The organism is Streptomyces cyaneofuscatus (assembly GCF_042718795.1).
GTDB lineage: Bacteria > Actinomycetota > Actinomycetes > Streptomycetales > Streptomycetaceae > Streptomyces > Streptomyces cyaneofuscatus_A.
In genome coordinates this window covers 55304-110406 of record NZ_JBHXOX010000008.1, presented here as the reverse complement: position 1 = coordinate 110406, position 55103 = coordinate 55304, and the positions used below count along the sequence as shown (strand labels likewise).

Genomic DNA, 55103 nt, shown 5'->3' with positions numbered 1-55103 from the left:
CGTCCCGATCCCGGAGTGGGCCACGGCGTACGACGCCGAGACCGCCCGGCTCGACGCGCTGCTCCGCGACATCGGGGACTCCGACTGGCACGCGCCGGTCCGGCTCCAGTGGTTCGAGGACGAGCGCGCGGTCACCCGCCGGACCACGGTCGCCGGGGTGATCGGCCACCTGATGGCCGTCGACGGGCTGCTCTCCGCCGCGCTCGGCCTGGACGACCCGCTCGCCGGGACCGGTGCCCTCGGCGGGATGAGGACCGGGACCGGTGCCCGCGTCGGGACCGAGGCGCCCGGCGGCGGGGCCGAGGTGCCGCTCTCGCCGACCCGGCGCACCGAGACGTACTGGGCGGCCACCTACCCGCCCGCCACCCGGGCCGTCCGTGAGCCCTGGCGGGCCCTCACCCACGACCTGATCCGTACGGCGGCGCTCGCCGGGCCGAACGCGGCCGAGCGCTCCGTCTCGTACGGGGAGTTCGCCCTGCCGCTCCAGGACGCGCTGCTGGACCGGGCCTTCGAGTGCTGGGTGCACGGCACGGACATCGCGGAGGCGGTGGACTACCCGTACCGGCCGCCGTCCGCCGCCCATCTGCACCGGATGATCGACCTGGCCGCCCGGATGCTCCCGGCCGCCCTCGCGGGGCGCCGCCGCGCCGGGCTCGCCGGACCGGCCCGGGAGCTGGTGGCGCCCGGGGAGCCGGGCCGCTCGGTCCATCTGGAGGTCGAGGGGCACGGCGGCGGTGACTGGTACATCGCGCTCGACTCACCGGCCGCCGTCGGCTCGCGCGACCGCGCGGTGGCGCAGGTGGCCCTGGACGGCGTGGAGTTCTGCCGGCTGGTCGCGGGCCACATCTCGCCGGTGGAAGCGGCGGCGGGTCAGGAGGGCGACCGCGAGGCCATCCGCGACGTACTGTTCGCGTCGGCCTCGCTCAGCAGACTGTAGGCCGCGCACGGCCGGCTGTAGGCCGCGCGCGACCGGCCGGGACAGCCGGAGCGACTGTGTCCGTGGCCCCGCACCGGCCCCGGACTCGTACGCTTGCGCGATGCCTCAGAAATCCGCCCCCGAGGGCCCCTCAGAACCGCTGACCACCGACGCGGTGACCCGCATCGTGCTGCGCCCGATCGCCAGCCCGCTGCCGCTGGGCTTCTTTGCCCTCGGCATGGGCAGTACGGTCCTGTCGTCCCTCCAGCTCGGCTGGGTGCCGGCCGCGCAGAGCAGCATCCTGCTGCTCCTGGTCCTCATCTTCGTCGTCCCGCTCCAGGTGATCGGCGGGATCTTCGCCTTCCTGGCCCGCGACGCGGGGGCCGGGACGGCGCTGCTGCTCCTCGGTGCCGCCTGGGCCGGGACGAGCGTGACGTCCCTGGACTCCCCGCCCGGCGAGCCGGTGGTGGCCCAGGCCGTCTTCCTCCTCGCGCTGGTCCCCTTCGTGCTGGCGCTCGCCGGGGCGGCGGCGCAGTCCAAGCCCCTGTTCGCCGTCCTGCTCACCCTCACCGCCGCGCGCTTCGCCCTGACGGGCCTCTACGAGGCGGGGCTCGGGAACGCCCTCCAGGTCGCCGCGGGCTGGACCGGGCTCGGCATCGGCGTCTTCGCGCTCTACGGCGGCCTGGCCCTCCTGGTCGAGGACGGCAAACAGCGCACCGTGCTGCCGCTCTTCCGCCGCGGCAAGGCCCGCGAGTCCATCGAGGGCGACCTGCGCGAACAGCTCACCGAGGCCCAGCAGGAGGCGGGCGTCCGCCACCAGCTGTGAGCCCGGCGACGGCCGCACGTACGGAGTCGGTGCCTAAGGGCCTAGTTGAAGATCACCGTACGGCGGCCGTTGAGCAGGATGCGCCGCTCCGCGTGCCACTTCACCGCGCGCGCCAGCGCCTGGCACTCCACGTCCCGGCCGATCGCGACGAGCTGGTCGGGGGTCACGTCGTGGCCGACGCGCTCGACCTCCTGCTCGATGATCGGGCCCTCGTCGAGGTCGGCGGTGACGTAGTGCGCGGTGGCGCCGATCAGCTTCACGCCCCGGGCGTGCGCCTGGTGGTACGGCTTGGCGCCCTTGAAGCTCGGCAGGAACGAGTGGTGGATGTTGATGATCCGGCCGCTGAGCTGCTTGCACAGGTCGTCGGAGAGCACCTGCATGTAGCGGGCGAGGACGACCAGCTCCACGTCCTCCTCGCGGACCAGCTCCAGGAGCTGCGCCTCGGCCTCCGGCTTGTTGTCCTTCGTCACCGGGAGGTGCCGGAAGGGGATGCCGTACGAGGCGGTGAGCTCGGCGAACTCCGTGTGGTTGGAGACGACGGCCGCGATCTCGACGGGCAGCGCCCCCGTACGGGAGCGGAACAGCAGGTCGTTGAGGCAGTGGCCGAACTTGCTGACCATCAGCACGATCCGCATCCGCTCCGCCGGCCGGTGGATCTGCCACTCCATCCGGAAGGCCTCCCCGATCGCGGCGAAGCTGGCGCGCAGCTTGTCGACCGTCACGGTGGAGTCCGCCGAGAAGTGGACCCGCATGAAGAACAGACCCGTGTCGTGGTCCCCGAACTGCTGGCTGTCCTCGATGTTGCAGCCGGTCATGAAGAGGTAGCTCGACACGGCGTGCACGATGCCCTGTTTGTCGGGGCAGGAGAGCGTGAGGACGTACTGCTCGGGCAGCGCGGTGTCCGAGGCGGCCTGGGGGGCGGTGGGCTGCGGTGCGGTCATCCCCGTAGGGTGCCACAGCCGCCGCGTACCGGGCGGATGTGGCCATCATGCGGCCCTGATGATCACGCGGCCCTGGTCATGATGCGGATGACGTCCAGCGAGCGCGGCGGGATGTCCGGGTCCTCGGCGTCGTTGGTGGCGAGCATCACATGCGCCTCGCGCGCCGCGCGGACCGCCTCCGGCCAGCCGGGGTGCTCCAGATAGGCGGAGACGGGGGCGTCCGCGCCGACCTGGTGCATGATCCGCAGCACCCGCAGCGCGGCGGCGTCCACGGCGGCCGCCTCGGCGGAGTCCCGGAAGATGGTGCCGACGTACTTCTCGGCGGACCAGTTGTCGAGCCAGGTGTCCTCGACCAGGCGGTACACGGCGTCGGTGACGTCCCCGTACCCCTCCCGGCCGGCGAGCCAGCACTCGTGGTGGAAGACGGGGTCGGAGAGCATGTGCAGCGCCGAGCGCACGTTGGTGCGCCAGCGCCACCACGGCATGTCAGTGAGCGGCATGACGCCCATGGTGGAGGAGCGACGGCCGCGACGGGAAGAGTTCTCCGAACCTTGCTGCACGGTGGTCGATCGTACGTTCCCCTCCGGCGGTCCCGCGCGGGCCCCCGTAATTCACCTGGACGTCACCGAGCGTTGAACGCGGCACACCATGGCGTTACCCCGGGGGCGGGAGCGTTGCTGAACATGACCGGACGGAGACGCACCGCCTTCCCCCGCCCCTTCCAGTTCGTCATCGGCACGGCGGTGGCCGGCGCGCTGCTGCTGTCCGGCTGTGGCGTGCTCCCCGGGGGCTCGGGGGGCTCCGGGGAGCCCGTCACGGTGATGACCTGGGCGCCCGACCAGGTGGACGACGCCGACGCGGTGACCATGCCGGGCGTCCCCGCGATGGCGAGGACGTACGCCCGCTGGATCAACGAGCGGGGCGGGATCGCCGGGCGTGAGCTGCGGGTGATCACCTGCGACGAGCGGGACACCGCGGCGGGCGCCGAGCGGTGCGCGCGGCAGGCCGTGGACCGGGAGGTGGCCGCGGTCGTCGGCTCGTACAGCCGGCACGGGCAGAGCGCCATCCCGGTGCTGGAGTCCGGCGGCATCCCGTACATCGGCGGGTACGGCGCCTCCGACGAGGAGTTCCGCAGCTACCTCTCGTACCCGGTCAACGGCGGCCAGTCGGCGCTCCTGGCGGGCCACGGACGGCAGTTGGCGGGCGGCTGCGAGCGGGTCGCGCTGGTGCGGCCCGACTCGCTCGGCGGCGCCCGGATGCCGCAGCTCCTCAACACCGGGCTGCTCGCCGCCCAGCGCCCCGAGTCCACCGACATCCTGGCCCCGGAGAACGCCACCTCCTACGACGAGCAGGCGGGCAGGGCCCTGAAGCGGCGGGCCGGCGGCAGCTGTGTCGCGGCCGTGCTCGGTGCGCGTACGGAGACCTTCTTCGACTCCTTCCGCCGGCTGGAGCCGGCGGGCGAGCGGGTCAGCATCTCCTCCGTGCTCGGCAGCGTCAGCCAGCCGCTCATCGACCGCACGGGCGGCCGTACGAGCCCGTTCGAGGGGGCGTACGTCACCGGCTGGTACCCGGACGCGGGCGACGCGCGCTGGAACGGGATGCGCGAGGTGATCCGGGAGCACGCCTTCGGGGACAACAGCATCGACCCGGACGACACGGGCGTGCAGACCACCTGGATCGCCTACACCGTGCTGAAGGCGGTCGTCGAGGCGATCGGCGACGACACCGTCACCGCCAACAAGGTCACCTCCGCCCTCAACCGGGGCACCGAGGTCGACACCGGCGGTCTGACCCCGGTGCTCCGCTGGCGCTTCAAGGACCTGCTCGGCACCTCGCCCTACCCGCGCATCGTCAACGCGGACGTGACCTTCCAGGTGGTCCGGGAAGGGCGGCTCACCGCGCAGAAGAAGGGCTTCGTGGATGTCACGGAGGCCCTGTCGGACGCCCGGCGGACGGTCGGCTGACCACCACCGCCCGTCCGGAGCCTCCTACGGTCCGGTCAGAGCTCGACCGGGCTGTGCTTGGTCAGGCCGTACTTCCCGGCGATGGCGTTCCACAGCTTGGAGGCCTCCTGCTTGGCCTGGGTGGCCTCGCCGCTCTGCTGGTTGCCGCGCGCCGTCTCGCTGGTCGACCGGGCCTGGCCGCCCTTGCAGACGCTCTTGTTCTTCTTGGCCTGCCGGGCCCAGGCGGCGTAGTGCTCGTCGGCCGCGGCGGAGGCCTTCCACGCCTTCGTCAGCGAGGAGTTGAGCGCCTGGTGCTGCGGCAGCTCGTCCAGGGTGAGCCCCTCCAGCCGGGTCACCAGGTCGCGGCGCTGCTGGGCGGCGCCCTTGAGGTCGGTGTTCGCCTGGTCCAGGTCCTTGCAGGACCTGATCTTCTCCACCGCGCTGATCACCGCCGCACGGCTGTTGTTGCTGTCGGCGAGCAGCTTGTCCAGCGCCTCGGCCTGCGGCTTGGCCGGGTCGGCCGCCGGCTTCGTGGGGGGAGCGGTGGTGGCCGGTGAACTCTGCGAGGCGACCGGCTGCTTGTCGTCCTGGGCCGGTTCGTCGCCGCCGCTGAGCAGGGCGCCCGCGCCGAGCCCGATGACCGCGCAGCCGACGACGACGGCGGCGATGAGGGGGATGTGGGCGGAGCGCTTGCGAGGGGCGTCGCCGCCGCCGTCGTACCGGGGCGGCTCGGCGGGCCCGTCGCCGCCCCGCAGGCCCTGGAGCCCCGACTGGTAGGCGCCCTGCGGGGCCTGGGGCGGCAACTGGCCGCCCGGGCCGGGGTACCCGTAGCCGTGCTGGGGCTGGGAAGGGGGCTGGGACTGTTGCGGCGGCTGCTGCTGGTTGTACTGCTGGTACGGCATCTGCTGGGTGGCGCCCGCGGGCCCCTCCGCACGGAACAGGTTGTCGAACTCCGCCGGCGGCTGCCGGTCCTCCGGCGCACCGGGCGCGCCCGGCCTGATCCCGTACGGGGCTCCGCCCGGCACCGGCGGTATGTACTGCGTGGCGTCCACGTCTCCGCCGCCGCTGGGGACGGGAGCGATGTACTGCGTTGCGTCGGCGTCACCGCCGGGGACGCCGTGATCCCCGCCGTGCCCCCCGCCGTGACCGGCCCCGGGACCGGCTTCCGGCGGCAGCGGCTGCGCGTACGGCTGGGGCTGCTGGGGCTGCTGGGGCTGGTACTGCCGCTGCGACGGGTACGGCTGGTGCTGCTGCTGGTACGGGTCGGAGTGCTGCGGCTGTTGCGACTGCTGGGGCTGCTGGTACGCCCCCGCGCCGCCCTGGCCGTACGCCTGGTCGTACCCGGGCACCTGCCCCTGGCCGTACTGCTGCTGGCCCTGACCCTGGCTCTGCCCCTGCGCGGGCGGCAACGGCTGAGCCTGCTGCTGCGGCTGGTGGTGCGGCTGGGGCGTCTGCTGCGGGTACCCGTACGCTCCCGGCGCCTGAGCTCCCGGCTGCGCCGCCGGGGCGTCGGACTGCGGCCCCCAGGGCCGGCCCCACGGCTGCCCGCCCGCGGGCGCCGCCTGGCCGGCCGGCTGCCCGCCCTGGTCGGCCTGGCCGTCGGTGGGTGCCCCCGGGATCCAGGGGGCACCGCCGTCGGAGGGCAGCACGACACCTTCGTGCGCGGGTCGTCCGGCGGGATGCTGTTGCTCGCCGCCCTGTCCGCCCTGTCCGCTCTGCGTCACCGGGACTCCTACGTGTGAACCAACGGAATCGTCGGCTCACGCTATCGGGTGGTCGTCCGCCTCCGCCAAGCGCGTGGTCCCCCTCACCACCCCTTCACAGGCTGGGTAACACCCAGCGCCCGCAGGACGCTGTTTACGGCCGCCCCGCCACGGGACCCCGCCGACAGGCCCACCTCACGCCCTCTCACGCCGCCTGGAGCTCCAACCGCTCGCCGAACTCCCGTACCGCGGGCTCCTGTCCGTACGGCGCCAACCGCTGCTGGAGGTCGTCGAGATATTCGGCGCCCCGGCTGGAGCGCACCGTCCCGAGCAGCTCCATCGCCCGCGTCCCCGTGTGGCAGGCGCGCTCCACCTCGCGCTGCTGCACCTGGGCCGAGGCGAGCAGGACGAGCCCGATGCCCCGGCGCCTGGCCCGGGTCTCCGGCAGGGCGGCCAGCGCCTCCTTGGCCCGCTTGGCGGCCTCCGGCGCCTGGCCCAGGTCCCGGTGGCAGTGGGCCAGCTCGTCCGCGAGGTAGCCGTGGTCGAAGTGGGCGATCCAGTCCGGGTCGTCACCGCTCTCCGGGTCGGCCTGCTCCAGCGCGGCGACCGCCCGGCCCATCACGACCTGGCAGGTGCGGGCGTCCCCGAGCAGCGCGTGGCCCCGGGCCTCCGCCGCCCAGAACATCGCCTGGGCGCGGGGGGTGACCTGGCCGCGGGCGCCCTCCTGGGCGGCGCGGGCGAGTTGGGCGATCTCTCGCGGGTTGCCGAGCTGGGCGGCGAGGTGGCTCATCGACGCGGCCAGCACATAGCCGCCGTACGCCCGGTCCCCGGCGGCCTGGGCCAGCCGCAGCGCCTGGATGTAGTAGCGCTGGGCGAGGCCGGGCTGACCGGTGTCGACCGCCATGTACCCGCCGAGTTCGGTGAGGCGGGCGACGGCGGCGAACAGCTCGCGGCCGACCTGTTCGCGGTACGCCCCCGAAAGCAGGCCGGAGACCACGCTGTTGAGGTAGTGCACGAGCACCGGCCGGACATGGCCGCTGCCGAAGCGGTGGTCGAGGTCGGTGAGGGCGGTGGTCATCGCCTGGACCGCCGCCACGTCCGCCATCCCGACGCGGGCCCCGGCGACCCGTTCGACCTGGGGGTCCTTGCCGGAGATCAGCCAGTCGCGGCTGGGCTCGACGAGGGCGGAGGCGGCGACGGCGGAGCCGGTGAGCAGGTCGCGGCGGCCGACGTCGCTGCGCCAGAGCTCGCAGACCTGCTCGATCGCCCCGGCGACGGTCGGCGCGTACTGGAGGCCCACGCCGGAGGCCAGGTTCTTGCCGTTGGCCATGCCGATCTCGTCGATCGTGACCGTACGGCCCAGCTTGCGGCCGAGCGCCTCGGCGATGATGCCCGGGGCCCGGCCGCGGGGTTGCTGTCCGCGCAGCCAGCGGGCCACGGACGTCTTGTCGTACCGCAGATCGAGGCCGCGCTCGGCCCCGACCATGTTGACGCGGCGCGCGAGGCCCGCGTTGGAACAGGCGGCTTCCTGGATGAGCGTCTGGAGCCGTTCGTTGGGCTGGCGGGCTACGAGAGGCCTTGCTGCCATATTTCCCCCTGGACCAGTCTGAAAATACCTGGATCAGCAGATACACGGATACACGGTGATCGATGGAGGATCACTGCCCGTCACACACACAAGAAATGCGCATATTCCATCGGCATTCGGTACGGGCATGGCGAGTTGCCCGGCCCTGCTGGGCTCTACCCGCCCTTCGGCCCACCGCCTCACGCGCGCCCCCGCCCGTGCTCCGATGCGCCCCGCGTGCGGAATCGATGCACCGTGACCGGCTCGCGCGCGCCCGTAACCCCGCGTGATGCCGGGAGTTGAGCTGGGCGTGGAAGAGCCCATCGGAGTCACGGAAGCCGCACAGGTCCCTCAGCAGCGGGGCGAGCACCTGCTCGACGCCGCGGTGCGGTACGCGGAAGAGCGCCACTGGGACGTGTTCCCCGGCACCTGGCTGGAGGCGGTGGAGGGCAGGGAGCACTGCTCGTGCGGTGCGGTGGCCTGCCCGCTGCCCGGCGCCCACGCGGACCGGCCCGACTGGGCGGGCCAGGCCACCGGCAGCGGGGCGGCGGCCCGGCGCATGTGGTCCAGGCAGCCGCGCGCCTCGGTGCTCCTGCCGACCGGCCGCACCTTCGACGCGCTGGAGGTCCCGGAGTCGGCGGGCTTCCTGGCGCTGGCCCGGATGGAGCGGATGGACCTCACGCTCGGCCCGGTGACCTGCACCCCCGACCGCCGGATGCTCTTCTTCGTGCTGCCCGGCGGCGCGGGCAAGGCCTCCGAGCTGGTGCGCGGGCTCGGCTGGAACGCGGAGGCGATCGACCTGACCGGCCGTGGCGAGGGCCACTACATCGCCGCCCCGCCCACCCGGGTTGGCGGCCGCGGTGCCGTGCAGTGGGCCCGCAAGCCCACCCACGTCAACCGGTGGCTGCCCGATGTGGACGAACTGATCAGCCCACTGGCGTACGCCTGCGCCCGCGAGGCGGCGGACGCCCGCACCCGCGCTTCCTAGGGCCGGGAGGGGCCTTTCGTAGGGTGGTCCCCATCTAGCGGGGATATCGAAAGGCTGTGCCATGCCGGACCAGGCAGATGCACGTGACAGGACAGGCGCAGACATGACGGCGGGCGGGGCGCCGAGCGCGCCTCCCGCTGTGCGCGTACAGGGGCTGTGGAAGCGGTTCGGGGAACAGGTCGCCGTCTCGGGGATCGATCTGGAGCTGCCCGCGGGCAAGTTCATCGGGCTGGTGGGGCCCAACGGGGCGGGCAAGACGACGACGCTCTCCATGGTCACCGGGCTGCTGCGGCCCGACCTGGGGAAGATCGAGGTCGCGGGCCACGACGTGTGGACGGACCCGGTCTCGGTGAAGTCCCGGATCGGGGTGCTGCCCGAGGGGCTGCGGCTGTTCGAGCGACTGTCGGGGCGTGAACTGCTCGCATACAACGGGCGGTTGCGCGGGCTGCCGGGGGACGAAGTCGACAAGCGGGCCGCCCAGCTCCTCGACGTACTGGATCTGGCGGGCTCCCAGCACAAGCTGGTCGTCGACTACTCGACCGGTATGCGGAAGAAGATCGGGCTGGCCGCCGCCCTCCTCCACAACCCCGAAGTGCTCTTCCTGGACGAGCCGTTCGAGGGCGTCGACCCGGTGTCGGCGCAGACGATCCGGGGGGTGCTGGAGCGCTACACCCGGTCCGGGGCGACCGTGGTCTTCTCCAGCCATGTCATGGAGCTCGTCGAGTCGCTCTGCGACTGGGTGGCCGTGATGGCGGCGGGCCGGATCAAGGCGCAGGGCACGCTGGCGGAAGTGCGCGGCGACGCCCCGTCGTTGCAGAACGCTTTCCTCGAACTGGTCGGCGCGGGTGGCCGGGACACCTCCGGCGACTCCCTCGACTGGCTGGGCGGCACCCGATGAGCGTGCTGGACGCCCCTGTCACCGCCGCCGCCCCGGCACCGCCCGTGACGGGCCTGACCACCGTCTTCGTGCGGCTCAAGCTGACGCTCCTGCGCAACGGGCTGCGCCAGTCGTCCGGGCGCAAGGCGGCGTACATCGCCTCCCTCGTCCTCACGCTGCTGCTCGCGGCGGGCCAGGTCCTCGGCCTCGTCCTGCTGCGCGGGAACGCCCAGGCCGGCACGGTCGTGGTGCTGCTGACGGCCGTCGTGGCGCTCGGCTGGGCGGTGCTGCCGCTCTTCTTCCCGAGCGGCGACGACACCCTCGACCCGACCCGGCTGGTGATGCTGCCGCTGCGGCCGCAGCCGTTGGTCCGGGCGCTGCTGGTCTCCTCGGTGATCGGCATCGGGCCGCTGTTCACCCTCTGCCTGGCGGTCGGCTCGGTCCTCGCGCTGGCGCACGGACCGGCGGGCGTGCTGTTCGCGGTGGTCGCGGTCCCGCTGACGCTGCTGTGCGTGGCGCTGTCCCGGGCCGTCACCACCGCCAACGTACGGCTGCTCAACTCCCGCAAGGGCCGCGACCTGGCGGTGCTGAGCGGGCTGGTGATCGCGGTGGGCATCCAGTTCGTCAACTTCGGCGCCCAGCGGCTCGGCGAGGCCGGCGGGCTCTCCACGCTGGAGCCGGCCGGGAACGTGGCCCGCTGGCTGCCCGGCGCCTCGGCGATAGCGGCGGTGGACGCGGCGTCGGACGGTGCGTACGGGGTGGCGGCCGCGCAACTGCTGGTCACGGTGGCGGCCCTGGTGGCGCTGGTGTGGCTGTGGCAGCGGGGGCTGGTGAAGCTGATGACCGCGCCGGACGGCTCCACGCTGGCCGCCGCGGCGCCGACCCGCGAGGAGTCCGGCCGCACGGGTCCGTCCGCGCTGCTGCCGGAGGGCCGTACGGCCACGGTCGTGCACCGCAGCCTGCTCTACATCGCGCGGGACCCCAAGACCAAGGCGGCCTGGGTGACGGCGCTGGCGATCGGCGCGATCGTGCCGCTGATCAACGCGTTGCAGGGCACCGGCTCGATCTACTTCGCCTGCTTCGCCGCCGGGATGCTCGGCATGCAGATGTACAACCAGTTCGGCCAGGACACCTCCGCCTTCTGGATGGTCGCCCTGACGATCTCCTCACCCCGTGACGCGTACGTCGAACTGCGCGCCCGGGCCCTGGCTCTGCTGCTGATCACGCTCCCGTACACGGTGGTGGTCTGTGTGGCGACGGCGGCGCTCCTGGGCGACTGGCAGGCGCTGCCGGGGGTGCTGGGCATCTCCTTCGCCCTGCTGGGCGCGATGCTGGCGATCGGGGCGGTCGCCTCGGCGCTGTTCCCGTACTCGATCCCGCAGGAGGGCGCGTTCAAGAACGTGGCCCCCGGGCAGGGCGGGCTGGCCTGGATCTCGATCCTCGGCGGCATGCTCGCCGCGCCGGTGCTGGCCGGACCGGTGATTGGGCTGACGGTCTGGCTGCACCTCGCGGACCACCAGGACGCGCTGTGGCTGGTGATCCCGGCGGGTGCGGTGTTCGGGGCGCTCCTCGGGTGGGCGGGGCTGCGGATCGCGGCACCGCGCACGGCGAACCGGCTGCCGGAGATCCTGACGGCGGTCAGCAAGGGGTAACCCGTTGAGGGTGTTACGGGGCGACCGGCTCCCGCTCGCCCGGTCCGGCGACCGGGAGCCCGGTGCGGAAGGCCGTCCGGGCGGGCGCGCTCACCCGGCGGCCCCGGCGGGCGGGTAGGACGTGACCGCGCTGTGGCATACGTCCCAGGTGCCACCGTCGGCCGTGGCGCCGCGCAGGCCGTGGAGGGTCCGGGCACCGGCGAGGGCCGGGAGGCGGGAGTCCCGCAGGGAGGCGAAAGCGTAGCTGCGGGCCGGGTCCCAGTCGGTGGAGTGGCGCAGGCGGCGCGCAAGCTGGGCGAAGCCGAGCGGGGCCGCGGCCATCACCCACGCGTCGGGCGATTCCGCGGTCAGCCGGGTCGCCGGGCGCAGCCAGGAGGCGGCGCTCTCGGGCCAGTCCACCAGGGCGAGCACCGTGCCGCCACGGGCTTTCCACACGGTGGTGAACGCTTCGGCGGCGGCCCGGGACGGCTGGTCCCTGCTGTGGCCGATCGCGACGGTCCCGATCCGCTTTTCCGGCTCTGTCAGCAGGTCGACCAGGGCCGTCAGCTCGGCATCGGTGTGGGGGGCGGGGGCAGGCGATTCACCGTAGACGGCCAGGTCCGCGGCGTTGACCAGAGGGGAGCGGTGCCTCTGCCCCGCCGGGCGGGGCCCCTCCTTGCGGGTGTTCATCTCGCTCCTTGCGGGTGCTCAGGGGTGGCGACGCCTTCGCGTCCCTGCGCGGCAGGCACCCCACTCGGGGCGGTCACCCGGCTGTGAGGCCCGTTGCCGGGCCGGTACGTCGAGCGTCACGCTGCGTCGTGGAAGACCAGGCCGAGGGTGTGGCGGCGGCCGGAGCGGACGGTGCTCACACCGTGCCGCATGGGTCCGTTGGACCAGCCGCGCTTGGACGGGACCGGTCGGTCACGGGTGGTGAAGACCAGCCCGTGGCCCTGCGGCAGAGTCGTGGACGAGCCCCTCGACTGGGCACGAGGACGCTGCTCGATCATGATGAACTCGCCGCCGGTGAAGTCGGCTCCGGGTGCGTTGAGGCCGATGACGACCTGAAGGGGGAAGAGCATGTCCCCGAACACATCGCGGTGCAGCGCGTTCCAGTCGCCGGTGCCGTAGCGCAGCAGAATCTGTGCCGAGCGGTCCTGACCGGCGCTGTGGCACATGGTCAGCCACTCGCCCAGGGTGTCGGGCCAGGGTGTGGGCCTGCCGAGCTTCTCGGCCCAGTCGCGGGCGACGGGCAGCAGATGCGGGTAGAACGCCTCGCGCAGCTCCCGCACGGTATCGGGCAGGTCATGGGTGAAGTACCGGTACTGGCCGGAGCCGAAGCGGTGGCGTGTCATGTCGACGGTCGTACGGAAGCGGTCGTCCTCGTCGTACAGTTCGGCGATCTCCGCACATTCGGACGGGGTGAGGAGCGGCCCGGTGAGTGCGCTGCCGTACTCGCACAGCTCGTCGGTGAGCGCGGCCCAGTCCCCCGCTGCGACCCGGTCGCCGACGGGTCCGGTCGGTCGGGCGGTGTCGGTCATGGTGACTCCTTCGAGGGGCGTGGGCGTCCCGGCTCCCGTAGGGGCCCCGGAGCCGACGGCGGGCCGGTCGGGTCAGGCAGGCCGGTGGATGTGCTCAAGATCCAGCAGTTGCTGCTTGCGCTCCAGTCCGGCGGCGTAGCCCGTGAGCGCGCCGCTCGCGCCGATGACACGGTGGCAGGGGCGTACGACAAGCAACGGATTGGCGCCGATCGCGGCGCCGACCGAACGCACGGCGGCCTTCGGGGCGCCGATCTGCTCGGCGATGGCTCCGTAGCTGAGGGTGGTGCCGTAGGGAATGCTCTCCAGGGCCGTCCACACTCGCCGCTGGAAGTCCGAGCCGCCGCTGACGTACGCGACGTCGAAGCGCGTCAGCCTGCCGTCGAAGTAGGAGCGCAGCTGTGCGACGATCTCGGTGAACGCCTCCGCCTTCTCGTTCCAGCCGTCCTGGACGACGGCGCCGTTCTTCTGGCCGGGCATCGACAGCGAGGCGAGCGCGGTCCCGGCCTCGGTCGCAGCCGGTTCCTCGCCGACCAGCAGCAGTTCTCCCAGGGGGCTGTCCATGGTCGTGTAGACCGTCATCGGTCAACGTTCCTTTCCTAGGGGTAGCGGGTCGCACTGCCATCTACTGTGCGGCTCAGGTGGTGCTCTGTCCGGCGGGATACGGACACCGTGTTGCCGGGACCCGGTCAGGTCGCATTGTGGAAGATGACGCCGAGTGTGTTGCGCCGGCCGGACTCCACCGCATTGGTGCCGTGCCGTATCGGATGGCGGCGGAAGCCGTGTCCGCCGCGGACGGGACGGTGGCGGACCGGGAAGATCATCGCCTGGCCGAGACGTGGCTTGAGGACGACGGCCCGCGACTGGGACCGGGGGCGCTGCTCGACGAAGACGTTCTCCCCGCCGGTGAAGTCCTCGCCGGGCTGGTTGAGCATGACGGTGATCTGCAGCGGGAAGACGATGTCACCGTAGACGTCCTGGTGCAGGCAGGCGTAGTCGCCTTCGTCGTAGCGGAGGATCAGCGGGGTGGGCCGGGTCTGCCCGTTGTCCGCGCACTCGGCGATCAGCTCGTCCAGGGTACCGGGGAAGGTGCGCTCGCCGAGCTGCGGAGCCCACTGGTTGGCCATCCATGCCAAGGGCGGATACAGCTGTTCGCGAAGCGCCCGGACGAGCGGGACCGCGGCGGGGTCGGCATAGTACTTGTAGGTGCCGCGCCCGAACTGATGGCGCTGCATCACCACGGTGGAGCGGAACAGCGCGGGGTTTTCGTACGTGCCGATGATCTCCTGGCACTGTTCGCGTGAGAGCAGCGGCGGGGTGAGCGCCACCCCGTCCTCGTTCAGCCGCGCGTACAGGGCTGCCCAGTCGAGGTCATGGAGCGCGGGCAGTTCGCTGCTGAACGCCGCCCGCGGGACCTCGTCGGCCTGGGAGACCTCATCGAAGAGGGGGAGGCGCAGACTGTCGGAAGGGTTCATGGCGGTGCTTTCGCTGTCGGAGGGGGAATGGCCGTGCCGGTGCCCTCGGTCGGCCGTCGCGTCACGCCTGTGTGACGGGGTCAGAACAGTCGTGAGGCGGCCACCTCGGCGGATTCCTCCAGGTCGAGCAGGGAGCGTTTACGGGCGAGGCCTCCCGCGTAGCCGGTGAGGGAGTTGTCGGCGCCGACGACCCGGTGACAGGGAATGAGGACGCACAGCGGATTGGCTCCTACCGCCTGGCCGACCCGCTGGGCCAACGAAGAGGCTCCGAGGCGGTCGGCGATGCTGCCGTAGGTGGTGGTCTCGCCGCGGGGGACGGCTCTGACGAGGTCCCAGACGGCATGCTGGAAGGCGTCCCCCTCCGGTGCGAGGGGCAGGGCGAAGTCATGGCGTCGGCCGGCGAGGTAGTCGTGGAGTTGCTCGGCGGCCTCCGCGAGGAGGGGGTCCTCCTCAGCCGGAACGCGCGGCCCCAACGCCTCCTCGGCGGGGCGTCGTACGTGGTCGGCGAAGTACAGGCCGACCAGGTCCTGGCCCCGGGCGACGACGGTGAGGGGGCCGAGGCCGGTGTCGGTGACGGCGTGCCGGGTGTGCATGGTCGGTCCTCGGGTCTGGGCGGGCGGAGCGGCGGGCCTGACGGTGGCGCTCATACTCCGGCAGACGGCGGGGTGTTCCTGTCGAGGCGGCCGAAGTCGGAGTCGCAGGGCCAGCTGCAGAACCCCGCGCGTTCGACCTCCTCGTAGAAGGGGGTGCCGTCGCTGCCGCGATGGGCAGCGCGGTCGTGGTGGAGATGGACGAGCGGATCGCCGTGGCGGTCCATCGGGCCGTAGCGTTCGGCGCGCCATACGAAGTCCTGGTCCTCGCCGCCCCAGCCGCAGAAGCGTTCGTCCATGCCGCCGATACGTGTGAACAGGTCTTCGCGCAGCCACACGCAGCCTCCGGGCGGCCGGCGCAGGAGGACGCCGCGCAACCGGTCCTGGTCGGGGCCGGGGGCGCCGTCGAGGCATCGGGTGCGGACGGCACGGGCGCTGGAGTCGGGGTCGAGGAACAGCATGTCCTCGAATGGCCAGTGGGCCTGGGTCCCGGGGCGTGCGAACCGTTCGACGGCGCGGGCGATGAAGTCGCGGTCGACGAGGATGTCACCGTCCAGGACACAGACCAGCTCGGCGGGACGGGCACCGTGCACCACACCGACGTTCACCGTCCAGGACTTGTTGAACCGTCCGTGGTCGGGGGCGAACACGTAGGAGTCGCAGGCGTCGGCGAACAGCTCGCGCCAGCGGGGCCGGCTGTCGCTCTCCACGACGACCACGCGGTAGCGCTCGCGGGGGTGGGACTGGTCGGCGAGCGCGTTGAGGACGGCAGCCAGGTTGCGGACTCGGCCGGTTGCGTCATCGGAGGCACGGAACGGGATGACCACGGCGGCATCCACCGGGTGGGCGCCGACGCGCGGCTCACGGGCCAGAGCGGCCAGCAACGCTTCGGTGCCGGGCGCCCCCGCGGCCGGTACGGACCGGTCGGGGGCGCCAGGCCGGACGAGCAGCCGGGACAGAGATTCGGTGCGGGCCGCGGCGGTTCGCAGCGCGTCGACGGCTTCGCTCTCATCGCCGGGGCGGCTGAGCAGTGCGGTGAGCATCGTGGTGAGTTCTGCGGCGGCGGTGCCGTCGGCGGGGCTGTCGGCGAGGCGTCCCGCCGTGGTGCGGATGCGGTCGTCGTCGATCGCCATGAGCGTCTTCGCGGCGGTGTGGTGGGCATCGGCCGACCAGTCCCAGTAGTCGGGAGCGACCGTACGGCAGTGCGGATCGTGAACCAGGATCAGGCTGCTGGTGACCCCGGCGGCCAGTGCGGCGGGCTCGGACGGGCGGGCGGCGGACATGTTCTCGTCTCCCCAAGGGGTTTCGGGCGAGGGCGGTGACGCCGGCCGGGCCGACGCGTGGGAGCCGGTGGTCAACGGCCGTCGGGGCTCTGGGACCAGCGCAGTGTGGTGAGGTCGGGCAGCACCACGTCGGCGTGGGAGAGGTCGGCCTCGGTGTGGGTGGTGGTGAGGGCGACGCAGCGCAGTCCGGCGGCCACGGCGGCCCGGACGCCGGCCGGGGCGTCCTCGAAGGCGAGACCGTCGGCAGGGTGGACCCCGAGGGACCGGCAGGCAGCCAGGTACCCCTGAGGGTCGGGCTTGCCGGCGCTGACGTCCTCAGCGGTGATGATGACCTGGAACAGCCCGGCACCCCCGACGTGGGCGAGGAGTTCGGTGGCGTGGGCGCGCAGGCCGGAGGTGACGACGGCGAGGGGTACGCCGCGGGCGTGCAGGTCGGCGAGGAGTTCGGCGGCACCGGGGACGGCGAACGGTGGCGGGCTGTCCGGCCCCATCAGGTATCCGCACGCCTCTTCGAACAGTTCGTTGACGGTGGGGCCGCCGAAGCGGTCGACGTGGTCGGCGAGTGCCTCCTGTCCACGCCGTCCGACGAAGGTCGCCAGCAGCGCGTCGTCGCAGGGCAGGCCGTGGTTGGTGAAGAGGCGGGTCCAGGCGGCGCGGCTGCGGTGCTCGGTGGCCACCAGGGTGCCGTCGAGGTCGAACAGGGCCGCCTTGGCCTGGATGTGGTGGAGTTCGGGCGCGGTCATCGCTGGTCGTCCTTCGTGGTTCGTCCGTCGTCCTCGCCGGTGGAGCGGGCGACGCTTACGGATCGGTCGGCGTCGGGCGTGGTGTGCCGGGGGTCCTCCTTGTCGGAGAACACCGTGGTGGGCGCGACGGTTGCGGGGGCGCTGTCGGCGGCGTCCGGGGGAGCGGCCGCGCGGGGGGCGGTTGCGATGGCGCGCAGCGCGGCGAAGCTGCAGAGCGCTGCGATGAGGGTAAGCCCGGCGCAGGTGAGGCTCCAGGCGGTGGCGGGCCCGGCCCAGGTGCTGTCGCTGAACCAGGAGTAGGCGGCACCGAACAGGGCGACGCCGGTGACGCCGACGACGGTGGAAAGGGTGTTGACGGTGCCGCTGAGCGTACCGGCGTAGCGCGGCGAGACCGTGGCCGTGAGGAGGTTGAGCAGTGAGGTGTGGTTGATGCCGAGGCCGAAGCCGCCGATGCACAGCACGGCGGTGAGCGGCCAGATGGCGGTGCCCGCTCCGGCGGGGACGAAGGAGGCGAGCGCGTACGTCACGGTGAGCATGACGCAGCCTGCGAACGGGAGGAAGCGGGCGAGGGCCTGCGGGGTGCGGGCGAAGGCCGGGCCGGCGAGGCCGAAGGCGAGGACCCAGCCCAGTGGGACGAAGCCGGCCTGCCAGGCCGGGAGGCCCAGCTGCTGCTGCAGGTGGAGCGAGAGCAGGTAGAGCATGGCGATGTAGGTCAGCGTGGTGCCGGCGTAGGAGGCCAGCGACCAGCGGACGGTGGGAGCGCTCAGGGGGCGCAGGTCCAGCGCGGGGGTGCCGTTGCGGGCGATCACCCGGCGCTCGGTGCGGATGAACGCCACGGCCAGCGGTACGGCGGCGGCCAGCAGGACCCAGATCCAGTCCGGCCTCTCCAGGCTCAGCGGGATGAGGACGGCCAGGGTGGTGGCGGCGAGCAGCACGGTGCCGGGGATGTCGTTGTCCCCGCGGCCGGTCGAGGTGGCGGTGGGCCGGTCGTGGGGGAGCAGGACCAGGCCGAGCACCAGGATGAGGACGCCGACGGGCACGTTGATCAGGAAGACGGCACGCCAGCCGGTTCCCAGCAGGTCGGCCGAGACGATGGTCCCACCGAGAACCTGGCCGAGTGCGGCACCGCCGGAGAGGGTGAGGACGTTCCAGCCCAGGGCGCGGGCCCGGGCCGGTCCGGTGAACCAGCGGTGGATGCCGACCAGGACCTGGGAGATCATCAGCGCGGTGGCGGCGCCTTGCAGGCAGCGTCCGGCGATGAGGACGGCGGCGGTGGTCGCGAGTCCGCAGACGACGGAGGCGGCGGTGAACAGGGAGAGGCCCCACAGGTAGACCCGGCGGACGCCTTGGCGTTCGCCGAGTCTGGCGGCCGGGGCGAGGAGCACGGCGGAGCACAGCGCGTACGCGGTGACGATGAGGGTCAGCTCGGAGCTGCCGACATCGAGGTCGACGCTGATGGCGGGAACGGCGAGGTTGACGATCGCCAGGTCGATGTTGGCCATCGCCTGTCCGACCAGCAGGACGAACATGGCAGCGGCGCCGCCGGTTCCGGTGCGCCCGCCAGTGGTGGTGTGCACGGTCTCTCCGATCTCCGCTCCCCGCCGGGGAGGGTGTTTCGTCGGCCGGAACGGCCGGTGTGCTGCCGGTGCCCGTCCGCCCGGTGGCCGGGGGTCAGGCGGTGGTGGCATCCAGGTCGAGGTCCTGGTACGAGGCTGCCCAGGGAAGACGGCTCTCGAGAGCGGCCGCGGCGCGGACGACGAGGGCGTCGTTCCGGCGGCGGGCGGCGAGTTGCAGGCCGACGGGAACGCCGTTGCGGGCCCGCCCGACGGGCACGGAGGCGGCCGGGCTGCCGATCAGGTTGAACGGGCTGGTGAGGGACCAGCCTACGAACGGGTCGACGGCCTGACCCTCGACGATGTCGGGGCCGACGGTGTCGCGTCCGGCGGAGTTGGGGATGCCGGCGACGGCGTTGACCGGGCTGACCACGAGGTCGTAACGGTCGAAAAGCTCCTCGAAGGCATACAGCACGCGGGTGCGGTCGAGGTCCTCGAGCCGGAAGTCGACGGCGCTCAACGACTCGCCGACCCGGACGGAGTCGAGGTAGCCCTGATCGATGGAGCCGGCGTAGGCGCCGAGCAGATCGATGCCGTTGTCACGGGAGATGGCGGCGGATTCGGCGTGGGCGACCGAAAGGTAGCGGCGCCACATGGCGGTGAGGTCGGCATGCGGCAGGGGCAGCCGGAATGCGACCTCCTCGACCGTGGCCCCGGCGTCGCGGAGCGCGGGCAGGGCTGCCCGGACGCCGGCCTCGACCTCCGGTTCGACCGGGTAGCCGCCGAGGTCGGGGCTGTAAGCGATGGTCAGCCCGGTGAGGTCGCCGTGGAGTTCGTCGGCGAGCTTCTCGGGGGCGGGGAAGGAGTACGGGTCGTAGGGGTGGGCGCCGGACATCAGGTCGACGCCGAGGGCGGCGTCGCCGACGGTGCGGGCGAGGGGCGCGTAACAGACCATCGGGTTGAACCGGCGGAAAGCGTTGGGCCGGGCGGGAACCGGGACCCGGCCGAAGGTCGGCATCAGAGTGAAGACACCGCAGAAGGCGGCGGGCACGCGCAGTGAGCCGCCGGCGTCGGACCCCTGGGCGAACGGCACCATGCCGCTGGCGACTGCGGCGGCGCTGCCGCCGGAGGAACCGCCGGCGTTCATGGTGCGGTTGAAGGGCGTGGAGGCGGGGCCGAACAGGGCGCTGTCGGTGGTGGCCTTGAATCCGAACTCGGGGGTGTTGGTCTTGCCCACGACGATCGCGCCGGCCTGTTCGAGCTTTTCGACGCAGAGGATGGTCTCCTGCGGTACGTCCTCGGCGAAGACCAGGGAGCCGCGGGCCATCCGGACCCCGGCCACCGGGTCGAGGTCCTTCACACCGATGGGAACACCGTGCAGCGGGCCGAGGGCCGCGCCGTCACCGACGGCGCGCTCGGCGGCGGCGGCCCGTTCGAGTGCGCGTTCGCCGCAGACGGTCACGAAGGCGTTGACAGCCGGATTGATCTTCTCGATCCGGTCCAGTGCCGCCCGAACCGCTTCGACCGGAGAGATCTCGCGCCTGCGGATCGCATCGGCCAGCCGGATGGCGCTCAGTTCGGTGGGTTCGGTCATCTCACGCCTGCCTGTAGGTCGGATGCCTGCTCGTTTCGGACCTAGGGGAAACACCGGGAACGGTGACGGGGTTGCACGGCGGCACCGCGACGGAGTGGCAGGCCCGGACACGTACCGGACTCACGCGGTGCGATCAGGGGGTTACCGGACTGCCGATGACCGGCTAGCCTCGCCGCGGAATGCAGGTCTAGACCTATCGGAGGTTCGGTTATGGCAACCACACCCCGTTCGTCGCGCGCGCAGCCTGCCCGCCCCGCCCCTCCGGAGATGCTGGGGTTGCTCGGCGGGCACTTCACCCGTGCGGAACCCCGGGGCCTGGCGCTGGCCTACGTCCAGGCCCTGCTGGCGGACCCCACCCGGAGCAGCGCCGCGGAGATCGCCGTCCAGGCGGGCGTCGGCAGCGTCTGGAGCACACAGCGGCTGCTCACCCGCACCGTGTGGGATGCCGACCTGCTGCGCGACAGCGTCCGCGCGCATGTCGTGCCGCTGCTGGGTACGTCCGGCCCCTGTGCGGTGCTGCGCCGGCACGAGACGGTCCGGGCGGGAACCAGCGCGGTAGCGGTCGCCCCGGCGGTTCCGGCAGCGGCGGGGCGGGAGCGCGGGACCCAGGCCGCAGCGCTGTTGTGCTACGTGTCACGGGGCGCGGGTGGCCTGATCGACCGGGAGCTGTACCTGCCGCCGCAGTGGACCTCGGACCCGGCACGCTGCGCCCGGGCGGGTGTGCCGCCGGAGCACGTACGTCCGCGGAGCATGGCGGATCTCGGGCAGGAGATGCTGGAGCGGGCCCTCGCGGCCTCGGTGCCCATAGGCGGGGTGTTCGGCGGCCCGGACTTCGCCGACCCCCGCCTACGCCAATGGCTGTGCCTCCGGCGCCTTCCGTTCTGCATCGAACTGCCCCAGATCCCCGGTCCCTCGGCCGGGTCCGGCCCGCCGGCGCGGCCCGCGGACCCGAGACAGAAGGAGTCCTGGCAGTTGCTGAGCCGGGGTCTCGGAGTGGCGTTCGGGCGCCCGGCACCCGGGTTCGGGCTGACCCTCCTCGCCCGCCGGCAGCCCTCCGGCCGCATCTCGCGCCTTCTGCTGCACGCCTCGCTCTCCGCTGCCGGCGTCCCGGCGGCCCGGACGATGGCGGCGGCGGATGTGGCCGCGGCCCGGGCCGTTCGCGAGGCCGACGTCCGGGCCGGGCTGAGCAGCCACCAAGTGCGCAGCTGGGTGGCCTGGTACCGGCACACCACGCTGGCGATGACGGCTGCCGCGTTACGGCTGGAGGCAGGGGTGCCCGGCCCTCCGGGCCGGGCACAGCCGGACCGGACCGGACCCGCCCGACGGTGAGCACCGACGGGAGCACAAGTACCGCTCCTCGCCGGATGCCCTTGCCGCCCCGGCTCGGGCAATGCTCTAATTCACCCCGGGACGGAGGAATGACAAAATACAAATTCAGTCCAACCGCCCCCGTTCTCGACCGACCCATCCTTCCGATATTGCCCGGTCATTCACATTCTTCTCACCTACGGCACTTTCCTCGAATAATATTCGAAGCGAGCCGGAGATCCCTTGATCGGGCGGCAGATCCCGGTTCCGCCGCACCAGCGTGTCTCGAAAGCCATTCCTCTTAGGAGTCTGCGAATCGACATGCCTCAATTGACGAGTGTCACCGATCTGACGACTGAGGGCGATATGCGCCTGGCCCTGGCGGGTCTGCGCGCCAGGGCCCAGGAGCTGAGCCGGGTCGCGGAGGCAACAGCACAGGTACTGGCCACGCCGGACGGCCTGTCGACGGCGCTTCCGGCGTTCCGGGAGTTCGCCCGGGAGGCGGTGCCACGCTGGCACTTCGCCATGCTCAACGACAGCGAGCGCAACGACGCACTGGCCACGGCCCTGGAGCGGGTCGTCCCCCAGCACGGCACGGTGCTGGACATCGGTGCGGGCACCGGCCTGCTGGCGATGATGGCTGTACGCGCCGGGGCCGCCCATGTGTACAGCTGTGAGGCGAACCCGCTGATGGCGGAGGTGGCCCGGCAGGTGGTGGCGAGCGAGGGCTTCGCCGACCGGGTGACGGTGCTGGCCTGCCGCTCCGACGAACTGGCGGTCGGACGGGAGCTGCCCCGGCGGGTGGACGCGGTGATCTCCGAGATCGTGGACTGCGGTCTGATCGGCGAGGGCATCCTGCCCTCGATCCTGCATGCGCGCCGCGAACTGCTCGCCCCGGACGGGATCATGCTCCCCTGCCGGGCCCGGCTGCTGGGGCAGCTGCTGCAGAGCGAGAACGCGGTGAACCTGAACAGGGTCGGCTCCGCCAGTGGCTTCGATGTGTCCCGCCTGAACTCCTTCGCCACGCCCGGGCACTTCCCCATCAGGCTGCACACCTGGCCGCACCGCACCCTTTCGGAGCCGGTGGAGCTGGCCTCCTTCGACTTCGCCACGGACCCGCTCGGTCCGGGCGAGCGCAAGATCGAGGTGCCGGTGCGCGAGTCGGGAACGGTGCACGGCCTGGTCGCCTGGTTCGAGCTGGACCTGGGGGGCGGTGTCACCCTGCGCAACTCACCGGAGAACGTCGGCTCCCACTGGATGCAGGCGTTGATCCCGCTCGCCGAACCGATCGAAGCCAAGGCGGACTCCACGATGATGCTCAACCTCACCTGGAGCGAGACCAGCCTGTCCCTCGCGTGACCTCCCCGTCTCACCCATCAGCGGAAGGCAGACCCGAACATGTCGCACGCACCTGTTCCCCATCAGCCGTTCGAACTGCGCGGTGACGCACTGCGCGAGGCCGTCATCGCCTACGCCGCGAACCCGGTCTACACGGACAACGAGGAGTGGGAGAACTCCGACAACCCCTATCGCCGGCAGCTGCGCCCGCAGGTGCTGCCCTACCTGGACTTCGACCGCGTGCCGGGCCGCGACCGGATCCTGGAGTACAGCAGCTTGGCCGCCCAGCGTCTCCTCACCAGCATCTACGAGGCCGACCTGGTGTTCTTCCCGAAGGCCGGCCTGGGTGAGCTGACGGACGACTTCCGCCGCTACTACAGCCCCGGCAACCGGGCCCGCGGCGAGCTGATCCGGCCGGCGCTGGAACGTTTCGCCTTCGGCTTCCTCGACCAGGAGGTCGAGGTGAGCGGCGACTGGACCACCGAGGGCCTGCTCGCCTACCTGGAGGGCCTGGACGTCTACGCCCAGGGCGGCCCGTCCCCCGCGGAGAAGGCGATCCGCGACTCCTCCGACCCGCAGCGAGCGGCCAGGATGTGGTTGATACAGTTCGCTCCCGATTTCCTCTCGGAAGCTTCACCGATGGCACGGAATGTGCTCGGATATTACGGGGCCGAGCAGTCCGAATGGTTCAAGATCCTGATCGACGAGTACGGGTACGGCGTCCACGACACCAAGCACAGCACTCTTTTCGAGGCCACCCTGGAGTCCGTCGGCCTCGGTTCCGACATCCACCGGTACTGGCAGTACTACCTGGTATCCAGCCTGGCCCTGAACAACTACTTCCACTACCTCGGGAAGAACCACGAGCATTTCTTCCGTTATGTCGGCGCGCTGTACTACACCGAAAGCACACTGGTCGATTTCTGCCGGCGCGCGGAGAGCGTCCTGGCGGACGTGTTCGAAGGTTCCGCGGATGCGCGGTACTTCTCGGAGCACGTCCACATCGACCAGCACCACGGCCGGATGGCGCTGGAGAAGCTGGTGAAGCCGCTGATCGCGCGCCATGGCGAGCAGATCATCCCGGAGATCGTGCGAGGCATCGAGGAGTTCCGGTTGCTGAGCACCATCGCGGACGAGGACTTCGCCACCCAGATCGCGTGGATGGACGACGCGGACCGCTACAAGGATCTGCACGCCCCCGTGTACGCGGCGATCCGGGAAGGCCGGGTGACCGTACCGGTGGCCGACATCGTGGAACCCCACGGGGAGCTGTCCAACACCCACAGCCACGAGGGTGACGAGCTCTGCCACATCGTCAGCGGCACCATGCGCTTCGTCAGCGGCTTCAATTCCCACCGGATCCTGGAGGCCGGAGAGGGAACGGTGATCCAGAGCAACCGCCTGCACGGCGCGATCATCGAGTCCGAGGAGTGCGTCTACCAGATCTACTCGGTCGGAGACCACCGCACATGCCTGTAGTGACGTTCAAAACCAGCGGCGCGGGCAACTGCGTCCGGGTCGCCGACCTGCCGTACGTGTACATCCGCACCGAGGCCGGCGGGGCGGTGCTGCCCGCCTCCTGTCCGCACCGGGGCGGCCCGCTCAACCTGTCCGTGCCGGACGCGGCAGGGCGGCGGCTGGTGTGTCCCTGGCACGAACGGGGCACATCGCTCAGCCGGCTGCGGCGCCAGATACCCGCGGTCCGGTCCGGCGACGCCGTCACCGCCGTGCTGCCGGGCCCGGCGGACACCACCGTGGAACTCTGCCATCTTCCGCTGTCCCCGGCGCTCGCCGGGGCCTGAACCGCCGCGAGAGCGCCCTGACCGCCCCGGCAGACAGAGGATCCCTTGAGCCCCTCGACCATCACCCAGGCAGCCGTCATCGTCGATCCGTTCTCGTCCGGCGCCCGATACGCGCCGGAGTTCGCCTCGTTCGGTATCGCCACGGTCGCGGTCAGCTCGCTGCCGACGGTCCCCGCGGCCTATGCCGACTCCTGGGACCCCGCACTCCACCGTCAGCTGCACGCCTTCGACGGCAACCTCGAACATCTGTTGGCGGCGTTGCGGCCGCTGTCACCGCGCTGTGTGCTCGCAGGTGCCGAGAGCGGCGTCGAACTCGCCGACATCCTCACCGAACGTCTGCTCCCGGAGCAGGCCAACGTGCCGTCCCTGGCCGCCGCGCGCCGCGACAAGGGCGCCATGGCCCAGGCGCTGCGCGACGCCGGCGTCCCGACGATCCCCCAGATCTGTACCGACGATCCGGAGGCCGTGCGTGCCTGGATCGACCGAGAGGGTCTGTACAACAGGGACCTGGTCGTCAAACCGCCGAAAAGCGGCAGCACCGACGGGGTCACCCGCGTGCCGGCCGGCGCGGACTGGCGGATCCCGTTCGACGCCCAGCTCGGCCGTATCAACCAATGGCACAATCTCAACGACCGGATGGTGGTCCAGGAGTACGCCCGCGGCACCGAGTTCGTGGTCGACACCTTCAGCCACGGGGGCCGGCACACCGTCGCCGACATCTGCCGCTACGAGAAGACGGACAACGGCGGGCAGATGGCCGTCTACGAAAGCCTCACCTGGGTCGCGCCGGACGCCCCGGAGGTACCGGTACTGACCCACTACGCGGAAGCCGTCCTCGACGCCGTGGGACTGCGGCACGGCACCGCGCACATCGAGATCATGCTGACGGCCGAGGGCCCCCGTCTGATCGAGATCAACTCCCGCCCGCACGGCGGCGGTCACCCCGTGTTCAACCTCACGGCAACCGGTGACAGCCAGGTGCACCGCGCTGCCCGATGGTTCGCCGTGGAAGAGGCCGCCCCGAAGGGATACCGCCTGCTGCAGCACATGACGGTGCTGTTCCTGATCGCCCGTCGGTCCGGAACCGTCTCCGACACCGCCGTCCTCGACGGCATCAAGAACCTGACGTCCTACCACCACTCGGCGGTCAAGCTCCGCGACGGCGACGTGATCGAAGTGACCCGCGACCTCCTGGGCACCCTCACTCTGGGCTTCGTCGTGCTCGCCCACCCCGACCCGGAGCAGATCGCGAAGGATACGGCGGCGGTCCGCGCCATGGAAGCCGCTCTGGTCATCACCCCCCGGCCCGGGCCGGCCGAGACCAGCGAGCACCGGTGACCCCTACAGCCCTCGCCATAGCGGCCAGTCCAGCCTTCCTGGCCAGCTGCGCGGCAGTGGTGTGCAGCCCCGGCCCGGACAGCATGCTGCTCCTGCGCCTGGTCAGCCGCGCCCGGCGCCGTCCCCCGGTACTGGCCGCCGCCGCCGGCATGCTGATCGCCGGCGGCGGATACGCGGTCGCGGCAGTCAGCGGCAGCATGGCCGTGGTCATGCTCCGCCCCGAACTGTTCCTGGCATGGCAGGTGGCCGGCGCCCTGGTGCTGGCCCTGACCGGTGCCCGGGCGCTGTGGGAGGCCCTGCGCCCCGCCGAGGCCGCGCTTGAGCCCTCGGCAACCGGAGCGCCTCAGACCGACCGGCTGCCGCGGCACCTGCTGCTCGGCTTCCTCTGCACCGCCGGAAATCCGAAGGTCGGTCTCTTCCTGACCGTCTTCCTCCCGCAGTTCCTGCCGCCGGAGCGCCCGTCGGCCGCGGCACTGTCCTTGCTGGCGACGGTGTACCTGGCGATCGGCGCGCTCTGGCTGCTGGTCCTCACCGAAGTGGGCGTACGGCTGGTGACGAGGGGCACCGACAGCCAGGCCGCGTTCCCCCCGCTCGCCGCCCGCATCGGCAACGCCGTCGCGGGACTCGTCCTCCTTGGCCTCGCCCTCACGCTGCTCGTTCGATGACCACCGGCGCCTGCTCATCGGAGGACCACCGGCGGGTGGCCGGCCGGTCCGCCGGGGGGGCCGCTCCGGCACGCTTCACCGGCCCACGAGCGTGGGTGACCGGTCCACGGGGCAGCTCGTTCCTCCGGGGCTGACCGCCCCCCTCCGCGGCCCCTACCGCGGATGACCGCAAGGGCTCCTCCGTACGACCGGTGACGGATCAGGCCGCCACGGGGCGACAGCTCAGGCAAGGCCGGTAGCCGGCGCCCCGCGCTGCGGCCACCGATCCGAACGGCACCCGGTGACGGTCGGTGATACGTCGGGCATGCGCACAGGTCGGATAACAGAAGATGCGGGTCGTACCACTCCCCAGATAGTGGGTACCAGCCGCGGCAAACCGGCCCAGACGCTCTTCGTCGACGCCCTCATGCGCACGCAGCCGCTCCACCAGACCCGCCGGCAGACCGCAGTCGACCGGCCGGCCGTCCTCGTCGCTGAGCCGATGAACCGGGATCAGCACCGGGGCGGGACCGGACCTCACCGCCGCCAGCAGTTCCGCCGTCGTGGCCCCCGCGACTCCGGCCTCCGTCCCCAGCCAGCCCACAGGCCGCAACTGGCCGCGCGGAACGACCCGTACCGCCTCCAGGACCCTGCGCCGGACCTCCGGCAGAGTTCCGTAGTCGTAGCGCAGAGTCCGGTCACGACCGGTTCGCAGCGCCCCTACGACCCCCGGCAGCGGTCTGCCCGCAGGCAACGCGGCCCGGCCGGTGCGGCGCAGGTGCTCCTCCTCGAAGGCCTCCGGCCCGGCGTACAGGTCCACCGGCCCGGCCCCGGTGACCGCTCCCCGGCCGTACGCGACGAACAGCGAGACGATCGGGCCCTCGACCACCGAGTAGCAGTCGTACGTGTCCTCGGTGATACCCGCCCGCCGAAGGATCCGGATCGCCAGGTCCACCGGCATAGGGGCCCGCAGAGCGTCGAACCCGTGCGGTGCGCCTTCCGTGTCCCGCACGGCCGCCGTGCCGTTCACCGGCCCGCCCGGCCCCGCATGCAACCCACTCATCCGATCACCTCCTCCTGCGCCAGTCGGGGCATCCCACGCAACGCCACCAGCCCGCGCGAAACCTGAGCCTTGACCGTGCCGACCGGACACTCCAGCAGCCCCGCGATCTCCGCGTAACTCAACTCGGCGATATGCCGCAGAACCACTGGCACCCGGTGGTGTTCAGGCAGCTCGGCGAGCGCCGCCACCAGCCGTTCCCGCTCCATCACGTGCTCCGCCGACTGCTCAGGCCCCGCCCTCCCGTCGACGAGCGGCAACTCCCCGGCATCGACCCCCGACGCGGCGACCGGACGCCGTGTCAGCGTACGCACATGGTTGCGCCATACATTCGTGCCGATCGCCAGCAGCCATGCCTTGGGCTGCAGTGCCGCGCGCCGCTCCGGCGTATAGCCACGCAACGCCGTGTACGCCCGCAAGAACGTGTCCTGCACGAGATCTTCCACATCGTGCGATCCACCGGAAAGGCGAAGCAGCACCGAGTAGACGATCCCGCCATGAGAGCGCACCAACTCCGCGAACCCACGGTCGAGGTCCACCGCGAGCAATTCAGCGACCTCCAGAGGCATCTCATCCATCACTCACCAGAACACCACGCCGCGACGACCGGTTGCACGCTGAACCACCCCGACCGGCGGACAGGCCGGAGCAGTGGGGCGGAGGCCGCATCGGGCTTGCTGTGACGCTGCTGGTGGCGGAGGAAGGTGATCCCGATGTCCGCGGCGTGCGTCTCCGGTCTCGGGGCGGGCTCGGCACGGCGTAGTGCGCCTGCGCGCGACGGCCCGTCCGCGCGGCAGTCGCGCTCATGTGGGGCGCTCCCCCGTGGGGCGCGCCCCACTACGGGGCGACCGGCTCCCGGTCGCCCCGGGTGTCCTCGGCGAGCTGTTCCAGGAACGGCTCCACGGCCGCCCGCCACCCCTCCGGCTGGTCGTAGTGGACGAGGTGGCCGGCGTCCGCCACCTCCGCGTACTGGCCGCGGGGCAGGACGCGCACCATCTCCTGCGCCTCGGCCCGGCCCAGCTCCCCGTCGAGCCCGCGCAGCACCAGGGCGGGGCACCACACCTGGGCCAGCTCCTCCCAGTGCGCGTCGTAGACCCAGGTGGCGCGGGAGCGGAGCATCTGGCTGCGGGAGAAGACCGGGCGCCAGCCGTCCTCCATCTCCGCCATCACCTCGGCATAGAACGCGCCGCGCGAGGGGTTCGGCCGCTCCACCCAGGGGTCGTCCTCGCCGAACCACTTCCGTACGTCGGCGAGGGTGGCGAAGGGCAGCGGCCAGGACGCGAACCAGTCGCTCCACTCCCGCTGCGAGGCCGCCCCGAGGGCCGAGGCCCGCATGTCGCAGATGACGACGGCCCGGACCAGGTCGGGGCGCTTGGCGGCGAGCTGCCAGCCGGTGAGCGCTCCCATGGCGTGGCCGACGACGGTGACGGGGCCGAGGTCCAGTTGTTCGATCGCGGCCTCGGCGTCGGCGACGTACGCGTCGCGGGTGTACGGGCCGTCGGCCGGCTTGTCGCTGCGGCCGTGGCCGCGCTGGTCGAGGCCGACCGCGCGGTACCGCTCGGAGAGCCAGCGGGCGGTGGGGGCCCAGTGGGAGGCCCGGCCCATCAGCCCGTGCAGCAGTAAGACGCCGGGGGCCCGGTCCGCTCCCGCTCTGTCCGTCCCCGCACGCTCCTTGGGCGGATCCGCGAACTCCCACGCCGCGAGGCGTACGCCGTCGGATCCGGTCACATCGATGCGCCGCACCATGGTCCTGGCACCCCCTTCTGGTCCTCGATCACCGCGTGGTGGCATCGCCAGACTATCGAACTCTTATTCGAAAACAGGGATCCGCCGCTCAACACCCCACGTTCGAGTGACATGCGGCGAGGATTGCCGTCGGCCGCCCTGGGGAGATCTTCAACGGGAGGCGGACCGCTCGGGGACAGGGGTCCGTGGGGATCGACCTGCAGAGCTCGGGGCTCCAGGTCAGCACAGGGGAGGACCGACCCCGGCGCCCTCGGGCGCCGGGGTCGACCCTTGTTCACGACAACGATGGCAACGATGCCAGAGCACGGCGGGGCCATCGCCAGACCGCCCCTGACCAGGGCATCTCGGACCAGGGCACCTCGGACCATGGCAGCCACCGATCGGCGTGCATGCCGGTAAGACGGGCGCATTCCCTGCTCCCTCCCCGACCGTGCCCGACCGCATCCGGCCCGGCACCCTCAGGTCATATGCCTGGCCTCAGCCTGGCACGCGATCGCCCCGCCCGCTGCGGGTTCAGCCCTTTCCAGCCGCCCGGGCCCCGATCCAGCCCATCCGGCGCCCACCCCACCCCAGCCCGTCCGGCGTTTGAGGACGGAACCCTGGCCGAGGGGAGCGGCAACCCACACCAGGGCCCCGGGGCGCACGGGCCGAAGACGCCAACGGCGTCAGCGCGTCAGCGCTTGGCCACGAACACGTGCGAAGCAACCTCCGCGTCCAGCTCCGCCGCCTCCCCGCTCGACCCGACCAGCACCCCGCCCGGCGACTCCGTCACGCTGACCACGGACCCGGGCTGCACCCCGGCCCGCCGCAGCGTGTACATCAGCTGGGCGTCCGTCTGGATCGGCTCCCCGATCCGCCGCACGACCACGGTCTTGCCCTCCGCGCCCGGGTCGAGCTCGGCCAGGCTCACCATGGAGTCGTCCAGGAACGGGTCGGCCTCCGCCTTCTCGCCCAGCTCCTCCAGGCCCGGGATCGGATTCCCGTACGGAGACTCCGTCGGGTGCCGCAGCAGCTCCAGCACCCGCCGCTCCACGGCCTCGCTCATCACGTGCTCCCAGCGACAGGCCTCCGCGTGGACCTGCTCCCACTCCAGGCCGATCACGTCGACCAGCAGGCACTCGGCGAGCCGGTGCTTGCGCATCACCCGCGTCGCCAGTCGGCGGCCCTCCTCGGTCAGCTCCAGGTGGCGGTCCCCCGCGACCTGGACCAGGCCGTCGCGCTCCATGCGGGCCACCGTCTGGCTGACGGTCGGACCGCTCTGGTCCAGCCGTTCAGCGATACGGGCGCGCATGGGGACCACGCCTTCCTCTTCCAGTTCGAGGATGGTGCGGAGATACATCTCCGTGGTGTCGATCAGTCCGGACATACGTGCCCCTCGATGCTGTGACTAGAAAACGTCGTGCGATGGCCCTGCACCAATTCTGACGCATAGCACGGACAACCGTGCCGCCCCGGCCGAAGACCGTCCGCCGGAGGCCGCCAGGCGCTATTGACAGGCCACTGGTCCAGACCGCAACGTGATCCGCGGCACAGCCATTCCCACCCCGCCGAAAGGGCCCTTCCCGATGAGCGACAGCAAGCTGGCCGGTCAGTTCTTCGATGCGGCGATCGGCCTGCTCCAGCGGGTACGGGACGAGGAGGCGGGCTCCATCGCGGCCGCCGGCGCGGCCATCGCCGACACGGTCGAGGCGGGCGGCCGGCTCTTCGCGTACGGCGCCGGGCACTCCTCCCTCGCCGCCCAGGACGTCGTCTACCGGGCGGGCGGACTGGCCCTGATGAACCTGCTCACGGTGCCCGGCACCACCGGCGTGGACGTCATGCCCGCCACCCTCGGCTCCGCCCTGGAGCGGGTGGACGGCCTGGCCTCGGCGGTCCTGGACTCCAGCCCCGCGACCGCGGGCGACGTGCTCGTCATCATCTCGCTCTCCGGCCGCAACGCGCTCCCGGTCGAGATGGCCCAGAACGCCCGGGCCCTCGGGCTGAAGGTCATCGGCGTCACCTCGGTCGCGTACGCGGAGAACACCCGCTCCCGGCACACCTCGGGCGGCTTCCTGCGCGACCACTGCGACATCGTCCTGGACAGCAAGATCGCGATCGGCGACGCGGAGCTGAGCGCCCCCGGCATCGAGGCCCCCTTCGCCCCGGCCTCCACCGTCGTCACCAGCGCGATCATGCAGTCGATGATGGCGGCGGCGTCCGAAGCGCTGGTGGCCCGGGGCATCGAGCCGCCGCTCCTGCGCTCGGGGAACGTGGACGGCGGCCACGACTGGAACGGCCGGGTCATGACGGAGTACCGCGAGCGGATCTTCTACCGCCACTGAGAGCGGTACTACGCACAGGTCGGCAGCGTCACCCGGGCCGTCAGCCCACCGCCCGGGTTCGCGGTGGCGCCGACGTCCCCGCCGTGAGCGCGGGCCACCGACGCCACGATGGAGAGCCCGAGCCCCGCGCCCTCGCCCGGCGCGTGGCGGCGGGCCCGCGCCCGGCGGAACGGTTCGAACAGCAGCGGCAGAGCCGCCGGGTCGACCACGGGCCCCGTGTTGGCGACCTCCAGGCCGCCCGGCCCGACCCGGACCCGTACCGTCCCACCCGGATGGTTGTGGCGCAGCGCGTTGGTGACCAGGTTGTGCACCAGGTGGTCCAGGAGGACCGGGTCGCCCCGCACGCTCACCGGCCGGGCCTCCACGTCGACGGTGACGGCCCGCTCCGCCGCCTCCGCCGCCAGCGCCTCGGTGACCGTGGCGGTGGTGGCGTCGAGGCCGACCCGCTCGCGCCGCCGCAGCCCCTCGTCGGAGACCGCGAGGAGGAGCAGGCCCTCGATGAGCTGCTCGCTGCTGTCGGCGGTGTCGATGAGCTTGTCCCGGATCCAGGCCACCTTCTCGGGCGGCGGGTCGTCGGCGGGCCCGATCTCGGCGGCGGCCCGCTGCACGGCGAGCGGGGTGCGCAGCTCGTGGGCGGCGTTGGCGGCGAACCGCTGCCGGGCGGCGACCAGTTGCTCGATCCGGTCGAGCATCCCGTCGAACGTGTCGGCCAGCTCCTTCAGCTCGCCGGGCGGGGCCTTCAGCGCGATCCGCTCGTGGAGGTTGGAGCCGGAGAGCCGGCGGGCCCGGGCGGTGATGACCCCGACGGGCCGCAGCACCCGGCCCGCCATCCACCAGGCGAGAGCGACGGAGAGCGCCGAGTAGACGGCGAGGGAGAGCGCGGAGACGGTGAGGAGCTGGTGGAGCACGGCGTCCCCGGCGGCGCTGGAGACCTTCCGCGCGACGGCGTACTGGCCGGGCTGGATCACGGTGGTCTGTGCCCAGTCGGCGGACGGCAGCATCGGGACGGAGGCGGTGTCCAGCCGGGAGGCGGGGACGGCCGGGGCGACGGCGGTCATCACGCTGCTGTAGAGCCCGTCGCTGACCAGCACGTAGACGAGCCCCATGAGCAGGACCCCGGCCAGCACCAGCAGGCCGCCGTAGAGCGCGGTGAGCCGCGCGCGCTCGCTGTTCACCGGGCTTCCTCCGGATCGGTCAGGGGCGCGGGGCCGCTCCCCGTACCCGCCACGGGGCCCCTCTCCGTACCCGCCACGGCGCCGCCCCCGATGCGGTACCCGGCCCCCGGCACGGTCTCGATCACGGGCGGCGCGCCCAGTTTCGTACGGAGCTTGGAGAGCGTGACCCGGACCGCGTTGGTGCGGTAGCTGGTGTCCTCCTCCCACACCTCCTCGATCAGGTCGTCGCCGCTGACGACGGCGCCCTCGGCCCGCAGGAGGGTTTCCAGCACGGCGAACTCCTTGCGGGAGAGGGACAGGTAGCGGCCGTCGCGGCAGACCTGGCGGCGAGCGGTGTCGAGCGTCAGCCCGGCCCGCTCCAGCACCGGTGGGAGGGCGGGGCGGGAGCGGCGGCCGAGGGCGAGGACCCGGGCGAGGAGTTCGTCGTACGCGAACGGCTTGGTCAGGTAGTCGTCGGCGCCGAGCCCGAGGCCGGCCACCCGGTCCCGTACGGTCCCCGAGGCGGTGAGCATCAGGATCCGGGTCAGCAGGCGGGCGCCGACGACCCGGCGGCAGACCTCGTCGCCGTGCAGCCCGGGCAGGTCGCGGTCCAGGATCATCACGTCGTACGCGCCGAACCGGAGCTTCTCCAGCGCGGTCGGCCCGTCGGGGGCGATGTCCACCGCGACGGCGTCACGGCGCAGTCCCTCGGCGATCATCCCCGCCAGGAACTCCTCGTCCTCCACCACCAGCACGCGCATGGGCTCTGTGTACCCGAAAGCGATGTTTCGCCGGTGTAAGCACCGGCGCTGAGAGAAACGAGACCGTCTCCTCGCCCACGCTCGGGCCGTCCTTACCGACGTACACGAGGAGCCCTCCATGACCCTTCTCCGCGCCCGGCGGCGCACTCTCGCCGCCGCCTGCCTGCTCGCCACGACCGTCGTCCTGTCCGCCACGGCCTGTTCGGGGAGCGGCGACGGCGGCGGCGGTACGAAGAGTGGCGGCTCGGCCTCCACCACGAAGAAGACGGACGAGGACCAGGCCCTGGAGCACCGCAGGTGCCTCCGCGCGCAGGGCCTGGACATCCCCGAGCCGAAGCCGGGCGAGAACGGCATGGGCGTCACCATCGACGGCGGCTCGAAGAGCAAGCAGGAGATGGAGAAGGCGTTCAAGGCCTGCCAGGACAAGGCGGTCGGCGGCGGGCCCAAGGAGCTGACGCAGGCGGAGAAGGACAAGATGGTCGCCTTCGCCCGGTGCATGCGGAAGAACGGCTTCGACATGCCCGACCCGAAGTTCGACGGCGGGATGGCTCAGGCGGCGCCCGCGCTGAAGGACTCGGACATGAAGAAGTTCGAGAAGGCGAACAAGGCGTGCGAGAGCGTGGGCCGATGAGGCGCGGACGGGCCGTCGCGGCGGTGGCGGCGGTGCTCGCCGTGACGGCCGGAACCATCGCGGTCACGCAGCTCGGCGGCGGCGACGGCGACGGCGGTGCGGATGCGGCCGGCGCGAAGAACACCGGCCTGCCGCCGGCCACCGCCCCGGTCGAACGCGGCGACCTGCGCGACAGCGCCCAGGCGGACGGAACCCTCTGCTACGACAGACAGCGCAAGATCAACGCGGCCGCCTCCGGCACCCTGACCTGGGCCCCGCGCACCGGCTCGACGATCGAGCGGAACGAGCGGCTGTACGAGATCGACGGCCGGCCGGTCCGGCTGCTGTACGGGGCGGGGCCCATGTACCGCACCCTGAAGCCGGGCGACGAGGGCCGGGACGTCGAGCAGGTGGAACGTAACCTCGCCGCCCTCGGCTACACGGGCTTCACCCCGGACACCGAGTACACCGAGCTGACGGCGGCGGCCGTCAAGCGCTGGCAGAAGGCGCACGGCAGCAAGCAGACGGGGACGGTCGGCCCGCAGGACGTCGCGTTCGCCCCCGGGAAGGTCAGGATCAAGGGCGTGGCGGCGGCCGTCGGCGATCTGGCCCAGCCGGGCGCCCCACTGCTCACGACGACCGGCAGCGAGCGCATCGTCACCTTCGAACTGGACGTGGCGGAGAGCCGGCTGGCCAAGGCGGGCACCAAGGTCACGGTCGAGCTGCCGGACGGCACCAGCGCGCCCGGCACGGTCTCCTCGGTCGGCCGGACGGCGAGGCCGGGCAAGGACCCGCAGGACGGCAGTCCGAAGGTGACGCTGACCGTCTCCTTCGACCAGCCGGAGAAGGTCGGCGGCTTCGACCAGTCGCCGGTGACGGTGAACCTGACCGGAGAGACCCGCGAGGACGTGCTGACGGTCCCGGTGAACGCGCTCCTGGCGCTGCCCGGCGGCGGCTTCGGAGTGGAGGTCGTACGCGGTGACGTGGCCCGCGAGGTGACGGTGGAGCTCGGGATGTTCGCGGAGGGCCGGGTCGAGGTGTCCGGCGGCGGGCTGAGCGAGGGCATGAAGGTCGGGGTGCCGAAGATATGAGCGGCGCCGCACCTGCGGACACGGTCGTCGGCCTCCGGGGCGTCACCAAGGAGTACGCGGGCGGGGTCACCGCCCTGCGTGGGGTGGACCTCACCGTGCGGGAGGGCGAACTCCTGGCCATCGTCGGCCCGTCCGGCTCCGGCAAGTCCACGCTGCTGCACATCGTCGGCACCCTGGACCGCCCCACCGCCGGCACCGTCCACATCGCGGGCCACGACGTGGCGGCCCTGACCGACCGCCGCCTCTCCGCCCTGCGCGCCCAGCACGTGGGCTTCGTCTTCCAGGCGTTCCACCTGGTCCCGGGCGTCTGTGCCCGCGACAACGTGGCGGAGGGCCTGCTCTACTCCGGCCTCCCCCGCTCCGTACGCCGCCGCAAGGCCGCCGAGGCGCTGGACCGGGTCGGCCTCGCGGACCGCCTGGACCACCGGCCGCACCAGCTCTCGGGCGGCCAGAAGCAGCGGGTCGCCATCGCCCGGGCGGTTGTGGGCGAACCCGCGCTCCTGCTGGCCGACGAACCGACGGGGGCGCTCGACTCGGCGTCGGGGGCGGCGGTGATGGAGCTGCTGCGGGACCTGAACCGGGAGGGGGCGACGATCGCGGTGATCACGCACGACACGGAGATCGCGGGGAGCCTGCCGCGCGAGGTGCGGATCAGGGACGGCGAGGTGGTGGCGGACCTACGGAACGCTCCGGCTCCGATGCCACCCCTGGAGACAGGGGCGGGGCTGTGAGCCGGGGCGCGGCGGGCAGCCGCCTCAGGGCGGCCCGTCTCGGCCCCCGGGACGTCCTCCACGTCGGCTCGTCGGGCCTCCGCAGCCGCCCGATGCGGGTGGTGCTCTCCGCCCTCGGCATCGCCATCGGCATCGCGACGATGATCTCGGTGGTCGGCATCTCCGCCTCCAGCCAGGCCCAGCTCCTGCGCGAACTGGACACGTTGGGCACCAACCTCCTGGTGGCCTCACCCGGCGACTCGATGTTCGCCGGAGAGGAGGTGCACCTGCCGGAGGGCTCGGTCGGGATGGTGGGCCGGATCAAGGGCGTCCAGGAGGTGGGGGCCACCGCCGACCTGGACGCGACCGTACGCCGCCACGAGAGGATCGACGAGGACGATACGGGCGGGATCGCGGTCAAGGCGACGACGGCCGACCTGCTCCGCGTGCTGCGCGGCGAGGTCGCCGAGGGCAGGTGGCTCAACGCGGCGACCGGCCGCTATCCGTCGGTGGTGCTCGGCCACGTCGCGGCGGAGCGCCTGGGGGTCACCCGGCCCGGCCGGCAGGTATGGATGGGCGACCGGTACTTCACGGTCACCGGCATCCTCGCCCCGCTCCCGCTGGCCCCGGAGATCGAACGCTCGGCCCTGGTCGGCTGGGAGGGCGCGAAGCGCCTGCTGGACTTCGCGGGCCACCCGACGTCGATCTACGAGCGGTCGGACGAGGCTGCGGTGCAGGACGTGCGGAAGGTCATGGCGGCGACGGTCGACCCGCAGAACCCGCAGAACGTGAAGGTCACCGACCCGTCGTCGGCACTCCGCGCGAAGGCGGCGACCGAGGGGGCGTTCAGCAGCCTGCTGCTGGGCCTGGGCGGCATCGCGCTGCTGGTCGGAGGCGTAGGGGTCGCCAACACCATGATCATCTCGGTCCTGGAACGCCGCTACGAGATCGGCCTGCGCCGCTCGCTGGGCGCGACCCGGGGCCAGATCAGGATCCAGTTCGTCACGGAGTCCCTGATGCTGTCGGGCCTCGGCGGCCTGGCGGGGGTGGCGCTGGGATCGGCGGCGACGGGGGTGTACGCGCACACGGGCGGGCTGCCGTGGGTGGTCCCGCTCTGGGCGGTCGCCGGAGGCTTCGGCGCGACGCTGGTGATCGGCACGGTGGCGGGCCTCTACCCGGCGGTGCGGGCGTCACGGCTGTCCCCGACGCTGGCGCTGCACGCGGCGTGAGGGGGGTGGGGGCCGGGGGCCCGGGGGGCAGGGCTCCGGGTGCATGGCCGCCAGGCCCGTACCAGGGCCCTCGGCTACTCCCCCGCCGCCCGCGCCAGATCCACGGCCCCCGCGACCCGGGCCGCCACCGTCTCCGCGTACGCCGTGTCCGGGCGTTCGAAGGCGGTCCGGTTGGCCGCGCGCAGGAACGTCAGCACGCCCAGCGTCCGCCCCCGGCTCCGGAGCACCGTGCACAGGGCGTGGACGGCGTCCTCGGGCCAGCGGCGCTCCACCGCCCAGGCCGCCCCTCCGGCCTCCCCGGCACCCGCACTCGTGCGGACCGAGCCCGTCCGCTCGACGGCCTGGAGGGCCGGGTGCCCGGGCCTGTACCGGACCGGGATGGACCCGCCCGCGACCAGCAGACACGGGCCGGGCGCATCCGTGGGCGTGGCGGCCGTACGGACGAGGCGCTCGCCCCCCATGACGTCGAGGAGGACGTGGTCGGCGAACCCGGCCAGCGCGAAGTCGAGCAGGGAGGTCGCCGCCTCCATCGGGTCCTCGCACTCGGAGGCCGTACGCACCGCCCGGTGCAGTTGGCTCGTCCGGAACCGCAGCCGGTCGGCCTCCTGCTGCGCGAGCTTGGCGGCGGTGACGTCCCGGAAGAGCCACCCCACCCCGAGCGGAACCGGCTCCTCCGCCAGCGGTGAGGCCAGCCGCAGGAACCCGCTGCGCCAGCACCGCCGCCGCTCGCCCTCCGCCGTACGCAACGTCACCCACAGCTCGGCCGGGGCACCCGGAGCGCCTTCGGCGAGCACGTGCTGCAGGGCCGCCTCCAGCTCCTCGACCCCCTGGACCACCAGCTCACCGAGCGGCCGGCCGAGGAGGGTGGTGCGGCCGCCGCCGAGCGCGCGGGAGGCGTACGCGTTGACCACGGTCGGGCGGAGGTCGACGTCGACGAGCACCACACCCCACGACGCGTCCTCCAGCAGCGCCTCGCTCAGCGCGATGGCCCGCTCCAGGTCGATCTGGGCGTGCACCTCGCTGAACGCGCAGTACACCCCGGCCGGCTTGCCGTCGGCGCCCAGCACCCGGGCGGACTGGGTCCGCACGAGCACCCGGCTGCCGTCCTTGCGCAGCAGCGCGAACTCGTGGACCTGGCGCCCGGGCGTGTCCATGGCGGCCATCAGCCGCCCCTGCACCTCGTGCGCGTCGGCCCGGCGCACCGCCCATCCGGCGAAGCCCGTACGCCCCACGGCCTCCTGCGCGGACCAGCCGAGGATGCGCTCGGCCTCGCGGTTCCAGTGGGTGACCACGCCGCCCGCGTCGAAGGCGCAGAGCGCCGCGTCCATGCCGTCGAGGAGGGCGGCGAGCAGCTCGGCCCCGGAGTCGGGCGGCGGTTCGGGGCACATGGGCTCTCCCGCGCCCTCGTCGGGTCCGAGCGCGTCGGCGAGCCCGCTGCTCCTGGAAGCACCCACTCCGTACCCCCCGCAGAACGCAGAACGTGTCGGCCGTTTCCCCGCGCGTCACCGCGCGTATTACTGCACGTCAGACCATTCAACTCGAACGTGACCCAGCGCACATCCCCCTTCGCCAAATAAATGGGTTGAGCGGCCGCCGGGGCCGCTCGTAGGCTTCTCAGCACACAGGAAAGGAGGTGTTCCGGAAGTGATTTCTCTTCGGACTCGTGAGGTGGCTGCGGGCTGACGCCCGTTGTCACGCACTTTTCGCAGTGCATGGCCGGATGACGGCCAATCCCTAGCAGTCACCGACCCGCAGGCTCGCCGGTAAGTCCGGCCGGCTCCTTCGTGCACGGAGGAACCAGAGCCTGCGGGTTTCTGCGTTGTACGGGTGTTTCCACAGGTGACAGGCGGGGCCCGGGACCTTACGGACAGAGCCGCTCCACCCTCCAGGCCTCGCCCTCCCTGACGTACCGCAGCCGGTCGTGCAGCCGGTTCCCGTGCCCCTGCCAGAACTCGATGGTCTCCGGGACGACACGGAAGCCGCCCCAGTCCGGCGGGGCGGGCACCTTCTCGCCCTCCGGATAGCGCGCGGCGAGCTCCTCGTACCGCTCGATGAGCTCCTCGCGGGAGCCGATCACGGTCGACTGGTCGCTGGCCCAGGCGCCGAGCTGGGAGCCGTGCGGCCGGGTGCGGAAGTAGCCGACGGTCTCCTCGCGGGAGACCCGGGAGGCGGTGCCGGTGACGATCACCTGGCGGGCCATGGGGTGCCAGGGGAAGAGCAGTGAGACGTACGGGTTGGCGGCCAGCTCGCGGCCCTTGCGGGAGCCGTAGTTCGTGAAGAAGACGAAGCCCCGGTCGTCGTACTGCTTCAGCAGGACCGTACGCGAGGAGGGGCGGCCTTCCGCGGAGGCGGTGGAGACGACCATGGCGTTGGGCTCGTGGAGCACCCCGCCCACGGCGACCTGGCGGAACCAGCGGGCGAACTGGTCCATGGGGTCGGGGCTGAGATCGGACTCGGTGAAGTCCTCGGTGCGGTACTGCTCGCGCATGGCCGCGGGATCGGTGCTGGAACCGGGGGCGGGATCGGTGCTGGAATCGAGGGTGGAACCGGGGGCGGCGTTGCGGGTGGAATCGTCCGGGAGAGGTCCCGAAGAACGTTCTGGTGTGGGCACGGGCCCATCCTGCCGCAGCGGCGCAGTGTGCCCGGCGAGGAGGGCCGGTAACCACGCCCCGTCGAAATGGGGCCCTGTGCCGGATGTCACGCTTCCCCGCTCCGTGGGAACCCGCCAATATCTTGGGGCGGGCCCCTGTGGCCTTCGCACAGCCGCGGCGTCCGTACGGGAGTGGCCGCGGCGGCCGCAGTCCATCCGCCGCCGAACTGAGGGAGCCGCCTGATGTCCGACTTCGTACCCGGTCTTGAGGGAGTCGTCGCGTTCGAAACGGAGATCGCCGAACCGGACAAGGAAGGTGGTTCGCTCCGCTACCGCGGGGTCGACATCGAGGATCTGGTCGGTCATGTCTCCTTCGGCAACGTCTGGGGCCTGCTGGTGGACGGGGCGTTCAACCCCGGGCTGCCGCCGGCTGAGCCGTTCCCGATCCCGGTGCACTCGGGTGACATCCGGGTCGACGTGCAGTCCGCGCTGGCGATGCTGGCCCCCGTCTGGGGTCTGAAGCCGCTGCTGGACATCGACGAGGCGACCGCCCGGGACGACCTGGCGCGGGCGGCGGTGATGGCGCTGTCGTACGTGGCCCAGTCGGCCCGTGGCCAGGGCCTGCCGATGGTGCCGCAGAGCGAGATCGACAAGGCGCACTCCGTGGTCGAGCGGTTCATGATCCGCTGGCGCGGCGAGCCGGACCCGAAGCACGTCAAGGCGGTGGACGCGTACTGGACGTCGGCGGCCGAGCACGGCATGAACGCCTCCACGTTCACGGCCCGGGTCATCGCCTCGACGGGCGCGGACGTCGCGGCCGCGCTGTCCGGCGCGGTGGGCGCGATGTCGGGCCCGCTGCACGGCGGTGCCCCGTCCCGGGTCCTCGGCATGATCGAGGAGATCGAGCGTACGGGCGACGCGACGGCGTATGTGAAGGGCGCCCTGGACCGGGGCGAGCGGCTGATGGGCTTCGGCCACCGCGTCTACCGCGCGGAGGACCCGCGCGCCCGCGTCCTGCGCCGCACGGCCCGTGAGTTGGCGGCGCCGCGCTTCGAGGTGGCGGAGGCGCTGGAGAAGGCCGCCCTGGAGGAGCTGCACGCGCGGCGCCCGGACCGGGTGCTGGCGACGAACGTGGAGTTCTGGGCGGCGATCGTGCTGGACTTCGCGGAGGTCCCGGCGCACATGTTCACGTCGATGTTCACGTGTGCCCGTACGGCGGGCTGGTCGGCGCACATCCTGGAGCAGAAGCGCACGGGCCGCCTGGTCCGCCCCTCGGCGACGTACGTGGGCCCGGGCACGCGGAACCCGAGCGAGATCGAGGGGTACGCCAACATCACGGACATCGCGGACCTCGCGGGGTAGGTGCGGGGCCCGGGGATGTTGGATGTGCCGGTACGGGGTACTCGTACCGGCACATCTCCGATCCGAGGAGGCCCACGGTGACCACTCCCCGACTGCCGCGACCGACCCTGACCCTGTCCAGCACGGTGATCGACGCCCCGGACGCAGCGGAGTTGGCGGACTTCTACCGCCGCCTGCTGGGGTGGGAGACGGTGCAGGAGGAGCCCGGCTGGGTGAAACTCCTCCCCCCGGGCGGCGGTTCCGGCCTGGGCTTCCAGACGTCGAAGCCGTACGTTCCCCCGGTCTGGCCCGCCTCCCTCTCCGCGGAGGGCGACCAGTTGATGATGCTGCACCTGGACTTCGAGGTGACGGACCTGGAGGCGGGGGTGGCCCACGCGGTGGCGGAGGGCGCGACTCCGGCGGAGTTCCAGCCGCAACACGACGTACGGGTGCTGTTCGACCCGGTGGGCCACCCGTTCTGCCTGTTCGTCCGCGACCAGGTCCTCGGCGAGACTCCGGCGATCAGCCCGGAGTGGGTCGCGGAGCAGGCCCGGGACATCAGGACGCAGAACCCGATGGCGTCGGAGGCGGTGACACCGGACCGGCGGGAGGCGGCGGGCACGGCGGAGCCGGACATGGCGTCGTAGAACGTACGCTCCGGGGCCGCCGGTTCGCCGGCCGTCTCGGCCCCGTCGGCCGTCTCGGCTCCGCGGGTCGGGTCGTCTCAGCTCCGTCGGCGAGCAGCCGGGAGCGGAGTGCTCGGCTCCGGGGCTGCCCGCGCAGGGCCGGGGTACGCGGTGCGGCATGAGCCGAAACCTGTTCGACCCCGAGAACTTCATCCAGCCTGCCCAGGCCCCCGGGCTGACGCAGGAGAACCCCATGGCGGTGCGCTACGCCGTCAAAGGCGAGGCGTACGCCCGCCAGGGCACGATGGTGGCCTGGCGCGGAGCGTTGTCGTTCGAGCGGCAGGGCCAGGGCGTGGGCAACTTCCTCAAGCGCGCGGTCACCGGCGAGGGACTGTCCCTGATGACCGTGACCGGCGAGGGCGAGGCGTGGTTCGCCTCCGACGCGGCGCACTGTTTCCTCGTGGACGTGGACGAGAGCCACGGTCTCACCGTCAACGGCAAGAACGTCCTGTGCTTCGACGCCTCGCTCAGCTACGAGATCACCACCGTGGAGGGTGCGGGGATGGCCGGTGGCGGCCTGTTCAACTGCACCTTCGGCGGGACCGGCCGCCTTGCGCTGACCAGCGCGGGTGTCCCGCTCGTGCTGCCGGTCACGCCCGAGTCGCCGGTGTACGTCGACACGGACGCGGCGGTCGCGTGGAGCCCGCAGTTGCGGCCGTCCCTGCACCGGTCGCAGAGCATCGGCTCGATGTTCAAGGGCGGCAGTGGTGAGGCGGTGCAGCTGAAGCTGGAGGGAGAAGGGGTCGCGGTGGTCAATCCGGGAGAGCCGAAGCCGGCCCAGGCGTCCGGCTGAGCCCACCTGTCCTCTGGAGGTGTGGGCCGGCGGCCGAAGGGCCCACACCTCCAGCACGGTTCACGTCCTGGCGGACCGCCGGACACGGCGTCATGACCTCGCGTCCCGGGACAGCTCAGTTGAACGGAACGGCGTCCGTCGGCGCGGTGTGCCAGTTGGTGACGACGGGCTTGTCGACGGTGATGGTGCCGACCTTCAGGGAGACCGGGTCGGGGTCGTCGTTGCCGACGGCGACGATGATGCTGTCGAGTTCCTTGCCTCCGTCGGTGTTGGTGGTCTTGGGGTTGATCCCCGCGTAGGCGACCTTGGCCCCGCTCAGCGTGACCGGCTTGCCGACGGACTGCTCGACGGGCCCGGCCTCGGTCCCGTCGGACCCGAAGGCGACGGTGGGCAGCCCGGCCGGCAGGACACAGGTGATCCCGGACTTGGCCTTCGCCATGACGAGGATGTACCCACCGGCCTGGCTCTCGGAACGGCTGCTCCAGGAAAGGTCGTTGGCCCCGCACACCTGCCCGACCTTGGAACCCTTGCTGCCGCTGCCGGCCCCGCTGCCGGCGGACGGGGAGACGGTGGGCGCGTCGGATGCCTCGTCGGAGGCGCCGTCCGAGGGAGCGCCCGAAGGGCCATCCGTCGGGGCGTCCGAAGCGGCATCCTCGGAGTTCTCGGAGTTCTCGGAGTCTTCGGAGGCGGAGGGGCTGCCCGCGACGGCCGAAGGAGAATCCCTCTGCCCGGCCCCGCTGTCCACACTGCCATCGGTGTCCTGGCACGCGGTCATCAGCAGGGCGCCGCCGACGAGGGCGGCGGAGGCGAGGAGGGCCTTGCGACGGTTGCGGTGGCCGAACATGAGATCCCCAAGGTGTTGTTGGTCGACGGTCCGAGGCAGAAGCGCTGTCCCGGCTGCCCGTTCGGGCTCCGGAACACCCACCAGGAGGGCGTCCCGATCGCGGGGGATCCCGGCGTCGCCGTTCCCGGACACCGCTGTCACAGCCCGGTTACATGATCACGAAATGACCGGCTCCGGCGCCCCTGGCGCCACCACGCAGGAGGATGGGCGGCATGCCCCTGACGACACACCAGGAGACAGCCGTCACGATCACGGCCGTAAGGCCCTACGGCTCCGAGGCCGACGCGAACGGCACGCCCGCCTTCATCGACGTCGCCAAACACCCTTCTTGGCGGTCCCCGGACGTACCGGCCCCTCAGGTGGGCGACCGCCTGCACACCGTGGTCCTGGACGCCACGAGAACGCCACCCAGGCTGAGCGCGCTACAGCAGGACATCGAGATCGCGCGTGTTCTGCGGTCGGGCGGATGAGGGGCGGAACAACGCCTGCCCAAGTCCCGCACGTTGGTTCACGGACCTGATAGGCATCCCGATCGGTGCCGTCGTCCAGGCCTTCGCGCTCGGTGCCCTGTACCGCCACGTCACGGAGCGGCGCGCCCATGGCACGGCGCCCGGCGTCAGCAGCGCCTGACCCCGGGAACTGGATCGCCCCTCGCGCGTGCGGGGCTGTTCCCCTGTACCTCCTGGACGGGAACGGCAAGGCGTGGTGGTCGCCGCGCGTGGAAGGAGGGTCCACCAAGCGTCGGCGGCCGCTCGTCATGCCCCACGGCCAGGCCACCGAGCACCGAGCACCGAGCACCGAGCACCGAGCACACGTAACGCCGCCCTCGTCCGGCTCGTTGTCGCGAGAGGCGAGAGACATGGGTGGTCGACGCCCGTGAAAGCCCAGGAGGCTCGGGAAACATGATCGAAGAGGGCGGCGGCCCCGGGGGATGCCCGGCGTCGCGGGGAGAGCCTCGGGAGGAGCCGCCCGTCGCGCACTCCCGTACGCTGCGGTTCTGGCTCGATCCGGCGAACATCGCGGTGCGCCTCGGTCAGGCAGGTCCCGTCACCAGGACGAAGGCCGGGCCGGCGGTCGCCTTCCAGGTCAACGACCCGTCGCTGATCCGTAAAGTCGGCTGCGGGGAGGACATCTTCCAGGCGTGGAGCGCGGACCCGTGCCTTCGGGACTTCACCGGGAACGGCTTCTCCGGATCCGAGGGCCAGCCTCACCGGGACCGACGCGCGTTGATGAAACCGGCGCTCGCGGCACCCCGTCTGACGGCTCTGGGACCGTCCGTACGGGACAGTACCGAGGGCCTGCTCGCCGGGCTGCCCGCCGACCGCCCCGTCGACATCCCCGTCGAGATGAGCCGCATCGTGGCGGGACTCGTCATCGAGACCGTACTGAAGAGCGGCATCTCCCCGGACACGCTGGCCGCGCTCGCACGAGCACGTTCCGTGCTGTCCGCAGGGGTGTTCTGGAGGTACGCGCTGTCGCCGTGGCCCTGGGTGCCCGCGCCGAGGGGCCGCGCCTTCCGCCGTGCCTCGGCGACGCTGAACGAGGCCGTCCGGGAGGTCTACGTACGCCACCGGCCGGACGCGGACGGGAACGACGTCGTCTCCCTGCTCAAACGCTCGTCCGACAACCGGCCGGACGCGGCGCTGCACGACCTGCGGGCGCTGCTGTTCGCCGGCATCGAGGCCACGGCCTCGACACTCGCGTGGGCCTGCTACGAGCTGGGCCGCCACCCCGACCACCAGGCGGCCATCCGGGCCGAGGCCGACGCCGTCCTGGGCACCGACACCCCGGCCGATGCGGTCCGACCCGACCTGATGCCCCGTACCGCCGGCTTCGTCAGGGAGGTCACGCGACTCCACGGCATCCCGTTCCTGGTACGCCGCCCCCGCCACGCGACGTACGTGGGCGAGCAGCCGGTACCCGCCGGAGCACTGGTGACCCTGCCCCTGGGCGCGCTGCGTCGTGACCCCGCCCGGTACGCGCGGCCCGAGGAGTTCGACCCCCTGCGCTGGTCACCCGAGGCCCACCCCCAGCTCTCCCCCGCCGCCCTGCTCCCCTACGGGCTCGGCCCACGCTACTGCCCGGGCGCCGCGGCCTCCGAGATCCTGACGCCCGTCGCGCTGGCGACCCTGGTCCGCTCGCGGACGCTCCGTACGACGCCGCCCGGCGGGACCGTCCGCGTCAGCCTGGAACTCACCCCGATGCCCAAGGGCCTGACCATGGTGGCCGCACCCCGTGAGCCGCACCCGCCCGCTCCTGGGCCGGCCCACGGCGAGCAAGCCGACCCCGCCCGCCGGCCCTGAGCGCGGGCCGGCCCCTGACGACCAGGACGCTCCCCCGCGCCGCCCTCCCCTCGGACGGCCCCGCGGCAGGCTCCAGCAGCACGCCGACCACGTCGCCCACGACGCTCGGTCCCGGCTCGCGCGACTGCTGCCCGCGGACCTTGGCCGACGAACGGGCCCGACCCCGGAGCTGTGCGGGCGCGTCAGATCTGAACGACTGCTTGGTCACGCATCCAGCCCCGCCCGTCGGCCGCCGCGTCGGTGGTGACCAGAACGTAGCCGTACTCGTTGTGGGCGGCGCCCTCGCAGGTCGAGGCGCCGACTATGTCACCGGCGTGCTTGGTCTTGACGACCACGCTGTTCGGGTTCGGGTTCTCGTACACACCGGCCGTCGGCCACAGGACTTTGTACTGGCATCCCAGCTGTCCGGAAGCGCCGGCCGCGGGGCCGACGGCGAGGACACCGGCGCAGCTGAGAGCAGCGGCCAGAACGATGGTGGTGAGACGGGTCATGTGCATGGTGGTGATGCCCTTCGAGAGCCGACGATCTGTCAGCGCACAGAATCGCAGGACTGTCGCGGTACTGTCGCTCGCCTCCACACGTCTTCCCCGGTTGCGCACCGGCGGGGTGGACGTGCTGCACTCGACGCTGACCGAGGGCCCGGTCCAGCTCGCGTTCTCGCGGCTCTCCGTGCCCGCGGGGATGGTTGATCGGGTGATGCGCCGGCCGACGCCGCTGCGGGTCGACGACCGTAAGGGCGGGCGGCCGCCCCGGCACGGCGGCGAGTTCGTGTTCGGAAACCCCAGCACCTGACCTGGGGGAGACGCGCTTTCGGGGTGTTCCGCGTGCGGCGTCCGCCGTGCTGAGGTGTGGCGAACGCCGGTCCTGACGCGGCCGAGACGAGCTTTGGGGGCTTTGACCTCGGGCTTGTGCCCGGCGCGTCAGGGGAGCTTCGGGTGATGGTTCTGCGGGCCGTTGGGGGAGCCGCACCTACCGGACGAGCGCTTGCTGTCGGCGGGCGCCGTGTCCGGGTTCGGCGAGCGCCCGTAGCGTCTCCAGCAAGGTCCGTACCCCGAATCCCGTGGCCCCGTGAGGGATCTCGCCGTACGTCGGCTCGTCGTTCCACACCGGTGCCGCGACGTCCAGGTGCGCCCAGCGTGTGCCGGGGTTGACGAAGTCGGCCAGGAACAGGGCGGCCTGCACAGTGTCCCCCCGGCGGTGTGAGCAGTTGACACGGTCGGCGACGGCAGAGCGCAGGTGCCGTCGCTCGTGCGCGAGCAGGGGGAGCCGCCACAGGCACTCACCGGCTCGCTGTCCGGCCTCGACCAGGAGGTCGGACAAGGCGTCGTCGGCGGAGAGCAGCGCGCCCGTCCGCGTGCCCAGGGCATGGGCGGCCGCAGAGGTGAGCGTGGCCACGTCGATCACCACATCGGCGTGGCCCGGTTCGCTTGCCAGCGACAGAACGTCGGCGAGAAGGACGCGTCCTTCGTTGTCGGTGTGCGTGATCTCGGTGCTGGTGCCGTCACGGTGCCGCACCACGTCCCCCACGCGCAGGGCCCCACCGTCCGGCATGTTCTCGGCCAGGGGCAGGTGGGCACGGACCCGGAGCGGCAGGCCCAGCCGGGGAAGGGCCATCACGGCACCGACGACGGCTGCGGCCCCGCCCATGTCGGCCTTCATCGTGTGCAGTTCACCGGAGGGCTTGAGGGACAGCCCGCCGGAGTCGAACGTGACCCCCTTGCCGACCAGGGCGACGGTGAGCGCCGCCGGACCGTCGGGCTCTTAGACGCATTCCACGCTGCACGGAGGCTCCGACGACCCCCGGCCGACGGCGGTCAGACCCGCCAGCCCCAGCCGTTCCAGTTCGGCCTCCTTGTACACGGTGTGAGTCATCCCGGCTTGGCCGGCGGCCGCCGCGATCCGGTCGGCGAAGACGGTCGGGGTCAGTTCGCAGGCCGGGGCGTTGACAAGGTCCCGGGCCAGGCAGGTGCCGTCAGCCGCGGCCAGTGCCTCCGCGAGGGCATCCGGGCCGGCGCCCGTGATCCGGAACTCGGCGGGGAGCGGCGCCCCCTGCGAGGACCGATGGGCGTCGTACCGGTAGAGAGCCAGCCTGGCACCTTCCGTGACGGCCTGGACATGATCGTCCGGGGCGACACGGGCCCCGGGCGGGACCGCGAGGTCCATGCGGACGGTCCGGGCGGGCCCGACGGCCCGGGTGGCGGCCGCCGCAGCCACCCGTAGGACGGACCGGGTCAGCGCGTCCGCGGGGCCCAGGCCGACATTGAGGAGGACACCGCGACCGTCCTCGGCCGGTTCGGCCACCACCTGTCCAGGCCGGGCGAGGAAGCCGCGCCGACGAACGAAGGCGCTCGCTTCAGCGGCGGAGTGCCAGGGCCGGACGATCACATCGGCGTGCTCGTCCGGCGTTCCGGCGCGGAAGGTGGTCATGGTGTCGTCGCTCCTTCAGGCCCGCGCGTAGCGGGCGGTGCTGTCCCGGATCAGCAGCCCCTCGTCGACGAGCGCCCGGCGCAGGCTGACCCAGTCATCCAGCCAACCGCCGCAGATGGCGTTCACCTTGGGCTCGTCATAGGTCACGCCCTTCTCGAAGGACTCGGCGACCACCGTCAGCACACGGTTGCGGATCCTCGCGTTGCCGGGAATCGAGGCCAGGCGACCCTTGCGGAAGTAGGCGCCCGCGCCGTCCCCTCCGTCCCGGCCGGTCAGCCGCACCTCTTCGCGCACCGCCAGCCGGAAGGTTTCGTCGATGAGTCCGTAGGTGCCCCGGCCCGGGTCATGAGAGGCGATCCGCCCGTAGGTCAACTTCTGCAGTGCCATCGCGGCGGCGGTGGACCGCAGCCCCGTCCGCTCGGCCACCTCGGTCACGGTGACGGCGCCCAGCACGAGGGCCGCGTAGGCCGAGCGGCGGTCTTCCTGCGCGAGAAGTCCGACCAGGTCGCGACAGGATGGCGGGCGCTCCTGCGTCCCGGTGGCGGCCCCGTCGTCGGGGGCGTCCCGCTCGGAGGCGATGTCGGAGGAGGCGGGTCGCGGGGTCTCGGTGGCGCTCAACTGCTCACTCTGCTCTCTGTTCGCCGGCTCGTTCGGGTGCGGCATGGGCTCGGTACGGCTGGGGACCCCACGACTATGCCGTCCCGGCGGCCTCCGGCAAGGTGTCTATCGCGCGCTTTCGGATGTTTCCGGCCAGTCCGCCGCCGGCGGGTCCCCGAGCCTGTTGACCGGCCCCAGTGACAAGGCCACACCCGGGCGGGCGAGCACCGATCCGGACGATCCGCCCTGGGGATGACGGGTCGCCGGTGGGCGACTGAGTCAGCTCACCAGAGCGCTCCTGTTGGCACGCGCCTCGGGCGATCTTCCACTGGCCGCTCATGTCGCCGCGAGCAACACCCACCAGTCCGCCAGTACCTGGAGCGATTCGACGACGCGCGACGGGCAAGAATGTTGTTGCTGGCCGACAGCATCCCACCCGGGGGAGGCATGCCTAAGTGAGTCCGACACCCGCCGACCCTCTCAACGGCGGCACTCTCTACGACGACGAAGCGCTGCGACCTCATGACCAAGAACTCTCAGAGGCATGCTTCGTTCCGCTTGGGGAGGCCCGCGATCTGGTCAGCGAGCGCATGCGGCGACGGCTCGATGCCGCAGTGAAGGCTCTGGAGGACGGACGGCCGATGTACGTCCACGACGGCGCTGCCAACTGGTGAGTCGGGTCGGTTGTGGCGCTCACTCCAGAGCACGATGACCAGCCGCACTCGATGCCCGAGACCCGAGCTTCGGGGTCGGTGCGTTCACTCTTCCGGGGGTGCCGTGGGCGGGGTCCTGGCCCGAAGCTCGGGTCCCGGGACTCGGGCGTCGGGATGCGAGCTTCGAGGTTCGAGCGGCTTCTTTAACCGGCGGGCAATGTATGGGGGTTGGGGAAACCTCCCCTACCTCCCTGACCTGTCACGATGAGCAAGTATGACTAATCGTGACAGCTTGCGGCGGAGCGTCACGAGTGCTTACGGTTCGAGAACCAATCGACCCCGACACGGTGTTAGAGCACCAGGTCGGGGTCTGACCGCAAGATCGATCACGTGAAAGGCGATCCCGTGGCTACTCAGCACACTAGCTCTGCCCTGCCTGCCCCCGCACGCTCCGCCGCGTACCCGATGGCGAAGCCCGGCTACGGAAAACGCTCTGCGTCCGGCCAACCTCCCCGCATGCCAAGCGACTTCAGCTTTCTGCCGGTGCGTGAGCGGTACGTTGCCGCTTTCGTCGACTGTCTCCCCGAGGGTGCGGCGATGAGCGTGAAGGAGCTGGCCAAGCAGCTCCCGCTCTACGGGCAGCAGGCCATCAGCAGCGCCCTGACCGCCCTGTCGGTTGCTGGGCACCTGCGGCGCGTACGGTGCGCGGTCGGCGTCGGCGACGAGATGCGGTGGGTCTTCCGCACCTTCTGGTCGCGTGCCGCACGCGACAACGAGTGGTGGACCACCCACCTCACCACCGAGAAGGCCACCCGCGCCGTGAGCCCCGCACCGGATGCCCCGGCGGCGGACGCGACTCCGCCGCCGCCCTGGGTCCCGGACGAGGAACCGCCGCCCTGGATCCCGGACGAGGAGCCCCCGCCCGTCCCGGAGGAGGAGCCGCCGCCGTGGGTCCGGGACGAGGAGCCGTTCCCCGTCCCGGAGGACCCCGGTCCGGGACAGGGCCCCGAAGCCACCTCCGTACCGCAACAACGCATCCCGGCCCAAGCGCCGGACACGTCCTCCGCCCCGGACGTGGCCCCAGCCCCGGACACGGCCACGGCAACGCCTCCGTACTCCGACGCCGACCCTTCTCCCGCCTACCTCGCCCTGGCCCGGCTCGGCCACGTGGACCGCCGCCTTCCCCTCTCCGCCGGCGACTGCGCAGCACTGGAACCGCAGGCGGCGGAGTGGCTCGCCCGAGGCGTCGGCGTGGACTACCTGATCAGCGCCCTCACCGCAGGACTCCCCGCCCAGGTCGACAGCCCCCTCGGCTTCATCCGCAAACGCCTCACCGACAAGATCCCACCCCGCATCCCCACCACAGACAGCACCACCCCCGGCACCGCCCCAGCCCGCCGCATCCTCATCGAATGCACCGACTGCGGCCGCCCCGGCCAACCAGAAGCCCTCCCCGACGGCCTCTGCCGCCCCTGCCGCACCACCCACCAACCCGAAGCTGACCAGGCCCTGATCGACCCCACCGAGGCCGCCGACATCAAGGCCCGCATGACCGACCTCCGTAGCCTGCTCAAAACCGCCTGAGGCCGACGAACGGCGATTCAACTCATCCCTCTCCGTCAGCCGTCAGAGTGCAGGCAAGGGGACCACAACGCTTGCACGCTTACGAATGAGTAGCTGACGCTGTCGGGGATCTTGGCGATGACGTTCGGCCATGCCCTCGACATCTCAGTCTCCAAGGTCCCCGACCTCGTCACCCGCGATCAGCTCTGCGTGTCCTCGCGGCGTCCAACAGCGGCCGCAGCGGGTACGACGAGCAGCTTGCCGGTGGTACGCCGAGCCTCCAGATCGCTGTGCGCCTGGGCCGCCTCGGACAATGCGTAGCGGCCCGTTACGGTGACCTCAAGCGCCTTGGAGCGTACCCACTCGAACACATCAGCGGCCCGTCGGAGCAGTTCGGACCGATCGGCGATGAAGTCCCCGAGGCTGGGCCGGATCAGGGTCAGCGAACCACCGTGAGCGAGCCGAATCGGATCAAACGGCGGCACGGCACCACTTGCCGCGCCGAAGAGCACGAGATGGCCGCGGGTTCGCAGGCTGGCGAGGCTCGCATCGAAGGTGTGCGCGCCGACGCCGTCGAAGACAACCGGCAGTCCCTGACCGCCGTTGAGCCGCCGCACCTCGGCTGCGAGATCGTCGACTGCAGAGGAAAGGATCACCTCCGCGGCCCCGGCACGCTTCGCCAGTTCGGCCTTCGCCGTGGTCGACGTCGTGCCGATCACCCTGCCGCCGAGATGAGTGATGAGCTGGGTCAGAAGCAGCCCCATGCCCCCAGCAGCCGCATGCACGAGCACCATGTCGCCCCCCTGAACCGGGTAGGCGTCCTTGACGAGATAGTGCGCAGTCATGCCTTGGAGGAGCACGGCGGCGGCTGTCTCGAAGCCGATATCGTCGGGCAGCGGAACCAGCCGGGAGGAATCCACGACGGCCCGCTCGGCATACGTGCCGGGGATCTCCACCCAACCGACCCGGTCCCCGACTGCGACGTCAGCGACGCCGGGTCCCACTTCCACGACTGTGCCGGCGCCCTCAGTGCCCGGGGTGAAGGGCAGCGGGAGGCTGTACCGGCCTTCGCGGTGGTAGACGTCGAGGAAGTTGACCCCGGATGCGGCGACCTCCACGATCGCCTCGCCCGGACCCGGCCGCGGCTGGTCCACCTCGGCCTCCCGCAGCACCTCGGGACCGCCCACTTCGTACACCTGAATCGCTCGCATGACCCTCCCATATCGGTTCTTCCCCCACCAACCCCGTTGATGGCGAACCGATTCCCGGCAAGCAGACCAGCCCGCCGCCCCCGCCGGAGTGCGTGCCAGGGTTGGATTCGGCGTTCTGCCGGCCGCGCTCCCGGACCAGGCCGATGGCCCGGATCCTGGTCGGGCCGCTCTTCAGGTAGCGGGGGAGTCCTGGGCTGACAGCTCTTCCGCCAGTTCCCTACAGCGCAGGCGCGCTGGGGAGAAGTCGTAGGGCATCTTGCCGATGGCTTGGAACGCGCTCACGGAGTCAGCCTCCCGCCCGCCGGAGCCGAGGTTGCCCTCGTCCTCACCGTCATCGGCGCCATCCGGGTACAACACGTCCCAGGCGTCGAAGAGGGCATCATCTTCCTTCTCCTGTCCGGACTTCTCCATGACGGCCTGCAGGGCTTTCTCGAAGGCAACGCGCTCGACGGCCACTTCAGCCACCCGTGGGTCTTCGACGGCCACGCTGTCGTCGAGCGCCTCCTCCGCGCCATCGATACGGTCGGAGTCCTCCCGCAGGGCCGGATGCGTGGCCAGAGCGACGAAGCGGCCGGCCTGGACGGCCGCGCCGAGCGGGCCGAAGATCCGCTCGGTGACCAGCAGAGTGTCCAGGTCCGCCTGACGCAGGGAGCCCTCGGGCAGGTTCTTGAGGCGTTCGGTGACGAAGTCGGAGAGCAGGCCCATCCGGCTGCCCTCGGCTCGCATGCGCTGCACGGCCGCTCGTTGCCGCCGCAACTCCGCCTCCTGCTCGGCGAGGGATCGCTCCAACCGCTCCAGGATGCCCGCGATATCTTCTCCGTCGTCCGTACCGACGGAGACCGTGCCAGTGGTAAACGCGTCACGGATATCGTCCAGGGCGATCCCGGCGTCGGCCATCTTGCGAATCCACAGCAAGCGGATCATGTCCTCGTACCCGTAGCGGCGGCGGTCATCGCCGCCCCGCTCGGGCTCGGGGAGCAGGCCGATCTCGTGGTAGTGGCGAATGGCCCGTGGCGTGCTGCCGGCGAAGGCCGCCGCGTCGCCGATCTTGACCTGACGGGGTGGCATGAAAGACGGATGCATGAGCAGGGGCCTTCTCTTGGGGCATCGGGCTGTCAGTCCACCGGACCACATACCGCTGCGGGAGGTGCAACTCCATACCTGCCGCTCCGAGGCCTGAACCGTCGCTTCGAACCGGACCTCACGTCTGTCGAACCGCGCCACCACAGCCCGGTGCTGCTTGAGACAGCCGATCCCGTATTTGCCTGCGTGCCGGGCCTTGTTGTCGCTCGTGGTCGAAGAAGGGCGGACAGGCTGCTTAGCCTGTTGGCTCGTCTGCCCGTCTGTGATGGCTCTGCGCTCGCTGACGGTTTCCCGTCCGACCCCGAAGGACTGAGCTGTGCCCGACCGACCTGAGATCGTCTGCATCTGCGGCTCCACCCGGTTCGTGGACGAGATGAGCGCGGCCAACCGCGATCTGACCTTCGCGGGTGTCATTGTCGTCGCGCCAGGCGTCTTCGTGCGGGCCGAGGATCGCGAAGCAGGCGAGTCGATCACCGACGAGCAGAAGACCGCGCTGGATGCACTCCACCTGAGCAAGATCGACCTGGCAGACCGGGTTCTGGTCGTGAACCCGGGCGGGTATATCGGCGAGTCCACGAGCAGGGAGATCGCCTACGCCCGCGCTACCGGCAAGCCGATCTCCTTCACCGATCCCTCATGACCGATCCCGGTCACGCCACGGTCCGTCCGGCAGCAGGGCGCCGAGCACGGCCAGCAACTGTGGTGGCTCGACCGGGTCTGCCAGCGAGCTCAGATCCGACCACTCGATCCAGACGTACGTGTCCAAGTTGACCTGCTCATCGGGGAGCAGGCCGGTCCTCACCAGCGATGGTTGCTCGTCGGCGAACCGCGCGACGAAGAAGTGCTCCGTGCCGATGTACCGCTTGCCGTTCCACTGAACATCACGGTCGACCGGCACGGGCTGATCAAGCACCGCAGCCGGATCGAGTCCGGTTTCCTCGGCGGGCCGGTGTGTTGTTTCCACCATTCTGACGCTATGCGGTGGCCATAGAGTCGATCCAGGCCTGGGTCGTGTTGGTCGGCATCTCAGCGTGCCTTCGGAGCTGATCGGTCGATCATGCGGCAGGGAGCGGCCGTTGCTGCCGATCTCTTTGCTTCGGACATGACCGGCTTCGCAACAGTCGGACTCCGGACGCCGTGCCGTGTGAGCCTGAGTCGAATCCTTACGCAGGCCGGCCGCGAAGCGATCAGGGACCTCGTTGACGGCCTCCTTTCGACAGAATGACGGGATGAAGTAGAGACGACCGACGTTGGCGCGGCTGTCGCCGGCGAGTTGCAGCTGCTGGATCCCGACGTACGTGCGTCACGGTCACTCGCCGAGCGGCTGCTCGATCCGGAGTTCATCGAGGTCGGAGCATCGGGGCGGCGATGGATGTACGAGGAGATGCTTGCCGCGCTTCTGAGATGAGCGGCGTAGATGCGGACGGCCCGCGCATTGAGCCGTCTGGCATGACCGGAGTCGTACTGGCGCCCGGCCTGGTGCATCTGACCTACGAGACGGTTTTCGGCGGCAACCGGGCCCGCCGGAGCTCGCTGTGGCGCAAGAAGGACGGGGAAACGCCGTGGCGGATGTACTACCACCAGGCGACGCCTGTCCCGGCTGGTGAGGGGCAGAATGAGTGCTGAGATGCACGGCTTCCAACGGAGGTCGATCGCGTCACCCCGGGGGGATATATCTGTTTCTCGAGAAGTGAGTAAAAACAGCCCAGCGGCCACGTAAACCCGCAGGTCGCGA

53 protein-coding genes and 3 pseudogenes (1 of these 56 cut by a window edge) are annotated in these 55103 nt (G+C 71.8%); 28 read left to right on the top strand and 28 right to left on the bottom strand.

Going from position 1 to position 55103, the window contains the following annotated elements; translation table 11 throughout:
* Both ACFWRT_RS10765 and ACFWRT_RS10760 read left to right on the top strand, forming a co-directional pair.
* On the top strand, positions 1-937 hold the 3' portion of the coding sequence (locus ACFWRT_RS10765) for a zf-HC2 domain-containing protein (RefSeq protein WP_380950604.1). The gene continues 602 nt to the left of window position 1, outside the view; 937 of the gene's 1539 nt are visible here — the last part of the coding sequence; its start codon lies beyond the left edge, outside the window; it ends in the stop codon at positions 935-937.
* Positions 938-1037: 100 nt separating this feature from the next.
* Complete coding sequence (locus ACFWRT_RS10760) at positions 1038-1742, top strand: GPR1/FUN34/YaaH family transporter (protein WP_380950605.1); 705 nt, start codon at positions 1038-1040, stop codon at positions 1740-1742.
* Between the two features lie 41 nt (positions 1743-1783).
* Here the strand turns inward: ACFWRT_RS10760 and purU are convergent, their stop codons facing one another.
* Together purU and ACFWRT_RS10750 are read right to left on the bottom strand one after the other, a co-directional pair.
* Positions 1784-2683 carry a formyltetrahydrofolate deformylase gene (purU, locus tag ACFWRT_RS10755; protein WP_380950607.1) on the bottom strand — a complete coding sequence of 300 codons (900 nt, stop codon included), beginning with the start codon at positions 2681-2683 and terminating at the stop codon, positions 1784-1786.
* A 62-nt stretch (positions 2684-2745) separates the two neighbouring features.
* Entirely contained in the window at positions 2746-3192 is a 447-nt protein-coding gene (locus tag ACFWRT_RS10750; RefSeq protein WP_380950715.1) for an SCO4402 family protein, read from the bottom strand.
* A gap of 174 nt (positions 3193-3366) precedes the next feature.
* On the opposite strand from ACFWRT_RS10750, the gene ACFWRT_RS10745 reads away from it, so the two are divergent.
* The gene (locus ACFWRT_RS10745; protein WP_380950608.1) at positions 3367-4647 is read left to right on the top strand and encodes an ABC transporter substrate-binding protein; all 1281 of its coding nucleotides are present in this window, start codon (positions 3367-3369) and stop codon (positions 4645-4647) included.
* Positions 4648-4682: 35 nt separating this feature from the next.
* On the opposite strand, the gene ACFWRT_RS10740 is transcribed toward ACFWRT_RS10745, so the two are convergent.
* Positions 4683-6350, bottom strand: coding sequence for a hypothetical protein (locus ACFWRT_RS10740; protein WP_380950609.1), 1668 nt, complete (start codon positions 6348-6350; stop codon positions 4683-4685).
* Between the two features lie 184 nt (positions 6351-6534).
* Complete coding sequence (locus tag ACFWRT_RS10735; RefSeq protein ID WP_380950610.1) at positions 6535-7917, bottom strand: transcriptional regulator; 1383 nt, start codon at positions 7915-7917, stop codon at positions 6535-6537.
* Between the two features lie 268 nt (positions 7918-8185).
* Between ACFWRT_RS10735 and ACFWRT_RS10730 the strand changes: the two genes are divergently transcribed.
* The 3 genes from ACFWRT_RS10730 to ACFWRT_RS10720 all read left to right on the top strand — a co-directional run bounded on the left by ACFWRT_RS10730 (position 8186) and on the right by ACFWRT_RS10720 (position 11413).
* Entirely contained in the window at positions 8186-8884 is a 699-nt protein-coding gene (locus ACFWRT_RS10730; protein WP_380950611.1) for a bifunctional DNA primase/polymerase, read from the top strand.
* 61 nt (positions 8885-8945) lie between these two features.
* Positions 8946-9782: an ABC transporter ATP-binding protein gene (locus tag ACFWRT_RS10725; protein ID WP_380950612.1), complete on the top strand. Its 837-nt coding sequence runs from the start codon at positions 8946-8948 to the stop codon at positions 9780-9782.
* Complete coding sequence (locus ACFWRT_RS10720; protein WP_380950613.1) at positions 9779-11413, top strand: transporter; 1635 nt, start codon at positions 9779-9781, stop codon at positions 11411-11413. The genes ACFWRT_RS10725 and ACFWRT_RS10720 overlap by 4 nt, the downstream gene beginning before the upstream one ends.
* 90 nt (positions 11414-11503) lie before the next feature.
* Here the strand turns inward: ACFWRT_RS10720 and ACFWRT_RS10715 are convergent, their stop codons facing one another.
* The 9 genes from ACFWRT_RS10715 to ACFWRT_RS10675 all read right to left on the bottom strand — a co-directional run bounded on the left by ACFWRT_RS10715 (position 11504) and on the right by ACFWRT_RS10675 (position 20165).
* Positions 11504-12082: an ABC transporter substrate-binding protein gene (locus ACFWRT_RS10715; RefSeq protein WP_380950614.1), complete on the bottom strand. Its 579-nt coding sequence runs from the start codon at positions 12080-12082 to the stop codon at positions 11504-11506.
* Between the two features lie 116 nt (positions 12083-12198).
* Positions 12199-12930 (bottom strand): 2OG-Fe(II) oxygenase, encoded by a 732-nt coding sequence (locus tag ACFWRT_RS10710; protein WP_380950615.1) that lies wholly within the window; start codon positions 12928-12930, stop codon positions 12199-12201.
* A 72-nt stretch (positions 12931-13002) separates the two neighbouring features.
* Complete coding sequence (locus ACFWRT_RS10705; RefSeq protein ID WP_380950616.1) at positions 13003-13509, bottom strand: methylated-DNA--[protein]-cysteine S-methyltransferase; 507 nt, start codon at positions 13507-13509, stop codon at positions 13003-13005.
* Between the two features lie 107 nt (positions 13510-13616).
* The gene (locus ACFWRT_RS10700; RefSeq protein WP_380950617.1) at positions 13617-14402 is read right to left on the bottom strand and encodes a 2OG-Fe(II) oxygenase; all 786 of its coding nucleotides are present in this window, start codon (positions 14400-14402) and stop codon (positions 13617-13619) included.
* 80 nt (positions 14403-14482) lie between these two features.
* Positions 14483-14995 carry a methylated-DNA--[protein]-cysteine S-methyltransferase gene (locus ACFWRT_RS10695; RefSeq protein ID WP_380950618.1) on the bottom strand — a complete coding sequence of 171 codons (513 nt, stop codon included), beginning with the start codon at positions 14993-14995 and terminating at the stop codon, positions 14483-14485.
* A 50-nt stretch (positions 14996-15045) separates the two neighbouring features.
* On the bottom strand, positions 15046-16275 hold the full coding sequence (locus tag ACFWRT_RS10690; RefSeq protein WP_380950619.1) for a glycosyltransferase family 2 protein: 1230 nt from the start codon (positions 16273-16275) through the stop codon (positions 15046-15048).
* Positions 16276-16346: 71 nt separating this feature from the next.
* On the bottom strand, positions 16347-17018 hold the full coding sequence (locus ACFWRT_RS10685; RefSeq protein WP_380950620.1) for an HAD family hydrolase: 672 nt from the start codon (positions 17016-17018) through the stop codon (positions 16347-16349).
* Complete coding sequence (locus tag ACFWRT_RS10680; protein WP_380950621.1) at positions 17015-18595, bottom strand: MFS transporter; 1581 nt, start codon at positions 18593-18595, stop codon at positions 17015-17017. Before ACFWRT_RS10680 ends, ACFWRT_RS10685 begins: the two co-directional genes overlap by 4 nt.
* 94 nt (positions 18596-18689) lie before the next feature.
* Positions 18690-20165, bottom strand: coding sequence for an amidase (locus tag ACFWRT_RS10675; protein ID WP_380950622.1), 1476 nt, complete (start codon positions 20163-20165; stop codon positions 18690-18692).
* Between the two features lie 210 nt (positions 20166-20375).
* On the opposite strand from ACFWRT_RS10675, the gene ACFWRT_RS10670 reads away from it, so the two are divergent.
* The 6 genes from ACFWRT_RS10670 (at position 20376) to ACFWRT_RS10645 (ending at position 26616) form a co-directional block, all read left to right on the top strand.
* The gene (locus ACFWRT_RS10670) at positions 20376-21494 is read left to right on the top strand and encodes an IS701 family transposase (protein WP_380950623.1); all 1119 of its coding nucleotides are present in this window, start codon (positions 20376-20378) and stop codon (positions 21492-21494) included.
* A 300-nt stretch (positions 21495-21794) separates the two neighbouring features.
* Positions 21795-22832 carry a methyltransferase domain-containing protein gene (locus ACFWRT_RS10665; RefSeq protein WP_380950624.1) on the top strand — a complete coding sequence of 346 codons (1038 nt, stop codon included), beginning with the start codon at positions 21795-21797 and terminating at the stop codon, positions 22830-22832.
* 39 nt (positions 22833-22871) lie between these two features.
* Positions 22872-24290 carry an iron-containing redox enzyme family protein gene (locus tag ACFWRT_RS10660; protein WP_380950625.1) on the top strand — a complete coding sequence of 473 codons (1419 nt, stop codon included), beginning with the start codon at positions 22872-22874 and terminating at the stop codon, positions 24288-24290.
* A complete protein-coding gene (locus tag ACFWRT_RS10655) occupies positions 24281-24613 on the top strand; it encodes a Rieske 2Fe-2S domain-containing protein (protein WP_380950626.1) in 333 nt (110 codons plus the stop codon). The genes ACFWRT_RS10660 and ACFWRT_RS10655 overlap by 10 nt, the downstream gene beginning before the upstream one ends.
* A gap of 45 nt (positions 24614-24658) precedes the next feature.
* The gene (locus tag ACFWRT_RS10650; RefSeq protein ID WP_380950627.1) at positions 24659-25951 is read left to right on the top strand and encodes an ATP-grasp domain-containing protein; all 1293 of its coding nucleotides are present in this window, start codon (positions 24659-24661) and stop codon (positions 25949-25951) included.
* Positions 25948-26616 (top strand): LysE family translocator, encoded by a 669-nt coding sequence (locus ACFWRT_RS10645; protein ID WP_380950628.1) that lies wholly within the window; start codon positions 25948-25950, stop codon positions 26614-26616. Before ACFWRT_RS10650 ends, ACFWRT_RS10645 begins: the two co-directional genes overlap by 4 nt.
* A 199-nt stretch (positions 26617-26815) precedes the next feature.
* Here the strand turns inward: ACFWRT_RS10645 and ACFWRT_RS10640 are convergent, their stop codons facing one another.
* From ACFWRT_RS10640 to ACFWRT_RS10625, 4 genes are all read right to left on the bottom strand, one after another.
* Positions 26816-27658 carry an Ada metal-binding domain-containing protein gene (locus ACFWRT_RS10640; RefSeq protein WP_380950629.1) on the bottom strand — a complete coding sequence of 281 codons (843 nt, stop codon included), beginning with the start codon at positions 27656-27658 and terminating at the stop codon, positions 26816-26818.
* Positions 27655-28233, bottom strand: a complete 579-nt coding sequence (locus ACFWRT_RS10635; protein WP_380950631.1) for an RNA polymerase sigma factor — start codon at positions 28231-28233, stop codon at positions 27655-27657. The genes ACFWRT_RS10640 and ACFWRT_RS10635 overlap by 4 nt, the downstream gene beginning before the upstream one ends.
* A 259-nt stretch (positions 28234-28492) precedes the next feature.
* Positions 28493-29401: an alpha/beta fold hydrolase gene (locus tag ACFWRT_RS10630; protein WP_380950632.1), complete on the bottom strand. Its 909-nt coding sequence runs from the start codon at positions 29399-29401 to the stop codon at positions 28493-28495.
* A 673-nt stretch (positions 29402-30074) separates the two neighbouring features.
* Complete coding sequence (locus tag ACFWRT_RS10625) at positions 30075-30767, bottom strand: metal-dependent transcriptional regulator (protein WP_073877280.1); 693 nt, start codon at positions 30765-30767, stop codon at positions 30075-30077.
* Positions 30768-30966: 199 nt separating this feature from the next.
* Here ACFWRT_RS10625 and ACFWRT_RS10620 point away from each other — a divergent pair, with 199 nt between their 5' ends.
* The gene (locus tag ACFWRT_RS10620; RefSeq protein ID WP_380950633.1) at positions 30967-31722 is read left to right on the top strand and encodes an SIS domain-containing protein; all 756 of its coding nucleotides are present in this window, start codon (positions 30967-30969) and stop codon (positions 31720-31722) included.
* Positions 31723-31730: 8 nt separating this feature from the next.
* Here the strand turns inward: ACFWRT_RS10620 and ACFWRT_RS10615 are convergent, their stop codons facing one another.
* The gene (locus tag ACFWRT_RS10615) at positions 31731-32897 is read right to left on the bottom strand and encodes a sensor histidine kinase (protein ID WP_380950634.1); all 1167 of its coding nucleotides are present in this window, start codon (positions 32895-32897) and stop codon (positions 31731-31733) included.
* A complete protein-coding gene (locus ACFWRT_RS10610; protein WP_380950635.1) occupies positions 32894-33637 on the bottom strand; it encodes a response regulator transcription factor in 744 nt (247 codons plus the stop codon). Before ACFWRT_RS10610 ends, ACFWRT_RS10615 begins: the two co-directional genes overlap by 4 nt.
* Positions 33638-33755: 118 nt before the next feature.
* On the opposite strand from ACFWRT_RS10610, the gene ACFWRT_RS10605 reads away from it, so the two are divergent.
* The 4 genes from ACFWRT_RS10605 to ACFWRT_RS10590 are packed head-to-tail and all read left to right on the top strand — an operon-like array spanning position 33756 to position 37277.
* Positions 33756-34268 carry a hypothetical protein gene (locus ACFWRT_RS10605; RefSeq protein ID WP_380950636.1) on the top strand — a complete coding sequence of 171 codons (513 nt, stop codon included), beginning with the start codon at positions 33756-33758 and terminating at the stop codon, positions 34266-34268.
* Positions 34265-35338, top strand: a complete 1074-nt coding sequence (locus tag ACFWRT_RS10600) for an efflux RND transporter periplasmic adaptor subunit (protein WP_380950637.1) — start codon at positions 34265-34267, stop codon at positions 35336-35338. The genes ACFWRT_RS10605 and ACFWRT_RS10600 overlap by 4 nt, the downstream gene beginning before the upstream one ends.
* Positions 35335-36069 carry an ABC transporter ATP-binding protein gene (locus tag ACFWRT_RS10595; protein ID WP_380950638.1) on the top strand — a complete coding sequence of 245 codons (735 nt, stop codon included), beginning with the start codon at positions 35335-35337 and terminating at the stop codon, positions 36067-36069. The genes ACFWRT_RS10600 and ACFWRT_RS10595 overlap by 4 nt, the downstream gene beginning before the upstream one ends.
* Complete coding sequence (locus tag ACFWRT_RS10590; protein ID WP_380950639.1) at positions 36066-37277, top strand: ABC transporter permease; 1212 nt, start codon at positions 36066-36068, stop codon at positions 37275-37277. Before ACFWRT_RS10595 ends, ACFWRT_RS10590 begins: the two co-directional genes overlap by 4 nt.
* A gap of 74 nt (positions 37278-37351) precedes the next feature.
* Here ACFWRT_RS10590 and ACFWRT_RS10585 read toward each other — a convergent pair whose 3' ends face one another.
* Together ACFWRT_RS10585 and pdxH are read right to left on the bottom strand one after the other, a co-directional pair.
* The gene (locus ACFWRT_RS10585; protein WP_380950640.1) at positions 37352-38731 is read right to left on the bottom strand and encodes a PAS domain-containing protein; all 1380 of its coding nucleotides are present in this window, start codon (positions 38729-38731) and stop codon (positions 37352-37354) included.
* Between the two features lie 407 nt (positions 38732-39138).
* Positions 39139-39765: a pyridoxamine 5'-phosphate oxidase gene (gene pdxH / locus ACFWRT_RS10580; protein WP_380950716.1), complete on the bottom strand. Its 627-nt coding sequence runs from the start codon at positions 39763-39765 to the stop codon at positions 39139-39141.
* A 345-nt stretch (positions 39766-40110) separates the two neighbouring features.
* Here pdxH and ACFWRT_RS10575 point away from each other — a divergent pair, with 345 nt between their 5' ends.
* The 3 genes from ACFWRT_RS10575 to ACFWRT_RS10565 all read left to right on the top strand — a co-directional run bounded on the left by ACFWRT_RS10575 (position 40111) and on the right by ACFWRT_RS10565 (position 42687).
* Positions 40111-41229 carry a citrate synthase 2 gene (locus ACFWRT_RS10575; protein ID WP_380950641.1) on the top strand — a complete coding sequence of 373 codons (1119 nt, stop codon included), beginning with the start codon at positions 40111-40113 and terminating at the stop codon, positions 41227-41229.
* A 77-nt stretch (positions 41230-41306) separates the two neighbouring features.
* Positions 41307-41855 carry a VOC family protein gene (locus tag ACFWRT_RS10570; protein WP_380950642.1) on the top strand — a complete coding sequence of 183 codons (549 nt, stop codon included), beginning with the start codon at positions 41307-41309 and terminating at the stop codon, positions 41853-41855.
* Between the two features lie 157 nt (positions 41856-42012).
* Positions 42013-42687 (top strand): AIM24 family protein, encoded by a 675-nt coding sequence (locus ACFWRT_RS10565; RefSeq protein ID WP_380950643.1) that lies wholly within the window; start codon positions 42013-42015, stop codon positions 42685-42687.
* 115 nt (positions 42688-42802) lie between these two features.
* Here the strand turns inward: ACFWRT_RS10565 and ACFWRT_RS10560 are convergent, their stop codons facing one another.
* On the bottom strand, positions 42803-43531 hold the full coding sequence (locus tag ACFWRT_RS10560; protein ID WP_380950644.1) for a DUF4232 domain-containing protein: 729 nt from the start codon (positions 43529-43531) through the stop codon (positions 42803-42805).
* Between the two features lie 212 nt (positions 43532-43743).
* Here ACFWRT_RS10560 and ACFWRT_RS10555 point away from each other — a divergent pair, with 212 nt between their 5' ends.
* The 3 genes and pseudogenes from ACFWRT_RS10555 (at position 43744) to ACFWRT_RS10550 (ending at position 45834) form a co-directional block, all read left to right on the top strand.
* Entirely contained in the window at positions 43744-44001 is a 258-nt protein-coding gene (locus ACFWRT_RS10555; protein ID WP_380950645.1) for a hypothetical protein, read from the top strand.
* A gap of 46 nt (positions 44002-44047) precedes the next feature.
* Positions 44048-44161 (top strand): annotated as a pseudogene (locus tag ACFWRT_RS37620) (SCO4225 family membrane protein); the annotation flags it as partial.
* Between the two features lie 272 nt (positions 44162-44433).
* Positions 44434-45834, top strand: a complete 1401-nt coding sequence (locus ACFWRT_RS10550; protein ID WP_380950647.1) for a cytochrome P450 — start codon at positions 44434-44436, stop codon at positions 45832-45834.
* Positions 45835-46016: 182 nt separating this feature from the next.
* On the opposite strand, the gene ACFWRT_RS10545 is transcribed toward ACFWRT_RS10550, so the two are convergent.
* Positions 46017-46325: an MBL fold metallo-hydrolase gene (locus ACFWRT_RS10545; RefSeq protein ID WP_380950648.1), complete on the bottom strand. Its 309-nt coding sequence runs from the start codon at positions 46323-46325 to the stop codon at positions 46017-46019.
* A gap of 4 nt (positions 46326-46329) precedes the next feature.
* Between ACFWRT_RS10545 and ACFWRT_RS10540 the strand changes: the two genes are divergently transcribed.
* Positions 46330-46626: a hypothetical protein gene (locus tag ACFWRT_RS10540; protein ID WP_380950720.1), complete on the top strand. Its 297-nt coding sequence runs from the start codon at positions 46330-46332 to the stop codon at positions 46624-46626.
* Positions 46627-46803: 177 nt separating this feature from the next.
* Here ACFWRT_RS10540 and ACFWRT_RS10535 read toward each other — a convergent pair.
* Together ACFWRT_RS10535 and ACFWRT_RS10530 are read right to left on the bottom strand one after the other, a co-directional pair.
* Positions 46804-48261, bottom strand: a pseudogene (locus tag ACFWRT_RS10535) (leucyl aminopeptidase family protein).
* Between the two features lie 15 nt (positions 48262-48276).
* Positions 48277-48840, bottom strand: coding sequence for a DUF2087 domain-containing protein (locus ACFWRT_RS10530; protein WP_380950717.1), 564 nt, complete (start codon positions 48838-48840; stop codon positions 48277-48279).
* A gap of 473 nt (positions 48841-49313) precedes the next feature.
* On the opposite strand from ACFWRT_RS10530, the gene ACFWRT_RS10525 reads away from it, so the two are divergent.
* Both ACFWRT_RS10525 and ACFWRT_RS10520 read left to right on the top strand, forming a co-directional pair.
* The gene (locus ACFWRT_RS10525) at positions 49314-49532 is read left to right on the top strand and encodes an NUDIX hydrolase (RefSeq protein WP_380950649.1); all 219 of its coding nucleotides are present in this window, start codon (positions 49314-49316) and stop codon (positions 49530-49532) included.
* Positions 49533-49976: 444 nt separating this feature from the next.
* Positions 49977-51095, top strand: a complete 1119-nt coding sequence (locus tag ACFWRT_RS10520; RefSeq protein WP_380950718.1) for a MarR family transcriptional regulator — start codon at positions 49977-49979, stop codon at positions 51093-51095.
* Between the two features lie 179 nt (positions 51096-51274).
* Here ACFWRT_RS10520 and ACFWRT_RS10515 read toward each other — a convergent pair whose 3' ends face one another.
* Both ACFWRT_RS10515 and ACFWRT_RS10510 read right to left on the bottom strand, forming a co-directional pair.
* The gene (locus tag ACFWRT_RS10515) at positions 51275-52285 is read right to left on the bottom strand and encodes a quinone oxidoreductase family protein (RefSeq protein ID WP_380950651.1); all 1011 of its coding nucleotides are present in this window, start codon (positions 52283-52285) and stop codon (positions 51275-51277) included.
* Positions 52286-52456: 171 nt separating this feature from the next.
* Positions 52457-53368, bottom strand: a complete 912-nt coding sequence (locus tag ACFWRT_RS10510; protein WP_380950652.1) for a MerR family transcriptional regulator — start codon at positions 53366-53368, stop codon at positions 52457-52459.
* A 316-nt stretch (positions 53369-53684) separates the two neighbouring features.
* On the opposite strand from ACFWRT_RS10510, the gene ACFWRT_RS10505 reads away from it, so the two are divergent.
* Complete coding sequence (locus ACFWRT_RS10505) at positions 53685-54008, top strand: hypothetical protein (RefSeq protein ID WP_380950653.1); 324 nt, start codon at positions 53685-53687, stop codon at positions 54006-54008.
* Here ACFWRT_RS10505 and ACFWRT_RS10500 read toward each other — a convergent pair.
* The gene (locus ACFWRT_RS10500) at positions 54003-54335 is read right to left on the bottom strand and encodes an NUDIX hydrolase (protein WP_380950654.1); all 333 of its coding nucleotides are present in this window, start codon (positions 54333-54335) and stop codon (positions 54003-54005) included. The genes ACFWRT_RS10505 and ACFWRT_RS10500 overlap by 6 nt on opposite strands.
* Positions 54336-54641: 306 nt before the next feature.
* On the opposite strand from ACFWRT_RS10500, the pseudogene ACFWRT_RS10495 reads away from it, so the two are divergent.
* Positions 54642-54994: pseudogene (locus ACFWRT_RS10495) on the top strand (nuclear transport factor 2 family protein).
* Positions 54995-55103: the final 109 nt, after the last annotated feature.

Bases quoted from the DNA above. Each gene is read 5' to 3' on its own strand.
- ACFWRT_RS10575 (WP_380950641.1), top strand. From the start codon at position 40,111: ATGTCCGACTTCGTACCCGGTCTTGAGGGAGTCGTCGCGTTCGAAACG.
- ACFWRT_RS10540 (WP_380950720.1), top strand. From the start codon at position 46,330: ATGGTGGTGATGCCCTTCGAGAGCCGACGATCTGTCAGCGCACAGAAT.
- ACFWRT_RS10550 (WP_380950647.1), top strand. From the start codon at position 44,434: ATGATCGAAGAGGGCGGCGGCCCCGGGGGATGCCCGGCGTCGCGGGGA.
- ACFWRT_RS10600 (WP_380950637.1), top strand. From the start codon at position 34,265: ATGAGGCGCGGACGGGCCGTCGCGGCGGTGGCGGCGGTGCTCGCCGTG.
- ACFWRT_RS10655 (WP_380950626.1), top strand. From the start codon at position 24,281: ATGCCTGTAGTGACGTTCAAAACCAGCGGCGCGGGCAACTGCGTCCGG.
- ACFWRT_RS10685 (WP_380950620.1), bottom strand. From the start codon at position 17,018: ATGACCGCGCCCGAACTCCACCACATCCAGGCCAAGGCGGCCCTGTTC.
- ACFWRT_RS10725 (WP_380950612.1), top strand. From the start codon at position 8,946: ATGCCGGACCAGGCAGATGCACGTGACAGGACAGGCGCAGACATGACG.
- ACFWRT_RS10710 (WP_380950615.1), bottom strand. From the start codon at position 12,930: ATGACCGACACCGCCCGACCGACCGGACCCGTCGGCGACCGGGTCGCA.
- pdxH (WP_380950716.1), bottom strand. From the start codon at position 39,765: ATGCGCGAGCAGTACCGCACCGAGGACTTCACCGAGTCCGATCTCAGC.
- ACFWRT_RS10705 (WP_380950616.1), bottom strand. From the start codon at position 13,509: ATGACGGTCTACACGACCATGGACAGCCCCCTGGGAGAACTGCTGCTG.
- ACFWRT_RS10745 (WP_380950608.1), top strand. From the start codon at position 3,367: ATGACCGGACGGAGACGCACCGCCTTCCCCCGCCCCTTCCAGTTCGTC.
- ACFWRT_RS10605 (WP_380950636.1), top strand. From the start codon at position 33,756: ATGACCCTTCTCCGCGCCCGGCGGCGCACTCTCGCCGCCGCCTGCCTG.
- ACFWRT_RS10635 (WP_380950631.1), bottom strand. From the start codon at position 28,233: ATGGATGAGATGCCTCTGGAGGTCGCTGAATTGCTCGCGGTGGACCTC.
- ACFWRT_RS10630 (WP_380950632.1), bottom strand. From the start codon at position 29,401: ATGGTGCGGCGCATCGATGTGACCGGATCCGACGGCGTACGCCTCGCG.
- ACFWRT_RS10735 (WP_380950610.1), bottom strand. From the start codon at position 7,917: ATGGCAGCAAGGCCTCTCGTAGCCCGCCAGCCCAACGAACGGCTCCAG.
- ACFWRT_RS10560 (WP_380950644.1), bottom strand. From the start codon at position 43,531: ATGTTCGGCCACCGCAACCGTCGCAAGGCCCTCCTCGCCTCCGCCGCC.
- ACFWRT_RS10730 (WP_380950611.1), top strand. From the start codon at position 8,186: ATGCCGGGAGTTGAGCTGGGCGTGGAAGAGCCCATCGGAGTCACGGAA.
- ACFWRT_RS10715 (WP_380950614.1), bottom strand. From the start codon at position 12,082: ATGAACACCCGCAAGGAGGGGCCCCGCCCGGCGGGGCAGAGGCACCGC.
- ACFWRT_RS10515 (WP_380950651.1), bottom strand. From the start codon at position 52,285: ATGCGAGCGATTCAGGTGTACGAAGTGGGCGGTCCCGAGGTGCTGCGG.
- ACFWRT_RS10595 (WP_380950638.1), top strand. From the start codon at position 35,335: ATGAGCGGCGCCGCACCTGCGGACACGGTCGTCGGCCTCCGGGGCGTC.
- ACFWRT_RS10675 (WP_380950622.1), bottom strand. From the start codon at position 20,165: ATGACCGAACCCACCGAACTGAGCGCCATCCGGCTGGCCGATGCGATC.
- ACFWRT_RS10565 (WP_380950643.1), top strand. From the start codon at position 42,013: ATGAGCCGAAACCTGTTCGACCCCGAGAACTTCATCCAGCCTGCCCAG.
- ACFWRT_RS10520 (WP_380950718.1), top strand. From the start codon at position 49,977: ATGGCGAAGCCCGGCTACGGAAAACGCTCTGCGTCCGGCCAACCTCCC.
- ACFWRT_RS10660 (WP_380950625.1), top strand. From the start codon at position 22,872: ATGTCGCACGCACCTGTTCCCCATCAGCCGTTCGAACTGCGCGGTGAC.
- ACFWRT_RS10690 (WP_380950619.1), bottom strand. From the start codon at position 16,275: ATGTCCGCCGCCCGCCCGTCCGAGCCCGCCGCACTGGCCGCCGGGGTC.
- ACFWRT_RS10695 (WP_380950618.1), bottom strand. From the start codon at position 14,995: ATGCACACCCGGCACGCCGTCACCGACACCGGCCTCGGCCCCCTCACC.
- ACFWRT_RS10750 (WP_380950715.1), bottom strand. From the start codon at position 3,192: ATGGGCGTCATGCCGCTCACTGACATGCCGTGGTGGCGCTGGCGCACC.
- ACFWRT_RS10500 (WP_380950654.1), bottom strand. From the start codon at position 54,335: ATGGTGGAAACAACACACCGGCCCGCCGAGGAAACCGGACTCGATCCG.
- ACFWRT_RS10610 (WP_380950635.1), bottom strand. From the start codon at position 33,637: ATGCGCGTGCTGGTGGTGGAGGACGAGGAGTTCCTGGCGGGGATGATC.
- ACFWRT_RS10670 (WP_380950623.1), top strand. From the start codon at position 20,376: ATGGCAACCACACCCCGTTCGTCGCGCGCGCAGCCTGCCCGCCCCGCC.
- ACFWRT_RS10640 (WP_380950629.1), bottom strand. From the start codon at position 27,658: ATGAGTGGGTTGCATGCGGGGCCGGGCGGGCCGGTGAACGGCACGGCG.
- ACFWRT_RS10510 (WP_380950652.1), bottom strand. From the start codon at position 53,368: ATGCATCCGTCTTTCATGCCACCCCGTCAGGTCAAGATCGGCGACGCG.
- ACFWRT_RS10625 (WP_073877280.1), bottom strand. From the start codon at position 30,767: ATGTCCGGACTGATCGACACCACGGAGATGTATCTCCGCACCATCCTC.
- ACFWRT_RS10545 (WP_380950648.1), bottom strand. From the start codon at position 46,325: ATGACCCGTCTCACCACCATCGTTCTGGCCGCTGCTCTCAGCTGCGCC.
- ACFWRT_RS10700 (WP_380950617.1), bottom strand. From the start codon at position 14,402: ATGAACCCTTCCGACAGTCTGCGCCTCCCCCTCTTCGATGAGGTCTCC.
- ACFWRT_RS10620 (WP_380950633.1), top strand. From the start codon at position 30,967: ATGAGCGACAGCAAGCTGGCCGGTCAGTTCTTCGATGCGGCGATCGGC.
- ACFWRT_RS10720 (WP_380950613.1), top strand. From the start codon at position 9,779: ATGAGCGTGCTGGACGCCCCTGTCACCGCCGCCGCCCCGGCACCGCCC.
- ACFWRT_RS10760 (WP_380950605.1), top strand. From the start codon at position 1,038: ATGCCTCAGAAATCCGCCCCCGAGGGCCCCTCAGAACCGCTGACCACC.
- ACFWRT_RS10555 (WP_380950645.1), top strand. From the start codon at position 43,744: ATGCCCCTGACGACACACCAGGAGACAGCCGTCACGATCACGGCCGTA.
- ACFWRT_RS10665 (WP_380950624.1), top strand. From the start codon at position 21,795: ATGCCTCAATTGACGAGTGTCACCGATCTGACGACTGAGGGCGATATG.
- purU (WP_380950607.1), bottom strand. From the start codon at position 2,683: ATGACCGCACCGCAGCCCACCGCCCCCCAGGCCGCCTCGGACACCGCG.